This window comes from Vibrio sp. RC586 (assembly GCF_000176715.1).
Lineage (GTDB): Bacteria > Pseudomonadota > Gammaproteobacteria > Enterobacterales > Vibrionaceae > Vibrio.
In genome coordinates this window covers 690,983-748,653 of the sequence record NZ_ADBD01000013.1, presented here as the reverse complement: position 1 = coordinate 748,653, position 57,671 = coordinate 690,983, and the positions used below count along the sequence as shown (strand labels likewise).

55 protein-coding genes and 1 tRNA gene (2 of these 56 running past the window's edge) are annotated in these 57,671 nt (G+C 46.8%); 43 read left to right on the top strand and 13 right to left on the bottom strand.

Going from position 1 to position 57,671, the window contains the following annotated elements; translation table 11 throughout:
- The 13 genes from gpt to pgpA form a co-directional block, all read left to right on the top strand.
- Positions 1-83, top strand: partial view of a xanthine phosphoribosyltransferase gene (gpt, locus tag VOA_RS02110; protein ID WP_000037415.1) — the final stretch only. The gene continues 382 nt to the left of window position 1, outside the view; only the last 83 of its 465 coding nucleotides appear in the window; its start codon lies off the left edge, out of view; the stop codon is at positions 81-83.
- A 97-nt stretch (positions 84-180) separates the two neighbouring features.
- Entirely contained in the window at positions 181-1,428 is a 1,248-nt protein-coding gene (gene frsA / locus VOA_RS02115) for an esterase FrsA (RefSeq protein WP_001287334.1), read from the top strand.
- Positions 1,429-1,530: 102 nt separating this feature from the next.
- Positions 1,531-1,920 carry a sigma factor-binding protein Crl gene (crl, locus tag VOA_RS02120; RefSeq protein ID WP_001293323.1) on the top strand — a complete coding sequence of 130 codons (390 nt, stop codon included), beginning with the start codon at positions 1,531-1,533 and terminating at the stop codon, positions 1,918-1,920.
- Between the two features lie 120 nt (positions 1,921-2,040).
- On the top strand, positions 2,041-3,174 hold the full coding sequence (proB, locus tag VOA_RS02125) for a glutamate 5-kinase (RefSeq protein WP_000210578.1): 1,134 nt from the start codon (positions 2,041-2,043) through the stop codon (positions 3,172-3,174).
- Between the two features lie 11 nt (positions 3,175-3,185).
- Complete coding sequence (locus VOA_RS02130) at positions 3,186-4,436, top strand: glutamate-5-semialdehyde dehydrogenase (protein ID WP_000366571.1); 1,251 nt, start codon at positions 3,186-3,188, stop codon at positions 4,434-4,436.
- A gap of 100 nt (positions 4,437-4,536) precedes the next feature.
- Positions 4,537-4,986: a transcriptional regulator NrdR gene (nrdR, locus tag VOA_RS02135; RefSeq protein ID WP_000543546.1), complete on the top strand. Its 450-nt coding sequence runs from the start codon at positions 4,537-4,539 to the stop codon at positions 4,984-4,986.
- 12 nt (positions 4,987-4,998) lie between these two features.
- The gene (gene ribD / locus VOA_RS02140; protein ID WP_001132001.1) at positions 4,999-6,102 is read left to right on the top strand and encodes a bifunctional diaminohydroxyphosphoribosylaminopyrimidine deaminase/5-amino-6-(5-phosphoribosylamino)uracil reductase RibD; all 1,104 of its coding nucleotides are present in this window, start codon (positions 4,999-5,001) and stop codon (positions 6,100-6,102) included.
- A gap of 4 nt (positions 6,103-6,106) precedes the next feature.
- Complete coding sequence (locus tag VOA_RS02145; protein WP_000493831.1) at positions 6,107-6,760, top strand: riboflavin synthase; 654 nt, start codon at positions 6,107-6,109, stop codon at positions 6,758-6,760.
- Between the two features lie 39 nt (positions 6,761-6,799).
- Positions 6,800-7,909, top strand: coding sequence for a bifunctional 3,4-dihydroxy-2-butanone-4-phosphate synthase/GTP cyclohydrolase II (gene ribBA, locus VOA_RS02150; RefSeq protein ID WP_001122869.1), 1,110 nt, complete (start codon positions 6,800-6,802; stop codon positions 7,907-7,909).
- A 140-nt stretch (positions 7,910-8,049) separates the two neighbouring features.
- A complete protein-coding gene (gene ribH / locus VOA_RS02155; RefSeq protein ID WP_000864130.1) occupies positions 8,050-8,520 on the top strand; it encodes a 6,7-dimethyl-8-ribityllumazine synthase in 471 nt (156 codons plus the stop codon).
- Positions 8,520-8,990 carry a transcription antitermination factor NusB gene (nusB, locus tag VOA_RS02160; protein ID WP_000501297.1) on the top strand — a complete coding sequence of 157 codons (471 nt, stop codon included), beginning with the start codon at positions 8,520-8,522 and terminating at the stop codon, positions 8,988-8,990. Before ribH ends, nusB begins: the two co-directional genes overlap by 1 nt.
- A gap of 90 nt (positions 8,991-9,080) precedes the next feature.
- On the top strand, positions 9,081-10,055 hold the full coding sequence (gene thiL / locus VOA_RS02165; protein ID WP_032468417.1) for a thiamine-phosphate kinase: 975 nt from the start codon (positions 9,081-9,083) through the stop codon (positions 10,053-10,055).
- On the top strand, positions 10,052-10,570 hold the full coding sequence (gene pgpA, locus VOA_RS02170; protein ID WP_001283258.1) for a phosphatidylglycerophosphatase A: 519 nt from the start codon (positions 10,052-10,054) through the stop codon (positions 10,568-10,570). Before thiL ends, pgpA begins: the two co-directional genes overlap by 4 nt.
- A gap of 46 nt (positions 10,571-10,616) precedes the next feature.
- Here pgpA and VOA_RS02175 read toward each other — a convergent pair whose 3' ends face one another.
- From VOA_RS02175 to map, 3 genes are all read right to left on the bottom strand, one after another.
- Complete coding sequence (locus VOA_RS02175; RefSeq protein ID WP_000483925.1) at positions 10,617-11,000, bottom strand: DUF3461 family protein; 384 nt, start codon at positions 10,998-11,000, stop codon at positions 10,617-10,619.
- A 297-nt stretch (positions 11,001-11,297) separates the two neighbouring features.
- A complete protein-coding gene (glnD, locus tag VOA_RS02180; RefSeq protein ID WP_000966837.1) occupies positions 11,298-13,928 on the bottom strand; it encodes a bifunctional uridylyltransferase/uridylyl-removing protein GlnD in 2,631 nt (876 codons plus the stop codon).
- Between the two features lie 105 nt (positions 13,929-14,033).
- Entirely contained in the window at positions 14,034-14,876 is an 843-nt protein-coding gene (gene map, locus VOA_RS0118695) for a type I methionyl aminopeptidase (RefSeq protein WP_000023303.1), read from the bottom strand.
- 342 nt (positions 14,877-15,218) lie between these two features.
- Here map and rpsB point away from each other — a divergent pair, with 342 nt between their 5' ends.
- From rpsB to VOA_RS02285, 22 genes are all read left to right on the top strand, one after another.
- Positions 15,219-15,944: a 30S ribosomal protein S2 gene (gene rpsB / locus VOA_RS02185; protein ID WP_000179227.1), complete on the top strand. Its 726-nt coding sequence runs from the start codon at positions 15,219-15,221 to the stop codon at positions 15,942-15,944.
- Positions 15,945-16,076: 132 nt separating this feature from the next.
- Complete coding sequence (gene tsf, locus VOA_RS02190; protein ID WP_000301486.1) at positions 16,077-16,919, top strand: translation elongation factor Ts; 843 nt, start codon at positions 16,077-16,079, stop codon at positions 16,917-16,919.
- 179 nt (positions 16,920-17,098) lie between these two features.
- On the top strand, positions 17,099-17,830 hold the full coding sequence (gene pyrH, locus VOA_RS02195; protein WP_000210551.1) for a UMP kinase: 732 nt from the start codon (positions 17,099-17,101) through the stop codon (positions 17,828-17,830).
- Positions 17,831-17,883: 53 nt separating this feature from the next.
- Positions 17,884-18,441 carry a ribosome recycling factor gene (gene frr, locus VOA_RS02200; RefSeq protein WP_000606617.1) on the top strand — a complete coding sequence of 186 codons (558 nt, stop codon included), beginning with the start codon at positions 17,884-17,886 and terminating at the stop codon, positions 18,439-18,441.
- Positions 18,442-18,532: 91 nt separating this feature from the next.
- Positions 18,533-19,285, top strand: a complete 753-nt coding sequence (gene uppS / locus VOA_RS02205; protein WP_032468383.1) for a polyprenyl diphosphate synthase — start codon at positions 18,533-18,535, stop codon at positions 19,283-19,285.
- A 17-nt stretch (positions 19,286-19,302) separates the two neighbouring features.
- Positions 19,303-20,145, top strand: coding sequence for a phosphatidate cytidylyltransferase (locus VOA_RS02210; RefSeq protein ID WP_000813561.1), 843 nt, complete (start codon positions 19,303-19,305; stop codon positions 20,143-20,145).
- A gap of 47 nt (positions 20,146-20,192) precedes the next feature.
- Positions 20,193-21,395 (top strand): 1-deoxy-D-xylulose-5-phosphate reductoisomerase, encoded by a 1,203-nt coding sequence (gene ispC, locus VOA_RS02215; RefSeq protein ID WP_001229030.1) that lies wholly within the window; start codon positions 20,193-20,195, stop codon positions 21,393-21,395.
- A 2-nt stretch (positions 21,396-21,397) separates the two neighbouring features.
- On the top strand, positions 21,398-22,756 hold the full coding sequence (gene rseP / locus VOA_RS02220) for a sigma E protease regulator RseP (protein ID WP_000997906.1): 1,359 nt from the start codon (positions 21,398-21,400) through the stop codon (positions 22,754-22,756).
- 48 nt (positions 22,757-22,804) lie between these two features.
- Positions 22,805-25,219, top strand: a complete 2,415-nt coding sequence (gene bamA / locus VOA_RS02225; protein ID WP_001240973.1) for an outer membrane protein assembly factor BamA — start codon at positions 22,805-22,807, stop codon at positions 25,217-25,219.
- A 14-nt stretch (positions 25,220-25,233) separates the two neighbouring features.
- Positions 25,234-25,743 (top strand): OmpH family outer membrane protein, encoded by a 510-nt coding sequence (locus VOA_RS02230; RefSeq protein ID WP_009356157.1) that lies wholly within the window; start codon positions 25,234-25,236, stop codon positions 25,741-25,743.
- A 9-nt stretch (positions 25,744-25,752) separates the two neighbouring features.
- Positions 25,753-26,805, top strand: coding sequence for a UDP-3-O-(3-hydroxymyristoyl)glucosamine N-acyltransferase (lpxD, locus tag VOA_RS02235; RefSeq protein ID WP_000210029.1), 1,053 nt, complete (start codon positions 25,753-25,755; stop codon positions 26,803-26,805).
- 107 nt (positions 26,806-26,912) lie between these two features.
- Positions 26,913-27,344 (top strand): 3-hydroxyacyl-ACP dehydratase FabZ, encoded by a 432-nt coding sequence (gene fabZ, locus VOA_RS02240; protein WP_001027757.1) that lies wholly within the window; start codon positions 26,913-26,915, stop codon positions 27,342-27,344.
- A 1-nt stretch (position 27,345) separates the two neighbouring features.
- A complete protein-coding gene (gene lpxA, locus VOA_RS02245; protein ID WP_000581097.1) occupies positions 27,346-28,134 on the top strand; it encodes an acyl-ACP--UDP-N-acetylglucosamine O-acyltransferase in 789 nt (262 codons plus the stop codon).
- Between the two features lie 145 nt (positions 28,135-28,279).
- Positions 28,280-29,425, top strand: coding sequence for a lipid-A-disaccharide synthase (gene lpxB, locus VOA_RS02250; RefSeq protein WP_009356156.1), 1,146 nt, complete (start codon positions 28,280-28,282; stop codon positions 29,423-29,425).
- A gap of 18 nt (positions 29,426-29,443) precedes the next feature.
- Positions 29,444-30,064, top strand: coding sequence for a ribonuclease HII (gene rnhB / locus VOA_RS02255; protein WP_001085472.1), 621 nt, complete (start codon positions 29,444-29,446; stop codon positions 30,062-30,064).
- A 199-nt stretch (positions 30,065-30,263) separates the two neighbouring features.
- Positions 30,264-33,743: a DNA polymerase III subunit alpha gene (dnaE, locus tag VOA_RS02260; protein ID WP_009356155.1), complete on the top strand. Its 3,480-nt coding sequence runs from the start codon at positions 30,264-30,266 to the stop codon at positions 33,741-33,743.
- Positions 33,744-33,797: 54 nt separating this feature from the next.
- The gene (gene accA / locus VOA_RS02265; protein ID WP_000055725.1) at positions 33,798-34,757 is read left to right on the top strand and encodes an acetyl-CoA carboxylase carboxyl transferase subunit alpha; all 960 of its coding nucleotides are present in this window, start codon (positions 33,798-33,800) and stop codon (positions 34,755-34,757) included.
- A gap of 140 nt (positions 34,758-34,897) precedes the next feature.
- Entirely contained in the window at positions 34,898-36,220 is a 1,323-nt protein-coding gene (gene tilS / locus VOA_RS02270) for a tRNA lysidine(34) synthetase TilS (RefSeq protein ID WP_001281831.1), read from the top strand.
- 35 nt (positions 36,221-36,255) lie between these two features.
- Positions 36,256-36,579, top strand: a complete 324-nt coding sequence (locus VOA_RS02275; protein WP_000513617.1) for a c-type cytochrome — start codon at positions 36,256-36,258, stop codon at positions 36,577-36,579.
- A gap of 281 nt (positions 36,580-36,860) precedes the next feature.
- Positions 36,861-37,394 carry a phenolic acid decarboxylase gene (locus VOA_RS0118690; protein ID WP_001009789.1) on the top strand — a complete coding sequence of 178 codons (534 nt, stop codon included), beginning with the start codon at positions 36,861-36,863 and terminating at the stop codon, positions 37,392-37,394.
- Positions 37,395-37,494: 100 nt separating this feature from the next.
- Entirely contained in the window at positions 37,495-37,833 is a 339-nt protein-coding gene (glnB, locus tag VOA_RS02280) for a nitrogen regulatory protein P-II (RefSeq protein ID WP_000717796.1), read from the top strand.
- Positions 37,834-37,906: 73 nt separating this feature from the next.
- Positions 37,907-38,752, top strand: coding sequence for an endonuclease/exonuclease/phosphatase family protein (locus VOA_RS02285; RefSeq protein ID WP_000747824.1), 846 nt, complete (start codon positions 37,907-37,909; stop codon positions 38,750-38,752).
- A gap of 26 nt (positions 38,753-38,778) precedes the next feature.
- On the opposite strand, the gene VOA_RS02290 is transcribed toward VOA_RS02285, so the two are convergent.
- Both VOA_RS02290 and gloB read right to left on the bottom strand, forming a co-directional pair.
- Positions 38,779-40,380, bottom strand: a complete 1,602-nt coding sequence (locus VOA_RS02290) for a LysM peptidoglycan-binding domain-containing protein (protein ID WP_001264062.1) — start codon at positions 40,378-40,380, stop codon at positions 38,779-38,781.
- 71 nt (positions 40,381-40,451) lie between these two features.
- The gene (gene gloB / locus VOA_RS02295; RefSeq protein WP_000939295.1) at positions 40,452-41,210 is read right to left on the bottom strand and encodes a hydroxyacylglutathione hydrolase; all 759 of its coding nucleotides are present in this window, start codon (positions 41,208-41,210) and stop codon (positions 40,452-40,454) included.
- Between the two features lie 37 nt (positions 41,211-41,247).
- On the opposite strand from gloB, the gene VOA_RS02300 reads away from it, so the two are divergent.
- On the top strand, positions 41,248-41,985 hold the full coding sequence (locus VOA_RS02300) for a methyltransferase domain-containing protein (protein ID WP_000801264.1): 738 nt from the start codon (positions 41,248-41,250) through the stop codon (positions 41,983-41,985).
- Positions 41,986-42,026: 41 nt separating this feature from the next.
- Here the strand turns inward: VOA_RS02300 and rnhA are convergent, their stop codons facing one another.
- A complete protein-coding gene (gene rnhA / locus VOA_RS02305; protein ID WP_001041878.1) occupies positions 42,027-42,497 on the bottom strand; it encodes a ribonuclease HI in 471 nt (156 codons plus the stop codon).
- 56 nt (positions 42,498-42,553) lie between these two features.
- Here rnhA and dnaQ point away from each other — a divergent pair, with 56 nt between their 5' ends.
- Together dnaQ and VOA_RS02315 are read left to right on the top strand one after the other, a co-directional pair.
- Complete coding sequence (gene dnaQ / locus VOA_RS02310; RefSeq protein ID WP_001098057.1) at positions 42,554-43,297, top strand: DNA polymerase III subunit epsilon; 744 nt, start codon at positions 42,554-42,556, stop codon at positions 43,295-43,297.
- An 8-nt stretch (positions 43,298-43,305) separates the two neighbouring features.
- Positions 43,306-44,562: a TIGR03503 family protein gene (locus VOA_RS02315; RefSeq protein ID WP_000251647.1), complete on the top strand. Its 1,257-nt coding sequence runs from the start codon at positions 43,306-43,308 to the stop codon at positions 44,560-44,562.
- A 98-nt stretch (positions 44,563-44,660) separates the two neighbouring features.
- On the opposite strand, the gene fadE is transcribed toward VOA_RS02315, so the two are convergent.
- Complete coding sequence (gene fadE / locus VOA_RS02320) at positions 44,661-47,108, bottom strand: acyl-CoA dehydrogenase FadE (RefSeq protein ID WP_000404368.1); 2,448 nt, start codon at positions 47,106-47,108, stop codon at positions 44,661-44,663.
- A gap of 319 nt (positions 47,109-47,427) precedes the next feature.
- On the opposite strand from fadE, the gene lpcA reads away from it, so the two are divergent.
- Positions 47,428-48,003: a D-sedoheptulose 7-phosphate isomerase gene (gene lpcA / locus VOA_RS02325; RefSeq protein WP_000284060.1), complete on the top strand. Its 576-nt coding sequence runs from the start codon at positions 47,428-47,430 to the stop codon at positions 48,001-48,003.
- A 65-nt stretch (positions 48,004-48,068) separates the two neighbouring features.
- A complete protein-coding gene (locus tag VOA_RS02330; protein ID WP_000333361.1) occupies positions 48,069-48,914 on the top strand; it encodes a class II glutamine amidotransferase in 846 nt (281 codons plus the stop codon).
- A gap of 140 nt (positions 48,915-49,054) precedes the next feature.
- Here the strand turns inward: VOA_RS02330 and purN are convergent, their stop codons facing one another.
- Positions 49,055-49,693 (bottom strand): phosphoribosylglycinamide formyltransferase, encoded by a 639-nt coding sequence (gene purN, locus VOA_RS02335; protein ID WP_000836543.1) that lies wholly within the window; start codon positions 49,691-49,693, stop codon positions 49,055-49,057.
- Positions 49,694-49,695: 2 nt separating this feature from the next.
- On the bottom strand, positions 49,696-50,736 hold the full coding sequence (purM, locus tag VOA_RS02340; RefSeq protein ID WP_000016429.1) for a phosphoribosylformylglycinamidine cyclo-ligase: 1,041 nt from the start codon (positions 50,734-50,736) through the stop codon (positions 49,696-49,698).
- Positions 50,737-50,902: 166 nt separating this feature from the next.
- On the opposite strand from purM, the gene upp reads away from it, so the two are divergent.
- Positions 50,903-51,529, top strand: coding sequence for a uracil phosphoribosyltransferase (gene upp / locus VOA_RS02345; protein ID WP_000706206.1), 627 nt, complete (start codon positions 50,903-50,905; stop codon positions 51,527-51,529).
- Between the two features lie 107 nt (positions 51,530-51,636).
- Here upp and rluF read toward each other — a convergent pair whose 3' ends face one another.
- The 3 genes from rluF to VOA_RS02360 all read right to left on the bottom strand — a co-directional run bounded on the left by rluF (position 51,637) and on the right by VOA_RS02360 (position 53,598).
- Entirely contained in the window at positions 51,637-52,635 is a 999-nt protein-coding gene (gene rluF, locus VOA_RS02350) for a 23S rRNA pseudouridine(2604) synthase RluF (RefSeq protein ID WP_000081867.1), read from the bottom strand.
- A 65-nt stretch (positions 52,636-52,700) separates the two neighbouring features.
- Positions 52,701-53,279 carry a DNA endonuclease SmrA gene (smrA, locus tag VOA_RS02355; RefSeq protein WP_000076096.1) on the bottom strand — a complete coding sequence of 193 codons (579 nt, stop codon included), beginning with the start codon at positions 53,277-53,279 and terminating at the stop codon, positions 52,701-52,703.
- Positions 53,280-53,457: 178 nt separating this feature from the next.
- Positions 53,458-53,598, bottom strand: coding sequence for a DUF3149 domain-containing protein (locus VOA_RS02360; protein WP_000348349.1), 141 nt, complete (start codon positions 53,596-53,598; stop codon positions 53,458-53,460).
- 229 nt (positions 53,599-53,827) lie between these two features.
- Here VOA_RS02360 and VOA_RS02365 point away from each other — a divergent pair.
- Positions 53,828-53,904: transfer RNA gene (locus tag VOA_RS02365), tRNA-Pro, on the top strand.
- A gap of 128 nt (positions 53,905-54,032) precedes the next feature.
- Here the strand turns inward: VOA_RS02365 and VOA_RS02370 are convergent.
- The gene (locus VOA_RS02370; RefSeq protein WP_032468382.1) at positions 54,033-54,899 is read right to left on the bottom strand and encodes a TraB/GumN family protein; all 867 of its coding nucleotides are present in this window, start codon (positions 54,897-54,899) and stop codon (positions 54,033-54,035) included.
- A 447-nt stretch (positions 54,900-55,346) separates the two neighbouring features.
- Between VOA_RS02370 and VOA_RS02375 the strand changes: the two genes are divergently transcribed.
- Positions 55,347-57,671, top strand: partial view of a family 20 glycosylhydrolase gene (locus VOA_RS02375; protein ID WP_000914941.1) — the 5' portion only. 327 nt of this gene lie beyond the right edge of the window; the window shows 2,325 of its 2,652 coding nt (coding positions 1-2,325); the start codon lies at positions 55,347-55,349; its stop codon lies off the right edge, out of view.

The window sequence follows — 57,671 nt, the reverse complement described above, 5'->3', positions numbered from 1 at the left end:
ATATCCCTCAAGACACATGGATTGAGCAACCATGGGATATGGTGTTGTCCTACGTTGAGCCAGTCAATCGTAAGCAGAAGTAGTCTTTTTGTGCAGAATTTGAAAATGACCCTTTCAAGGGTCATTTTTTTTTACTACTGTTAGCCCAACTTAGCGTAACGCCAGTAATAGAGACTTACCATGTCCGAAGCGATCAGCAAAAACCTGTCTGAGACCCTGTTTCAAAATCACAAACAAGCGAAAGAGACTTCTTCGTTGACCCAATATATGCCGAGCAGTTTGGAGCTGTTAGACGCTCGCCGTGAACAATCTTCTTCTGCTTGGTATCGCAATTTACGTCGTTTGCAATGGGTGTGGCAGGGGCTTGATCCTGTTGAGCAGGAAGAGGTTCTCGCACGGATTGCGTCATCTACTCATTCGCGTACTCATGATGAATGGTTAGATACCGTAATGGGTTACCGTAGTGGTAACTGGACTTATGAGTGGACTCGGGTTGGCATGCTGCACCAAAAGCAAGCGGCTGAACGTCAAGGCGAAGAGGCGGCGGATGAAATGTTCACTGCTGCTCTGTGTTATAGCATCGCAGGCTACCCTCATCTCAAAAACGATAACTTGGCTCTCCAAGCGCAAGTATTGGCGAACAATGCCTATCAAGAGGGCGCAAAACTCACTGGTTTTGTTGTGAAACGTTTGGAGTTCTCCTACCAAAACAAAAAAATCGCTGGCTATTTGCATTTGAAAAATACTGATTCCCCTAAACCTGTGGTGATTGTTAGCGCTGGTTTGGACAGCTTGCAAACCGATATGTGGCGTCTGTTTCGCGATTATTTTGCCAAACGAGACATCGCTATGCTGACGATTGATATGCCATCACTAGGAGCAAGCTCGCAATGGCCGCTGACGGAAGACTCTTCTTGTTTGCATCAAGCTGTGCTGAATCAGTTAGCAGATCTGCCTTGGGTGGATCATTTCCGTGTCGGGTTGATTGGTTTTCGATTTGGCGGTAATGCGATGGCACGTCTTGCATTTCTAGAGTCGGAAAAAATCAAAGCGTGTGTCGCATTAGGGGCTCCGATCCACGATATTTTCACCTCACCGAACAAATTGGCGGGGATGCCGAAAATGTATCTCGATGTTCTGGCTTCACGCTTAGGTAAAAATGTAGTGGATGTGCGCAGCCTAGCGGGACAATTAATGGCTTGGTCACTGAAAATACAAGGTTTTATGTCTGGCCGAAGAACGAAAACACCAATTTTAGCACTCGGGTTAGAAGGGGATCCGGTGTCACCTTATTCAGACAACCAACTTGTGGCACTCTTTAGCCACGGTGGACAAGCCAAGAAAGTAAAAAGTAAAACCATTTCACAGGGATATGAGCAATCCCTCGATTTGGCAATAAACTGGCTAGAAGATGAACTTTGTAAGTGACATTTCCGTAAAATTCATCAAGATTAATTATTAAGTGGCGAATATTTGTTCGCCCAATAACAAAATAAAACGATTCTTGATTGCTGCTTATGGAGATGAACTATGTCAGAGATGACCAAAGCCCCCACCCACTATCGTCTGCTTTCCGCTCTGAAAGCCATTGGTCCTTACTTGCGTGAAGGGCAGTGTAGTGATCGATTCTACTTGTTTGATTGTCTCGCCTCTTGCGTTAACGATAAAAAGTCCCCTGAGAAACGTGAATTTTGGGGCTGGTGGATGGAATTAAGCCAAAATGAGCAAGAGATGTCCGCTTGCTACCATATCGGCCGTTATACTTTAGCTGGAGATTGGATAGCGGAAGAGATTCCTGAAGTGGCACAAAACGAAGTGAAGCACACACAGGCTGAATTTCACAAAAAGTTGGAGAAAACGTTACGCGAACGTTTCGAAATGACCTTAGCTGTTGCTAGCGAGTCAGCCGATTTTGCTTAATTGACCCAGTTCAATCGTTAACCTAAAGAAAAAGGTGCTTTTGCACCTTTTTCTGCTTGTGCAATGCAGTGCGGATTGCTAAAACATCGTCTCTTAAAGTTTTTCTCGACAGAAGCAATCATGACTACAAATCAACGAAGCGTAACGGCTCCACAAACGGTTGTTGTGAAGCTGGGAACCAGTGTTCTGACCGGTGGTACCCTTGCACTGGATCGAGCTCATATGGTTGAGCTTGCACGCCAGTGTGCAGAACTGAAAAAACAAGGTCACTCAGTAGTGATCGTGACTTCGGGTGCCATTGCGGCAGGCCGTGAGCACTTAGGTTACCCTGCGCTGCCCAACGCGATCTCTAGCAAGCAACTGCTGGCGGCCGTTGGGCAAAGTCGTTTGATTCAAGTATGGGAATCGCTGTTTGCGATTTACGGTATCAAAATTGGTCAAATGCTGCTGACGCGCGCTGATCTTGATGATCGCGAACGTTTCCTCAATGCGCGTGACACCATCAATGCTTTGGTTGAAAACGGCATTGTGCCAGTGGTCAATGAAAATGATGCAGTGGCGACCAACGAAATCAAAGTCGGTGACAACGACAACCTATCGGCATTGGTCGGTATCTTGTGTGGCGCAGACAAGCTGCTGCTACTGACCGATCAAAAAGGCTTGTTCACCGCCGATCCGCGTAAAGATCCTAATGCCCAACTGATCAAAGAAGTGACCACCATTGATGACACACTGCGCAAAATTGCCGGTGGCAGTGGTACCACACTTGGTACCGGTGGCATGGCAACTAAGCTGCAAGCGGCTGACATTGCCCGCCGTGCAGGGATTGAAGTGATCATTGCGGCAGGTCGCGCACCCAATGTGATTTTTGACTCGTTGAGCAACGAGCCACAAGGCACGCGCTTCTTGGCCTTAGAAGAAGCCTTAGAAAACCGTAAACGCTGGATTTTAGCAGGGCCCGCTGCTTCTGGTGACATAGTGATTGATGATGGCGCGGTGAAAGCGGTACTCAACAAAGGTAGTAGTTTGCTGGCGAAAGGGGTGGTTCGTGTGCAAGGCCACTTCAATCGTGGTGAAGTAGTGCGTGTATTGGATAAACACAACCATCTGGTCGCGCGTGGCATCTCAGCCTACGCACATGATGCTTTAGCGGAAATCGCGGGTAAGCACAGTAAAGAGATCATCGATATTTTAGGCTACGATCACGGCTCAGAAGTGATCCACCGCGACGATATGGTCGTGATTCAAGAATAGAGGAGAGAATGATGGATTTAACCGTACTCGGTAAAGCGGCCAAAGCGGCCTCTTTCCAATTGGCAACGGCCAGTACCGCGCAAAAAAATCAGGCTCTCGCCATTATGGCCGAACAGCTGGAAGCACAAAGCGCGAGCATTCTCGCAGCGAACGCTAAAGATATTGCATTAGGGCGCGAAGCGGGGCTGTCTGATGCCATGCTGGATCGTTTGCTGCTTAATGAGTCTCGCTTGCAAGCGATCGCCAACGATGTGCGTAACGTGATTAAGTTGAACGATCCAGTGGGCGGCGAAATCGATAGTCGTGTGCTGGAAAATGGTATGTCACTGGCGCGTCGCCGTGTGCCACTTGGCGTAGTTGGCGTGATTTATGAAGCCCGCCCGAACGTTACCATTGATATTGCTGCGCTGTGTTTGAAAACAGGGAACGCAGCGATTCTGCGTGGTGGCAAAGAGACCTTTTTCTCTAACATGGAACTGGTCAAAGTGATCCAGTCTGCGCTTGACAAAGCGGGCTTGCCTGCAGCATCGGTACAGTACATTGAAAAGCCGGATCGAGAATTGGTCACTCAACTACTGAAAATGGACGATTATGTCGACATGATCATCCCACGTGGCGGTGCGGGCCTGCACAAAATGTGCAAAGAAAACAGCACTGTGCCAGTGATCATCGGTGGATTTGGTATCAGCCACATTTTCGTGGATGAAAGTGCCGATCTGGATAAATCCGTTGCCGTGATTGAAAATGCCAAAGTACAACGCCCTTCAGCATGTAATGCATTGGATACTTTATTGGTGCACCAAGCGATTGCCAAACCGTTACTGGAAAAATTGGTCGCAAAATTGAATGGCAAAGTGGCGTTTGTTGCTGAGCCAAAAGCTAAGGCATTGATGAGTTCAGCAGCCGATCTGCGCGATGCGCAAGACGGAGATTTTGATACTGAATGGCTCAGCTACACCTTAGGGGTGAAAGTGGTGCAAGACGTACAAGAAGCTATCGATCACATGCGTGAACACAATGCGAGCCACTCTGATGCGATCATGACCAACGATCTCTACAATGCTGAGCTGTTTGTGAATACCGCCGGTTCTGCAGCGGTGTATGTCAACGCTTCAACTCGTTTTACGGATGGTGCACAATTTGGTTTAGGCGCAGAAGTTGCGGTCTCCACGCAAAAACTGCACGCGCGTGGTCCTATGGGGCTGGAAGAACTCACCAGTTACAAATGGGTTGGTAAGGCTAATTATCTGTCTCGCAGCTAAAAAATCTCAATAAGATGTGATGTAAAGGGGCTTCATGCCCCTTTTTCTTTGGCTCTCAACAGCACATCGGCTACACTGATTGCCTTGTTATGGAGGTAATATGCATTGTCCTTTCTGTTCTGAAAACGATACCAAAGTGATCGATTCACGTCTGGTGGCTGACGGACATCAAGTACGCCGTCGTCGTCAGTGTCTAGGTTGTAATGAGCGCTTTACCACTTTTGAAAGCGCGGAATTAGTGATGCCGCGTGTGATTAAATCGAACGGTAATCGCGAGCCATTTGATGAAGAGAAAATGATTGGCGGTCTGCAACGAGCCTTAGAAAAACGCCCTGTCAGCGCGGATGCGATCGAACTGGCGATCAGCACTATCAAATCCAAGTTGCGCGCCACTGGCGAGCGTGAAGTGCCGAGTAAACTGATTGGTAACTTGGTGATGGAGCAATTAAAAGTGCTAGATAAAGTGGCCTATATCCGTTTTGCTTCCGTATATCGTAGCTTTGAAGATGTACGAGAGTTTGGTGAAGAGATCGCCAAGCTACAGGATTAATGCACCGCGACTATGCCTATGTTTACCTCTTTTGATCATCAAATGATGTCTCGCGCGATTGAATTAGCGTGGCGTGGACGTTTTACCACTTCTCCTAATCCTAATGTCGGCTGCGTGATCACTCGCGGCGAGCAGATTGTGGGCGAAGGCTTCCATTTTCGAGCAGGCGAGCCCCATGCTGAAGTGCATGCGATGCGCCAAGCGGGCGAGCTGACTCGCGGTGCTACTGCTTATGTTACTTTAGAGCCTTGCTCTCATTACGGCCGCACTCCACCGTGTGCTGAAGGCCTTGTCAAGGCTGGAGTGGCAAAAGTGATTTGCGCGATGCAAGACCCTAATCCGCAAGTGGCTGGACGTGGCGTACAAATGTTGCGTGATGCTGGCATTGAGGTTGAAGTAGGGTTGCTTGAAGCCGATGCGCGAGCACTGAACCGTGGTTTCCTGAAACGTATGGAAACCGGCATGCCTTATGTGCAGCTTAAAATGGCGGCCAGTCTCGATGGTCAAACCGCGCTCGCGAACGGTAAAAGTCAGTGGATCACCTCTCCCGCTGCGCGTAAAGATGTGCAGTGTTTTCGCGCGCAAGCCAGCGCGATTCTTTCTACGAGTCAAACGGTGCTTGCGGATAACGCTTCACTGGCAGTGCGTTGGCACGATTTACCGAAATCGGTACAAGCGCAATACGCTGAAACAGATTTGCGTCAGCCTCTTCGCGTCATTTTGGATCGTCAACATCAATTGCATCCAGAGTTAGCGCTATACCAAACACCTTCACCCGTGCTGCGAGTTGCCAGTGAGAATGCCGATCTCTGTATTTCTACTGAGAATGGAAAGCTTGATTTGCGTGAGCTTTTGGCGCAACTGGCTCAGCAACACAATGTGAATCAAGTGTGGGTGGAAGCGGGTAGCCAACTGGCTCAATCATTGATTGAGCAAAAGTTGGTGGATGAAATTATTCTCTATTTAGCGCCGAAACTGATGGGCAGTGATGGCCGTGGTTTATTTGGCGCGCTCGGTTTGACAGAGATGGCTGAGGCCATTGAACTCAAAATTGAAGATTGTCGAATGGTGGGGGCGGATCTGCGGATCATCGCCACCCCAAAATCAAAAGATTAACACTATGTTTACTGGAATTATTGAAGCGGTCGGCAAGCTGACTGCCATCATCCCCAAAGGCAGTGATGTCACTATCATTGTTGAGGTGGGCAAGTTGGATATGGCCGATGTCAAACTCGGTGACAGTATCGCGACCAATGGTGTGTGTTTAACTGTCGTGGCCTTTGATTCGCGCAGTTTCAGCGCGGATCTGTCGATGGAAACCTTGAAAAAATCTGGCTTTGCTCAGTATCAGGTTGGTGATCGCGTTAACCTTGAGAAAGCGATGCTGCCGACTACTCGCTTTGGTGGCCACATTGTTTCTGGGCATGTGGATGGCTTAGGTGAAATCGTCGAGCGTATTCCTGTTGGTCGTGCGGTAGAACTGTGGGTTAACATGCCTGCGGAACTGAACAAATACGTCGCGGAAAAAGGCTCAATTACCGTCGATGGGATTAGTTTGACGGTGAATGATTTACGCAAAAACGCCTTCAAACTAACGATTGTTCCCCACACCAGTGCAGAAACCACGATGGATGAATTCCAAGTGGGTCGCCGAGTGAATCTGGAAGTGGATGTGTTAGCGCGTTATATGGAGCGCTTGCTCCAAGGAAACAAAGAGAGCGAACCACAATCGCGACTGACGATGGATTTTCTGCAGCAAAACGGCTTCGCTTAATCATTTGCCATAAAGACGAATAACGATAGGACTGACATCATGCCAATTAGTACCCCACAAGAAATTATTGAAGATATCCGTCAGGGCAAAATGGTCATCCTGATGGACGATGAAGATCGTGAGAATGAAGGTGATTTGATCATGGCGGCGGAGCATATCACGCCAGCAGCAATTAACTTCATGGCGACTCATGGTCGTGGCCTTATCTGTTTAACCATGACCAAAGAGCGTTGCCGACGTTTGGGTTTAAACCCTATGGTGCAAGATAACAATGCGCAGTACACCACCAACTTCACCGTCTCGATTGAAGCCGCTGAAGGGGTAACTACTGGCATTTCGGCGGCGGATCGCGCACGTACGGTGCAAGCGGCGGTAGCCAAAGAGGCGAAAGCATCTGATTTGGTTCAGCCGGGGCATATTTTCCCGCTTGCCGCGCAAGAAGGTGGGGTGCTGACGCGTGCAGGCCACACTGAAGCGGGTTGTGATTTGGCACGATTGGCAGGTTTTGAGCCAGCTTCGGTGATTGTGGAAATTCTGAACGATGACGGTACCATGGCACGTCGTCCGGATTTGGAAGTGTTCGCTGAAAAACACGGTTTAAAGCTCGGCACGATTGCTGACTTGATTGAATACCGCAACCACACCGAAACCACCATTGAGCGCGTGGCGCAATGCAAATTGCCGACCGAATACGGTGAGTTTGAACTGGTGACTTACCGTGACATCATCGATAAGCAAATTCACTTCGCACTACGCAAAGGGGATGTCACTACATCGCCCACTTTGGTGCGTGTTCATCTGCAAGATACCTTTACCGATTTGCTACACAGTGACCGTACCGCCGAGCGTAGTTGGACGCTGACTACCGCCATGCAGCGTATTGGTCAAGAAGGTGGGGTATTGGTGATTCTTGGCAATGAAGAGTCAAGCGATCTGCTCCTGCACCGCGTGAAAATGTTTGAGCTGCAAGATAAAGGTGAAGCACCGGCAATGGCGAAAAAGCAAGGCACTTCGCGCCGTGTGGGTGTGGGTTCACAAATCCTTGCTGATCTAGGGGTTAAGGAGATGCGTTTGCTCTCTTCGCCGAACAAAAAATACCACGCATTGGGCGGTTTTGGTCTCAATGTAGTCGAATATGTCTGTGAATAATCACAGCAAATTGCCGGTTTGCCGCGTGTTGTCTTGAAGGTGGGGTGCGGCTTTTAGCCCAAATTTCTGTTAGATATTGCTCACAAAATTGTGCTAGAATCCGGCGATTCTCACTTGATGAACAGAGTTAAAGGAAAGCTATGAAAGTGATCGAGGGTGGTTTCCCAGCACCAAATGCGAAAATTGCGATTGTGATTTCTCGTTTCAACAGTTTTATCAATGAAAGTTTACTGTCTGGTGCCATCGATACTCTTAAGCGTCACGGTCAGATCAGTGATGACAATATTACTGTCGTTCGTTGCCCTGGTGCAGTTGAGTTGCCATTGGTAGCCCAACGTGTTGCAAAAACAGGCGACTACGATGCGATTGTCTCTCTGGGTTGTGTGATCCGTGGCGGTACACCGCACTTTGACTACGTTTGCAGTGAAATGAATAAAGGTCTGGCACAAGTGTCTCTGGAATTTAGCATTCCAGTCGCATTCGGTGTACTGACTGTTGATACTATCGATCAAGCTATTGAACGCGCAGGAACCAAGGCTGGTAATAAGGGTGCTGAAGCAGCACTGAGCGCACTTGAGATGATTAACGTTCTTTCTGAAATTGATTCCTAATGGGGGCCAGTGTGAAACCAGCCGCACGTCGTAATGCACGTCAATTTGCGCTACAAGCAATTTATTCATGGCAAATTACTAAAGAGAATGTTGCGACTATTGAAGAGCAATTTCTAACCAGCGGTAAGTACGATGAAGAAGAACATCGCGCCGCTGAGCCAGCTCTTGCTGCTCCTGAAACCGATGTTTCTTATTTCCGTGACCTGTTAGCCGGTGTGGTTTTGAACCATACTGAACTAGACAGCAAACTGCGTCCTTTTGTTTCTCGTCCGATGCAAGATCTGGACATGATGGAACTGGCGCTGCTGCGTTTGGCCATGTACGAAATGACGCGTCGTGAAGACGTACCATATAAAGTCGTGATTAACGAGGCGATTGAACTGGCAAAAGTATTTGCCGCTGAAGATAGCCATAAATTCGTTAACGGTGTATTGGATAAAGCCGCACCGCACGTACGTAAGAAAGCGTAATCCGTTTTCCACAGAAGGTCAGCAGTTGCTGACCTTTTTTCTTAATAAGCTGCTGCTTCTGTTGGCTTAATTAACCAAAGAGTCTGGATGATGTTTGGTGAATTTAATTTAATCGATAAATATTTTTCTAACCGACAACCACAACGCAAAGATGTGCATTTAGCGTTGGGGGATGATTGTGCGATTGTTAAAGTTCCTGAAAACTCACGAGTGGCGATCAGTACGGACACCTTAGTAGCGGGAACTCATTTTTTAGCTGAAGCGAATCCAGCATGGGTTGCGCATAAAGCGTTGGCTTCTAACATCAGTGATCTGGCGGCGATGGGCGCGACACCGGCTTGGGTCTCCCTTGCTCTCACTTTGCCTGAAATCGATGAGGCGTGGCTAAAACCTTTCTGCGATGCCTTTTTCGAGTTAGCCAATTACTACAATGTGCAGCTAATTGGTGGTGACACTACCAAAGGTCCGCTCAGTATTACTCTGACGGTGCAGGGTTTTTTGCCTAAAGAGCAAGCCATGTTGCGCAGTGGAGCGAAAGTCGGTGATTGGCTGTATGTCACTGGTGATCTTGGCGATAGCCAAGCGGGGTTGGATGTGATTTTGCACCCTGAAAAGCGCCAATTGCCATTTGCAGAGATTTTAGAGCAGCGCCATTACCTTTCGACACCACGAATTGTTGCTGGGCAAGCCTTGGTGCATTTGGCTTCTTCGGCGATTGATATTTCCGATGGTTTGATCGCCGATCTGTCGCATATCATGCAGCGTTCACATGTTGGGGCGAGTATTGATGTGAGTTTATTGCCTCTCTCGAAAGAGTTATTACAGTTCGTGGATGATGCCACTACAGCTCAGCAATATGCGCTGACCAGCGGTGAAGAGTACGAACTCTGCTTTACCATACCAGAAGAGAATCGCGGATCATTGGAAAATGCCTTGGCTCACTGTGGTACTAAAGTGACTTGTATCGGCCAGATTCGTCCGGCTGGCACTTTTGAGTTGCATAATAAAGGCAAAAAGCTCAACTGGCAGTTAGCCGGATATGATCATTTTAAGGTGAAATCATGAGTGATCCGCGCAGCAACATCTCCTTACGCAACCCTTGGCACCTGCTGGCAACAGGCTTTGGTAGTGGTTTATCTCCTGTGGTGCCTGGCACTATGGGGACCTTAGCTTCGGTGCCGTTTTATCTTATGCTGGCGCAACTTCCTGTTACCCTGTATTTGGTGGTGATTGTGGTCGCTAGCTTTATCGGGATAAAAATTTGCCAAGTGACTTCGGATGATATGCAGGTGCACGATCATGGCTCCATAGTCTGGGATGAGTTTGCCGGATTTTGGATCACTATGCTGATAGTGCCTTTATGCCAATTACCGGTTTTTGATTGGAAATGGCTAGCCACCGGTTTTGTGCTATTTCGCTTTTTCGACATGCTCAAGCCGTGGCCAATCAGTTGGTTGGATAAGCGCGTGCATGGCGGCTTCGGTATCATGATTGATGATGTAGTGGCAGGAGTTATGGCGGCGATCTGCTTAGCCGCTATTGGTCACTGGCTACAGTGGTTCCCTTCAGTATCGGCATGAAATCATAGTGTAGTGTGCAGGTTCCCCTAGGGGGAACCTGACTAAACTAGTTTAACTTTTCTAAATCCGCTTCAATTTCTGCAATTTTACTGGCGACAACTTTTTCTAAGTGGCGTAAATCGTTAAGAATTTTCTGTTTCACATCCACGTCACTCATCACTTCGGTTTTGGTTATCTTGTTCAGCTCATCAATCACCAGCGTCAAATTACGATTAATTTCAGTCACTTCTTTGTATTGATGACTGCCACTATCGACCAATACATTTTTGATCTGCCTCGGATACTTAAACTTAACGCTTTTGGCGAACAGCTCGCCCTTTTGCTTTTTGAAGTAAATCTTCAATACGTCTTTATGCGCTTCTTGGCGCAATGAATAGCGTTCAATTTGCGTAGGTTCATTAATACCCAAGCCAACAAGATGGGGAAACATAAGCAACCTCTTAGTTAAACTAACCCTCGCGATCCCTTTGCTACTTTAAGCTGCAGTGGTATTGGCTATATTCGTTCATCCCAATGACATAGCCTGCCTATGCACATTGGGTATGAATTTACTTGCCGCCTACCTGCAACACCAAGTAGTTTGGGGATATCACCAAACCATATGTATTGAATAAGTGTGGTGATAGCACCTCATTGACTGTAGCAGTTGGTTGATGTGCCTGACAGCTCAATAGGTTAAGTTGTGCTCAAGATCGCACCTGATTGGTTTCATTTCCCTAGCCACTCGCTATTGAGCGCTTGGAGCAAGATGTGCAACATTCTCAATCAATCTTTCACGCAGCAGCTGCTCTTCTTCATCATTGAGGCGGGCGCCTTGTGAGTTGGTGAGGATAAATAAGTCCTCTGCTCTTTCTCCAATCGTGGTGATTTTGGCCGCATGTAGATCGAAATTCAGCTCAGCAAACGTTGCACCAACGGAAGCTAATAGTCCTGGAGTATCTAATGCAACAAATTCCATTAACGTCCGCTTTTTACTCTTGGTTGGCAGAAAATCAACTTGAGTCTTGACCTTAAAGTGGTGCAAGTTGCGCGGAATGCGGCGTACTTTCTGCGTTGTGGGACGACCTTCTTCCAAAACTTGCACCAGATGGTGAATTAAAGCTTGGTGACGATTCTCTTCGATCGCCTGTCCGTTCTGGTCGAGCACCATAAAGGTATCGAGCACGTAACCGTCTTTGCTGGCCATGATTTGAGCATCGTGTACGTTAAGGTTACGGCGATCTAGTTCTGCAACCACAGTGGCAAATAGAGCGGCTTGATCTTTGGTGTAGACGAAAACTTCAGTACCGCCACGCGTGGCTTTTTTACTGATCAACACCAGCGGCTTACGGCTGTCTTCATGGCGCAATAAATGAGTGCAATGCCAAGCGATCTGCTTGTGAGTATGGCGCAAAAAATAATCGGCTTTAAAGCGTTGCCACAGTACATCGATTTCTCGGCTCGAGAACCCCTCTTTACGCAGTAGCGCCGAAGCCATCTGCTGGTTGTGGCGAATACGCTCACGAATATCAACCGGATTCTCCAAGCCGCGGCGTAACGCCCGTTGTGTGGAGTAAAACAGCTCTGCCAGTAGCGTACGTTTCCAACTGTTCCAAAGTTCAGGATTGGTCGCGCAGATATCGGCCACGGTTAAGCACACCAGATATTCGAGGCGTTCTTCATCCCGTACTTTTTTGGCAAATTCGATGATTACATCCGGATCGTAGATATCACGGCGCTGCGCGGTTACCGACATCAGTAGATGGTTTTTAACTAGCCAAGCGACCAATTTCGCTTCGGGTTTTGATAAGCCGTGTTCAATACAGAAGTCGTATGCATCATCAGCGCCAATTTCCGAGTGATCGCCTCCACGTCCTTTGCCGATGTCATGGAAAATAGCGGCGAGGATCAGTAGCTCCTTTTTCTGAATTTTGGGGTAAATTTCACAGCAGATAGGGTGGCGTTCGTGATTCTGTGGGTCGCTAAACAAATGGATATGCTTGAGCAAGCGAATGCTGTGTTCATCCACAGTGTAAACATGGAAAAGGTCAAACTGCATCTGGCCGACAATCTGGCTCCATTGCGGTAAATAAGCTGCAAGGACGCCAAGTTTATGCATTTGGCTAAAGGCTTTATGCAGTGCATTGGGGTGACGTACGAGTTCAATGAATTTCTCACGTGCCTCTGGAATGGTGTGCAAGAATTTATTGAGACGGCGACGCGCGGTGCGCAATTGACGCATGGTGGCCGGTGCAACCGATTCGATGGTGGAATCGCTGGCCATATGCAAAAACATATCCAGAATAGTTTCTGGGCGAGCTTGGAATAGGGCAGGCTTACGCGCTTCAATCATGCTGCCTCGGCGTTGGAAATCTTCATCAATCACAATGGCTTCTGCCTCTTCGCCGTTATTGAGAATGGCTTTATCGAAGATTTTTAGCAGCATTTTGTTCAGTTCTGCGACTCGACGCAGGGTGCGGAAGAATTCTTTCATCATCATTTCTACACCGCGATTACCTTCACCAAAGTAACCGAGATGGCGTGCGACTTGCACTTGATGGGCAAACGTCAAGCGGTTGTCATAACGTCTTAATTCAATGTGCAGAGCAAAACGCACTCGCCACAGAAAATCTTGGCATTCAACCAACTCACGGTATTCCGCATCGGTTAAAAAGCCAAAGCGGCTCATTTCGTACAGCGAGGTTGCCCCAAAATGGCGGCGAGCAACCCAGCTTAGAGTGTGAATATCGCGCAGTCCGCCGGGGGTCGATTTAATATCAGGTTCTAAGTTATAGGTGGTGTCGTGGTAACGAGCATGCCGATCTTTTTGCTCTTGAACTTTGGCTTGATAGAAGATTGCACTGGGCCAAAATGACTCCGAATGGATGACCATTTTCAGACGATGAAACGTCTCTTCACAGCCGCATAATAATCGCGCTTCCTGCAGGTTAGTGGCCACCGTTAAATCGGCTTTACCAATTTCAGCACACTGTGCAACGGTTCGAACTGCATGACCTATTTCGAGCTTGAGATCCCAAAGTAGAGTCAGAAACTGACTAATCTTGCTGGCTACTTGTTCACTTAATGATTGTTGCGATAAGACAAGAAGATCGATATCAGAAAGAGGATGTAGCTCACCTCGACCATAACCGCCCACAGCAACCAAACTTACTTCGAGCAGTTCATCAAAATCAAAGAATTGCCATAAGCGATGCAGGAGAAGATCCATATATTCGGAGCGTCCCAACACCAGATCGGTCACCGGGTGATGGTTGAAAAATTCCTGCTTTTGATATTCAGTAAAATTTTCCAGCTGCTGCTTTAAGCTATCAATAGTCAGCTGGTGATCTTGAAGTGTGAGCGGGGATTGATACAACATAGCGCGTCCATGCTGGCGTTAACACAAGTTAAAGCCAATCTAGCAGATGGGAGAAGATAAAAAAATATCCCTGACTAGCAGGGATATTTTTCAGCATTGAAGAGCTTAAGCGTTGTTGAGCAAACGCGGCAGTGTTTCATCTTTACGCAGGGTTAAGATCTCGCAGCCAGTGGCCGTAACGAGAATGGTGTGCTCCCATTGCGCAGATTTTTTACCGTCGGCGGTGTAAACCGTCCAACTGTCTTCATCATCAAGGCGGCAGCCAAATTTACCGGCGTTGATCATCGGCTCGATGGTGAAAATCATCCCTTCACGCAACACGGTGCGATCACTGTTTTTGTAGTGCACCACTTGTGGCTCTTCATGGAACTCAGCACCAATGCCGTGACCACAGTAATCACGCACGATAGAAAACTTAAAGCGTGGATTATTTTTGTTGTTGGTCTTGATGTGTTTTTCAATCGTGCTACCAATTTCGCCAAGTTGCACGCCTGGTTTAACTTGTTTTAGAGCCAAGTACAGACATTCTTGTGCCACATGACACAGGCGCTTGTCTTCGAGTGACACCTCACCAATCAGGAACATTTTTGATGTATCGCCGTGGTAACCGTCTTTGATCACAGTAATGTCAATATTGAGGATGTCACCATCGCGCAGTACCGCAGGGCGTTGCAGTTGGCCGAAGTAAGAATCTTCACTGGCTGGAATACCGTGGCAGACAATGTGATTGATCGACGTGCAAATCGATTTTGGAAAACCGTGATAATTCAGTGGTGCCGGAATTGCGCCTTGAACCTCAGTAATGTACTTATGACAAATCTGATCAAGTTCTTCGGTGGTCACGCCTGCTTTCACATGAGGTTCAATCATTTCCAGAACTTCAGCGGCTAAGCGGCCCGCAACGCGCATCTTTTCAATTTCTACGGCATTCTTGATTTTTATAGACATCGGCTTTCTCTACTGACTTGTGAGCACACAAGGTGCTAGTGGCGCTATTGTAACAATGGACAGATGAAGCGCAAGAAAACAGTCATTGTTGAGCCAGAAACGACAAGTAAATACGCCATGCTTCATCTGTTGCTAACGAATTTTTTCTAGCCAAACTGAGGCAAAATATGGTATAAAGCGCGCCGGAATCTGGGTCCTTATTCTCCTTCACGGCGAAAAGGATTGAGAACCACAAACCTAATTGTTTAAATCACACACATTCCGACACGTGTTCCGGGGTGCTCCAATAAGGAGTCGGATATACGGGGAATGTGGAGGCCTAACCCCATAGAGGATTTTAAAATGGCATCTGTATCAATGCGCGATATGCTGACAGCGGGCGTACACTTCGGTCACCAAACTCGTTACTGGAACCCAAAAATGAAGCAATTCATTTTCGGTGCTCGTAACCGCGTTCACATCATCAACCTAGAAAAAACTGTACCTATGTTCAACGAAGCTCTAGCTGAGCTGGCAAAAGTTGGCGAGAAAAAAGGTAAAGTTCTGTTCGTAGGTACTAAGCGCGCTGCATCTGAGTCTGTTAAAGAAGCTGCTCTAGCAAGCAACCAATACTACGTTAACAACCGCTGGTTGGGCGGTATGCTGACTAACTGGAAAACTGTTCGTCAGTCAATCAAGCGTCTGAAAGAGCTGGAGGTTCAATCAACTGACGGTACTTTTGACAAGCTGACTAAGAAAGAAGCTCTAATGCGCACTCGCGAAATGGAGAAACTGGAAAAGTCTCTTGGCGGTATCAAAGATATGGGCGGCCTGCCTGACGCTCTGTTCGTAATCGATGCAGATCACGAGCACATCGCTATCAAAGAAGCGAACAACCTAGGTATTCCAGTATTTGCTGTTGTTGATACTAACTCTAGCCCAGACGGCGTTGACTACATCATCCCAGGTAACGACGACGCGATCCGCGCTGTTCAACTGTACCTGAATGCGGCTGCTGCATCGATCAATGAAGGTCGTAACAAAGACGCTGTTGTAGCTGAAAAAGACGGTTTCGTAGAAGCGGAATAATCTCGGCTCTGAGTGAAACTTAGGTGCTATCTGCCATAATTGTGCAGCATAGACCAAGTTATAGTTAGCATTGGGGGCCGATATGTAGGCCCTCAATTTTTACCCAATCCAGAATTAACTGAGGAATAGAGAATGGCTGTTACTGCTGCTCTAGTAAAAGAACTGCGCGAGCGTACTGGCGCAGGTATGATGGAATGTAAGAAAGCCCTTGTTGAAACTAACGGTGACATCGAGTTGGCGATCGAAAACATGCGTAAGAGTGGTGCTGCTAAAGCTGCTAAAAAAGCTGGCAACATCGCTGCTGAAGGCACCATCATTATCAAAGAAGGCGAAGGCGTTGCGGCTCTGGTTGAAGTAAACTGCCAAACTGACTTCGTAGCAAAAGACGGTAGCTTCGTAGCATTTGCTAACCAAGTTGCTGACGCTGCTGTAGCTTCTAAAGCCTCTGTAGAAGAACTACAAGCGCAATTCGAAGAAGTTCGTGTTGCTCTAGTTGCGAAAATTGGTGAGAACATCAACATCCGTCGCGTTCAGTACGTTGAAGGCGTAACTCTGGCTACTTACCGTCATGGCGACCGTATCGGTGTAGTAGTTGCAGGTTCTGCTGATGCAGAAACACTGAAGCACGTTGCAATGCACGTTGCTGCTTCTCGTCCAGAATTCCTGACACCAGACGACGTTCCTGCTGAAGTCGTTGCGAAAGAGCGTGAAGTTCAAGTTGGTATCGCAATGAACGAAGGCAAGCCAAAAGAAATCGCAGAGAAAATGGTTGAAGGCCGTATGAAGAAATTCACTGGCGAAGTTTCTCTGACTGGTCAACCATTCGTAATGGAACCAAAGAAAACTGTTGGCGAAATTCTTGCTGAGAAAGGCATCACTGTTTCTGCATTCGTTCGTCTAGAAGTAGGTGAAGGTATCGAGAAACAAGAAGGCCTGAGCTTTGCTGAAGAAGTAGCACTGGTGCAAAAAGGTTAATCCTAGCGCGATTGCTCAAAAAAGACCGTGGCCATAGCTGCGGTCTTTTCACGATTAACGCCTTGATTAGTGAAATGTGGCTCGCAAAAGTGTTGATTAGCCGTGATGAATGGATTTAAGCCCACACTCAAATCTATCCATGACTGTTAATCCTCAACTCTCTTTGGAAGGTAACTCCCATGACTACAAACCCTAAACCAGCTTATCAACGTATTCTGTTAAAACTAAGTGGTGAAGCGCTACAAGGCACTGAAGGTTTTGGTATTGATCCAACGGTACTTGATCGTATGGCTCAAGAAGTAAAAGAACTGGTTGAGCTAGGCGTGCAAGTAGGCGTGGTGATTGGTGGGGGTAACCTGTTCCGTGGTGCTGGTCTTGCAAAAGCAGGCATGAACCGTGTTGTGGGTGACCATATGGGGATGTTGGCAACCGTGATGAACGGTTTGGCGATGCGTGATGCGTTGCACCGTGCTTACGTTAACGCTCGTTTGATGTCAGCGATTCCTCTTAACGGCGTATGTGATGATTACAGTTGGTCTGATGCGATTCGTGAATTGCGTCAAGGCCGAGTGGTGATCTTTGCTGCGGGTACAGGTAACCCATTCTTTACTACGGATTCGGCTGCGTGTCTGCGTGGTATTGAAATCGAAGCTGACGTGGTTCTCAAAGCAACGAAAGTGGATGGGGTATACAGTGCTGACCCGGTAGCCAACCCTGATGCACAACTGTATGATAAGCTTGCTTACAACGATGTGCTTGAGAAAGAACTGAAAGTGATGGATTTGGCGGCATTTACACTGGCACGTGACCATAAAATGCCAATTCGTGTATTTAACATGAATAAGCCAGGCGCACTTCGTCGTGTCGTTATGGGTGAGGCTGAAGGTACACTGATCAGCGATGCGCAGTGATCGGTCTCGAAACCAAACGCTCTCGAAACGAAAACAAGAATTAAGGTGATATTGTGATTAATGAGATCAAAAAAGATGCGCAAGAGCGTATGGAGAAAAGTGTTGAAGCACTGAAGAATGGCCTGTCAAAGATCCGTACTGGCCGTGCTCACCCAAGTCTATTGACTGGGATTTCTGTTGACTACTACGGCGCTCCAACTCCACTTAATCAGGTTGCTAACGTGATTGCAGAAGATGCTCGTACGTTAGCGATCACCGTGTTCGATCGCGATTTAACTCAAAAAGTTGAAAAAGCGATCTTGATGTCTGACTTAGGTCTAAACCCAATGTCAGCAGGCACCATCATCCGTGTTCCACTGCCACCGCTGACGGAAGAGCGTCGTCGTGATTTGGTGAAAATTGTACGTGGTGAGGCGGAAGGTGGTCGTGTTGCTGTGCGTAATATTCGTCGTGATGCAAACAACGATCTGAAAGGTCTACTGAAAGACAAAGAAATTTCAGAAGATGATGAGCGTCGCGCACAAGAAGACATCCAAAAACTGACTGATGCAGCAGTGAAAAAGATCGATGATGTTCTTGCTGCAAAAGAAAAAGAGCTGATGGAAGTTTAATCCACTAGCTTGGTGAACAAAACGCTGTGCTCGCAGCACAGCGTTTTTTTATGCTACTCTTGCGCTTCTTTATTTATTCGTTGTATTTCTTATGCAGAATCTATCTATTTCCCAGGATATATTGCCAAAGCACATCGCCGTTATTATGGATGGCAACGGGCGTTGGGCAAAAGCACAGGGAAAACCGCGAGTGTTCGGCCATAAAAATGGTGTGGCAGCGGTTCGCAAAACTATCTCAACCTCTGCTCGTCTTGGCATTAAAGCCGTAACCCTGTTTGCTTTTAGCAGTGAAAACTGGCGTCGCCCAGAAGAGGAAGTCGGGGTGTTGATGGAACTGTTTATTACCGTTCTTTCCACCGAGATTAAAAAATTGCATAAGAATAATCTGCGTTTACGAGTGATTGGTGATAAAAGTCGCTTTAGCGAGCGACTGCAATCTAAAATCGCTCAAGCAGAAGAATTAACTGCCAACAATACGGGTATGGTAGTGAATATTGCGGCGAATTATGGTGGTCAGTGGGACATCTTGCAAGCCACGAAAGCTTTGGCGGAAAAGGCTAAACAAGGTGATCTGCAGCCTGCAGATATTGATGAAGCGATGTTCAAACAACATTTGACCATGGCTGATCTGCCGGAGGTGGACTTGCTTATCCGCACCAGCGGAGAGTGTCGCATTAGTAACTTTATGCTTTGGCAACTTGCCTATGCAGAAATGTATTTTACTCCAGTCTTCTGGCCTGAGTTCGATGAAAACTGCCTGATTGAAGCAGTGACTTGGTTTGTTAATCGTGAGCGCCGTTTTGGTTGTACTGGTGAACAAATCAAGGCATTGATGGAAAACTGAATATAGGACTTCTCAATTTGAAGCAGCGAATCATTACAGCGCTTATCCTCGCGCCTTTGGTGATCCTTGGTATCCTTTATCTGCCTTTTGCTGGTTTTATGTTGGCACTTGCGGTAGTAACTTTACTTGGGTTCTGGGAATGGACTCAGTTTGTAGATCAACCGTCACGTGTTTGGGCTATGGTTCCGGCATTGGTGGTTGGTGGATTGAGTGTCGCTCTGATCGATTTTGAATTGCCAGCGATTGGTAATCTTGATACTACTCATCTGATTGTGCTTGGTATCGGCAGTTCATGGTGGTTAGTTTCGAGTGCTCTGGCGATCACTTATCCACGCTCGCGTCCGCTATGGGAGCATTCAAGTAGCGTTCGCCACCTATTTGGCTTGCTGACATTGCTACCTTTCTTCTGGAGTGTGCTGTTCTTACGTGCCAACTCTTACCTTTCCGACCCTTTTTATGGCGCGAAACTTGTACTCTTCGTCTGTTTTCTGGTTTGGGCTGCAGACAGCGGTGCCTATTTTTTGGGAAAAAGCTTAGGTAAACACAAAATGGCACCAGCAGTAAGCCCTAACAAAACCATAGAAGGTTTAATTGGAGGGATTGCTACGGCAATGCTGGTGGGTTACTGGGTTGCCGAGTGGTTTGGCCTTCAATTTAGCTCAATGATTGCGATGTTACTGATCATTTTGGTCACAGTTGTCATTTCAGTATTGGGTGATTTGGTCGAAAGTATGTTTAAGCGAGTCTCCGGTATCAAAGACAGCAGTAATATTATTCCGGGGCATGGTGGCATTTTAGATCGAATTGATAGCCTTACGGCCGCCTTTCCTGTGTTCGCACTTCTCTATTTCTTGTTTTAATCATCAGGCTGCCTTGGCAGCCTGATGTGAATAACAGCGGTTTCACTATGCGTAAATTAACCATTTTAGGTGCCACTGGTTCTATCGGAGCCAGTACCCTTAAGGTAGTTGCCCAAAATCCACAGCAGTTTTCGATTGTGGCTTTAGTTGCTGGGGGCAATGTTGCCAAGATGTATCAGCTTTGCCTGCAGTGGCAACCCCAATATGCGGTCATGTCGACAGCACTGGCTGCTACAGAATTACAACAGTTGCTTAAAAGCCAAAATCAAGCAACAGAAGTGTTGTATGGCGAAGAGGCTATGTGCCAAGTTGCTGCATTAGATGAAGTCGATACTGTGATGGCAGCGATTGTTGGTGCCGCAGGTTTGCTGCCGACTATGGCGGCGGTGAAAGCGGGTAAGCGAGTCTTATTGGCTAACAAAGAAGCGTTGGTGATGTCCGGTCAACTGTTCATCGATGCAGTAGCGAAATCAGGCGCAGAGTTGATGCCAGTCGATAGTGAGCATAACGCGATTTTTCAATGCTTACCGAGTGAGATTCAAACTGAGCTTGGACGCTGTGATCTAGAAAAACACGGCATCAGTCATATTTTGTTAACAGGGTCGGGCGGCCCTTTTCGCTACAGTGATCTCGCCACACTGGATAGCGTAACGCCAGAGCAAGCTATTGCTCATCCAAACTGGTCCATGGGGCCAAAAATCTCCGTTGACTCAGCCACCATGATGAATAAAGGGCTCGAATATATCGAGGCGAAGTGGTTGTTTAATACCTCTCGTGATCAGCTCAAAGTGCTTATCCATCCTCAATCGGTTATCCACTCGATGGTGCAATACAGAGATGGTTCAGTGATGGCTCAGTTAGGTGAACCGGATATGGCCACGCCGATCTCTTACGCAATGGCTTATCCTAAACGCATTTCAGCAGGAGTCCCTGCATTGGATTTCACGCGGTTACAGCAGCTGACGTTTATGGATGTGGATTTCGCGCGCTATCCTTGTTTGCAACTGGCGATGGATGCGTGTTTTCTTGGGCAGCATGCTACTACCTCACTCAATGCGGCAAATGAAGTGGCAGTTGATGCCTTTTTAAAACAGAAAATACGTTTTACTGACATCGTATTAATCAATGAGCAGGTCTTGTCTAAGGTCTGCGCGACTAATGCTCAGTTATATGGCATTGACTTGGAAAGCCTGCTTGAGCTAGATACAATGGCTCGCCATTTCGCCCACCAAGTATTAAAAGAGCGTTAACCATGAACGACATCTTATGGAATTTCATAGCCTTTATCATTGCATTAGGAATTTTAGTTGCCGTGCATGAGTTTGGACATTTCTGGGTGGCTAGACGCTGTGGGGTAAAAGTTGAGAAATTCTCCATTGGGTTTGGTAAATCAATCTGGAAACGCACCGCTAGCGATGGCACTGAATACAGCATTTCGATGATCCCACTCGGTGGTTACGTCAAAATGCTCGATGGTCGTGTCGATGATGTCCCCGCCGAGCAACAGTCTATGGCATTTGATAAGCAGTCGTTGTGGAAACGCTCTGCAATTGTCAGTGCGGGTCCCCTCTTCAATTTTCTGTTTGCGATTTTTGCCTATTGGCTGATGTTTATGATCGGCGTTCCTGCGGTTAAACCTGTAATTGGGGAAGTGACGCCTTATTCGATTGCCGCTCAAGCAGGATTAACATCGGGCATGGAAATCAAGGCAGTTTCGGGAGTGCATACCCCTGACTGGGAGTCGGTTAACATGGGCTTGATTGGCCATATTGGAGATGACAGCCTTACCTTGACGGTTTCTTCCTCAGAAGGTGTTGGACTCGACGAAATTAAAACAATAAATCTGCGTGATTGGAACTTTGATCCAGAAACTGAGTCTGCTATGAGGGCGTTGGGTTTTAAACCTTTCACGCCAGCCATTTCGAATCAATTAGCGAACGTAACTGCACAAGGTGCAGGTGAACGTTCTGGGCTACAAGTTGGCGATACAGTGCTGCAAATCAATCAGCAGGTGATCGATGATTGGCGGCAGGTGGTGAATGCCATTCAAAGTCATCCGAATACGCCTATCACAGTATTGGTTGAGCGAGCTGGACAAAAAGTTGAAATCGAATTGACACCGGATAGTCGTGAGCTTTCGCAAGGAAAAGTGATCGGTTTTGCTGGAATCGCACCAAAAGTCGCAGAATGGCCGCAAAGCTATCGATTTGAAATGCAATTTGGTGTATTTGAGTCGCTGAGCAAAGCCGTGGAAAAAAGTGCTCAGGTGATTGATCTGACGGTTAGCATGTTAAAGAAACTGCTAGTCGGCGATGTGGGCCTGAATAATCTCAGTGGGCCTATTTCGATTGCCAAAGGTGCTGGTGCGACAGCAGATTATGGGTTCGTTTACTTTTTGGGCTTTTTAGCTCTGATAAGTATCAACTTAGGCATTATCAATTTAGTACCGCTACCGATGCTCGATGGCGGTCATCTACTGTTTTTTATGATTGAAGCGGTAATTCGTCGCCCTGTACCGGAAAAAGTACAGGAAATGGGTTACCGGATTGGTGGAGCCATTATTTTCTCTTTAATGGCCGTGGCAATCTTTAACGATTTTACTCGCCTGTGATTGATAAACATTAGGCAAGAGTTGCAGTAAGGAAGAACTCAAAACAATATGGCGATGAAACAGATTCTGCTCGCGACATTGCTCGCTACTAGTGTGTCAGCGAATGGTGCCGAAAAATTCGTAGTACAGGATATTCAAATTCAAGGTCTGCAACGGGTAGCGTTAGGTGCTGCATTGTTGAAAATGCCTGTGCGTGTTGGGGATAGTGTTGATTCACAAGATGTGGCCAACATTATCAAGGCGCTTTATGCCTCTGGTAATTTTGAGGATGTCAAAGTACTACGTAATGGTAATGCTTTGGTCGTTCAAGTCAGTGAGCGTCCTACCATTGCGAGTGTGTCATTTTCTGGCAACAAGGCAATTAAAGAAGAGCAGCTTAAACAGAGTATCGAAGCGTCCAATATTCGTGTTGGCGAGGCTCTCGACCGTACCACATTAAGCAATATTGAAAAAAGCCTTGAAGATTTCTACTACAGCGTGGGCAAATATAACGCAACCGTAAAAGCTGTTGTGACTCCATTGCCACGTAATCGTGCTGACCTGAAGTTTGTTTTTACCGAAGGGGTCTCAGCCAAAATTCAACAAATCAACTTTATCGGCAACCAAGTATTTAGCGATGAAGAGCTACTCTCACGTTTTAATCTGAATGTGGACGTCGCTTGGTGGAACTTCTTAGCTGACGATAAGTATCAAAAACAAGTCTTGGCTGGTGATATTGAAGGCCTGCGTTCTTATTATTTGGACCGTGGGTATCTGAAATTCCAAGTTGATAGCACCCAAGTGGCGATTTCACCTGATAAAAAGGGCGTCTATATCACTCTCAATCTTAATGAGGGTGAGTCCTACACGGTGAGCCAAGTGCAATTTCGAGGCGAGCTGTTAGGCAAAGAGAATGAGTTTAAAGCACTGATCCCATTTGAGATTGGTGAGGCGTATAACGGCTCAGCTGTGACGCGCATGGAAGAGAGTATCAAGAAAATTCTTGGGGAAGCAGGTTATGCTTACCCGCAAGTTCGCACTCTTCCTGAGTTTGACGATGAAAAGCAGCAAGTTTCTTTAGTTGTTCATGTGGAAGCTGGAAATCGCATTTATGTGCGCGACATTCGCTTTGTGGGCAACAACAGTACGCGAGATGAAGTGCTGCGTCGTGAAATGCGTCAGATGGAAGGCAGTTGGCTTAACTCTAAAGACATCGATACAGGGAAGACTCGCCTTAATCGTCTAGGCTTTTTTGAAACGGTGGAAGTGCAGACAGTTCGTGTTCCTGGCAGTGAAGATCAAGTGGACCTAGTCTACAGCGTGAAAGAGGCCAATTCGGGTAGTGTCAACTTTGGTATCGGGTACGGTACTGAGTCAGGGGTGAGTTTCCAAGTCGGTTTACAAGAAGAAAACTTTTTGGGTAGTGGTAACCGAGTCGGCGTTAACGCCATGATGAACGATTACCAGAAAAACCTAACCTTAGAATATCGTGACCCATATTGGAATCTTGACGGTGTCAGCCTTGGTGGCAAGGTTTTCTACAACCAGTTTGAAGCATCTGAAGCAGGTATTGTTGACTACACCAATGAAAGTTACGGTACTAGCCTAACTTGGGGTTTCCCATTCGATGAATTAAACCGCTTTGAGTTTGGTGTTGGTTATACTCATAACAAACTTGGAAATTTGACACCTTATTTACAAGTAGAGAACTTTCTGACTGCGCAAGCGAGTAATATCGACTCGGAAGGAAATTTATTGACTAATGATTTCGATATCAACTTGTCATGGACCAGAAATAATCTGAACAACAGCTATTTCCCAACATCGGGCAACCATCAGCGTGCTTACTTTAAATTTACTACTCCGGGATCTGATGCGGAGTATTTTAAGTTGCAATATGATGTACGCCAGTATTTCCCGCTGACCAAGAAGCATGAGTTTACCTTGCTGCTACGTGGTCGTTTAGGCTACGGTAACGGCTACGGACAAACCGATGGAAAAGATAATCTGTTCCCATTTTATGAGAACTTCTATGCGGGTGGCTTTACCACATTGCGCGGATTTGGGTCAAACTCTGCAGGCCCTAAAGCGGTGTATCGTGACTACTCGGGTTCAAACAACGGTACCGATACCGTCACCGATGATTCTGTTGGCGGTAACGCGATCGCGTTGGCTAGCGTCGAATTGATTGTTCCAACACCATTTGCTTCAGATGAGGTGCGTGGCCAAATTCGAACCAGTATTTTCTATGATATGGCCAGCGTTTGGGATACTGAATTTGATTATCGTTCTAGTGGTGCTGAGTATGGCAACCAGTATTACTACGATTATTCAGATCCAACCAATTATCGCTCATCCTACGGCGTTGCACTGCAGTGGGTATCCCCAATGGGACCTTTGGTATTCTCATTGGCTAAACCAATTAAAATTTATGAAGGTGATGACGAAGAGTTTTTCACTTTCACTATCGGAAAAACCTTCTAGGAGAGGAACATATTTTGAAAAACATGATTAAAGCAGCTGGCTTTGGCCTGATTATACTAAGTTCATCTTTAGTCGCTAATGCTGCTGAAGCTGCGCAGAAAATTGGTTATATCAATACTGCGAAAGTGTTCCAAGCTTTGCCACAGCGTGAAGTTGTTTTGCAAAAAATGCAAGAAGAGTTCAAAGATAAAGCGGCTGAGCTGCAAGCGATTCAAGCTGATGCAAAAACCAAGATTGAAAAGCTAAAGCGTGATGGTGAGCTGATGAGCCAAGATGAAGTGGAAAAGCTTCGCATTGAAATCGGTCAGTTGGACAGCAAATACAAAATTAAAGCCCAGGCTCTAGAGCAAGCGTCCGCACGTCGTGAAGCAGAAGAGAAGCAAAAGTTACTTAAAGTTATTCAAGATGCAGTGACGAAAGTGGCTGAGAAAGAAGGTTACGATATTGTGATTGATTCTAGTGCAATGCAATACGGTAAATCTGAGCACAATCTATCTGAGAAAGTTATCAAAGCCATTAAATAATCGAAAATTATGACCACATTAACTTTAGCCGAACTGGCCACCATCACCGGAGGGGAGTTACACGGTGATCCAACCGCACTAGTCAGTGCGGTTGCGCCTATGGATAAGGCACAGCTTGGAAATGTGACATTTTTGTCCAATCCCAAATACAGTAAGCACTTAAGTGCGTGCAAAGCGACAGTCATCATGGTTAAAGCCAGTGAGCGTGAACTCTGCCCGGGTAATGTTCTGGTTGTCGCCGACCCTTATGTGGCTTTTGCCAAAGTGACACAGGCGTTAGATTCCACTCCTGCTCCAGCGTACGGTATCGCGTTGAGCGCGGTGATTGCTGAAGATGCGAAGTTAGGTAACAACGTTTCGATTGGTGCCAATGCAGTGATTGAATCAGGCGTACAGCTTGGTGATAACGTGGTTGTTGGTGCGGGTTGTTTTATTGGTAAGCAGGCGTGTTTGGGTGACAACACTAAACTTTGGGCCAATGTTACTATCTATCATAAGGTAGAAATTGGTTCTGACTGCTTAATTCAATCGGGTACTGTGATTGGTTCTGACGGTTTTGGTTACGCCAATGAACGTGGCGAATGGATCAAAATTCCTCAGTTGGGTTCCGTTCGTATTGGTGATCGTGTAGAGATCGGTGCTTGTACTACCATCGACCGCGGTGCGCTTGATGACACTGTGATTGAAGATAATGTGATCATCGATAACCAAATGCAAATCGCGCATAACGTGCACATCGGATATGGTAGTGCCTTAGCGGGTGGTACCATTATCGCCGGCAGCACTCGTATCGGTAAATATTGCATCATTGGTGGTGCAAGTGTGCTTAACGGCCATATCGAGATTGCTGATGGTGTGACCATCACAGGTATGGGCATGGTGATGCGTAGCATTGAGGAGAAGGGGATGTACTCTTCTGGTATTCCTCTGCAAACCAATAAAGAGTGGCGCAAAACGGCTGCTCGAGTACACCGCATTGAAGATATGCATAAGCGACTGAAAGCTCTAGAAAAGCAACTTGAGCAATCAGATGCCGAGCAGCCTGATAACTCACAAGCGTAATTGGCTGACACCAAAGGCTCGCATCTTGCGAGTCTTTTCGCTGTTGGGTATCCCTTATTTATTTTTACACGAACAGGATGATGACTTTGACTACTGATAAGAAAACGATGAACATCACTGAAATTCAATCGCTTCTTCCGCACCGCTATCCATTTTTGCTGATCGATCGCGTGACCGATTATGAAGAAGGTAAATATCTGATTGGTTTGAAAAATGTTTCAGTGAACGAGCCTCAGTTTACCGGTCATTTTCCACAACTGCCGGTTTTCCCCGGCGTATTGATTTTAGAAGCTATGGCGCAAGCTACTGGCTTATTGGCGTTTAAAACCTTTGGTGCGCCAAAAGAAAATGAATTGTACTACTTCGCAAGCATTGATGAAGCGAAGTTCCGTAAGCCTGTTACCCCTGGCGATCAGCTGATGATTGAAGTTGAATTTCTGAAAGAACGCCGTGGTATTGCGCTGTTTAACGGTGTTGCCAAAGTGGATGGTGATGTCGTTTGCTCTGCTCAACTCAAATGCGCACGTCGAGAGTTTTAAAATGATTCACGAATCAGCACAAATTCACCCTACTTCGGTGGTGGAAGAAGGTGCCATTATTGGCGCTAACGTAAAAATTGGTCCTTTTTGCTATGTCGACAGCAAGGTTGAGATCGGAGAAGGCACCGAGCTTATGTCGCACGTTGTCGTTAAAGGTCCAACTAAAATCGGTTCTTTTAACCGTATTTTCCAGTTTGCTTCAATTGGTGAACAGTGTCAGGACCTGAAATACGCCGGTGAAGATACTCAGCTCATCATTGGTGATCGCAATACGATTCGCGAAAGCGTCACCATGCACCGCGGTACGGTGCAAGATAAAGGCATCACTATCGTGGGTAGCGACAACCTATTTATGATCAATGCTCACGTTGCACATGACTGTGTGATTGGCGATCGCTGTATTTTTGCCAATAACGCCACGTTGGCGGGCCACGTCAAAGTGGGCAACCAAGCGATTGTCGGCGGCATGTCTGCTATCCATCAGTTCTGCCATATTGGTGACCATTGTATGCTGGGTGGTGGCTCCATCGTGGTACAAGATGTGCCACCGTATGTCATGGCGCAAGGTAACCACTGTGCACCTTTCGGTATTAACGTGGAAGGCTTAAAGCGTCGTGGCTTTGAAAAGGCAGAAATCCATGCGATTCGCCGTGCGTACAAATCGCTGTACCGCAATGGCTTGACGCTAGAAGCCGCAAAAGCCGAAATTGCTCAAGAAGCAGAACAGTTCCCAAGTGTGAAAGTGTTCCTCGATTTTCTTGAGAAATCCGAGCGCGGCATTATCCGCTGAACGGTTGGTGCTCATTCACTTACTTAGTGCAGTGAATTGACGGATAAATTGAAAGATCGCTGCGACTCTCAGCGATCTTTTGCATTTTTAGTCTCTGCTGACTTGCAGTCCAGAGAAGAGTCTCTTTCAACGGTGGAGAAATAGGGTGAACAGACCATTACGGATTGGCATCGTGGTAGGCGAACTTTCAGGTGATACCTTAGGTGAAGGTTTCATTAAGGCGGTGCGTACACGTTACCCCGATGCGGAATTTGTCGGTATCGGTGGACCGAAGATGATCGAGCTTGGCTGTGAGTCTCTGTTTGATATGGAAGAGCTTGCCGTCATGGGGCTGGTCGAAGTGCTTGGGCGTTTACCGCGTTTGTTGAAAGTGAAAGCCGAACTGGTCAAATATTTCACAGCCAATCCGCCAGATGTATTTGTTGGCATTGATGCCCCTGATTTTAACTTGCGCCTTGAGCTAAGCCTTAAACAAGCTGGGATCAAAACCGTACATTATGTCAGCCCATCGGTCTGGGCATGGCGACAAAATCGTATTCATGGCATTGCGGCAGCTACTAATCTGGTGTTGGCTTTTTTGCCGTTTGAGAAAGTGTTTTACGACAAATTCAATGTACCTTGTGAGTTTATCGGTCACACCTTAGCGGACTCCATTCCGTTAGAGTCAGATAAGTTGGCCGCTCGCCAGTTACTTGGCTTAGATGAGCAACGCCGCTGGTTAGCGGTATTGCCTGGTAGCCGTGGTGGCGAAATGAAAATGCTTGCGGAACCGTTTATCGCGACTTGCCAAAAGTTGCAGGCACGCTATCCAGAGTTGGGCTTTGTCGTTGCGTTGGTGAATGCTAAACGCCGTGCACAATTTGAAGAAGTATGGAAGCAAGTTGCGCCAGAACTCAACTTTGTGTTGGTGGATGATACCGCGCGCAACGTGATTACCGCATCCGATGCAGTCATGCTGGCTTCTGGAACCGTTGCACTGGAATGTATGTTGATTAAGCGGCCCATGGTGGTTGGTTATCGAGTGAATGCCTTTACCGCGTTTCTGGCTAAACGTCTGCTGAAAACGCCTTATGTCTCTTTACCGAATATTTTGGCCGGTGAAGAGTTGGTGAAAGAGCTGCTGCAAGATGATTGTACGGTCGACAATCTTTACCATGAGGTGAGCCGTTTGCTTGATAGTGATAATCAAGATTTAATGAGTAAATTCACCGAAATGCATCAATGGATCCGTAAAAATGCGGATCAGCAAGCGGCGCAAGCTGTACTGCATTTGATTCAGAAACAAAATTAAAAAGATTGAGAAAACAACATGGCGAAGAAACCAAGCATTGAGTTGCCTGCATTTGAGATTCCGGCTGGTTATGCCTTGATTGCGGGAGTGGATGAAGTTGGCCGAGGTCCTCTTGTTGGGGATGTGGTTACTGCGGCGGTTATCCTTGACCCTAATCGGCCGATTGTGGGCTTGAATGACTCCAAAAAGCTCAGTGAGAAAAAACGTTTAGCGTTGTTTCCTGAGATTCAAGAAAAAGCCTTAGCTTGGTCGGTCGGTCGCTGTTCTCCACAAGAGATCGATGAACTGAACATCTTCCAAGCGACCATGGTTGCGATGCAGCGCGCGGTGGCGGGATTGGCTGTGCAGCCAGATTTGGTGTTGGTGGATGGTAATAAAGTCCCCAAACTGCCGATGGAGGCACAAGCCGTAGTCAAAGGCGATCTGCGCGTGGCGCAAATCAGCGCAGCTTCGATTATTGCCAAAGTGATCCGCGATCACGAGATGGAAGAGTTGGATAAACAATACCCTCAATTTGGTTTTGCCAAACACAAAGGTTACCCAACCGCTGTGCATTTCGCCGCCATCGAGCAGCATGGCGTGATTGAGCAACATCGTAAAAGCTTTGGCCCAGTAAAACGCGCACTCGGTTTAGAATAAGCTACTGAAAGCCAACGCAGATTAACGTATCCCCTTCCTACTTGAAGCTGCAGCGGTGTTGGCCACGTTCGTTCACCCCAATCACATAGTTTATCTATGCTCATGGGGATTCACTCTCTTGCCGCCTACCTGCAACTCCAAGTAGTTTTGGTATAGAATAGAGCGCAATTGCGTTTCCTAAGATTTGGATATTCCTTGCATGTCAGACCCAAAGTTCATCCACTTACGTGTTCACAGTGATTTCTCCATGGTGGATGGTTTGTCCAAAGTACCGCCATTGGTGAAAAAAGTGGCGGCAATGGGCATGCCAGCAATGGCGTTGACCGATTTTACTAACTTGTGTGGCTTGGTTAAGTTTTACAGCACCGCGCACAACTGCGGAGTTAAACCAATCATCGGTGCCGATTTTACTTTGCAATCGGAAGAGTTTGGTGACGAACTGACCAAGCTGACCGTCCTTGCCAAAAATAACATCGGTTATAAAAACCTCACCTTATTGATTTCAAAAGCGTATCTGCGTGGTCATGTCCAACATCAACCTGTACTTGATAAAGCTTGGTTGATGGAGCATGCCGAAGGCTTGATTGTGCTTTCGGGGGGTAAGAGTGGCGAAATTGGGCGAGCTTTGCTGAAAGGCAACCAACAACAAGTTGAGAAGTGCCTTGAGTTTTACCAGACCCACTTTGCCGACCACTTCTATTTAGAATTAGTGCGCACTGGGCGTGCCGATGAAGAGAGCTACTTACACTTTGCGCTTGAGCTGGCTGAGCAATATGAGCTGCCAGTGGTCGCAACCAATGAAGTGGTGTTTATTACCGAAGAATCGTTCGAAGCGCATGAAATCCGAGTGGCGATTCATGATGGTTACACGCTCGAAGATCCGCGTCGCCCGAAAAATTACAGCCCTAAGCAGTACTTACGCAGCGAAGCGGAAATGTGCGAGCTGTTTGCGGATATTCCCGAAGCACTGGAAAACAGCGTGGAGATTGCCAAGCGTTGTAACGTAACGGTGCGCTTAGGCGAATATTTCCTGCCTAATTTCCCAACCGAAGGGATGGCGATCGAAGACTTCCTAGTCATGAAATCCCGTGAAGGTCTGGAAGAGCGGCTCGAATTCCTTTTCCCTAATCCAGAAGTCCGTGCACAGCGCCGCCCAGAATATGATGAGCGACTGCAAATCGAGCTCGATGTAATCAACCAGATGGGTTTCCCTGGTTACTTCTTGATCGTGATGGAGTTTATCCAGTGGTCAAAAGATAACGATATTCCGGTAGGACCGGGGCGGGGTTCGGGTGCCGGTTCGTTAGTGGCGTATGCACTGAAAATCACCGATCTTGATCCGCTCGAATACGATCTGCTGTTCGAACGTTTCTTAAACCCAGAGCGGGTATCCATGCCCGACTTTGACGTCGATTTCTGTATGGATAAGCGTGACCAAGTGATTGATCACGTTGCGGAAATGTATGGTCGTGATGCGGTATCACAAATCATTACCTTCGGTACCATGGCGGCGAAAGCGGTCATTCGAGATGTGGGTCGAGTGCTTGGTCATCCGTTCGGTTTTGTCGATCGCATTTCAAAATTAGTCCCACCCGATCCGGGTATGACACTCGAAAAAGCGTTTATTGCCGAGCCGGCATTGCAAGAGCTGTATGACGCTGATGAAGAAGTCAAAGAGCTGATCGACAAGTGCCGAATTCTGGAAGGCTGTACCCGTAACGCCGGTAAACACGCTGGAGGCGTTGTAATTTCGCCCACGGCGATTACCGATTTTGCGCCGATTTACTGTGATGCGGAAGGTAACTTCCCCGTTACCCAGTTCGATAAGAACGATGTAGAAACCGCCGGCTTAGTCAAGTTCGACTTCTTGGGGCTGCGTACTCTAACCATCATTGACTGGGCGTTGGGGCTGGTTAACCCGCGCTTGAAAAAAGCAGGCAAACCACCGGTACGGATTGAAGCGATCCCGCTCGATGATGCGCGCTCATTCCGTAACCTGCAAGATGCCAAAACCACCGCGGTATTCCAGCTCGAATCGCGCGGTATGAAAGAGCTGATTAAGCGACTGCAACCTGACTGTTTTGAAGACATCATCGCTCTGGTGGCGTTGTTCCGTCCGGGGCCGTTGCAATCTGGCATGGTGGATAACTTTATCGACCGTAAGCATGGCCGAGAAGCCATCTCTTATCCGGATGAAAAATGGCAACATGAGTCACTTAAAGAGATTCTAGAGCCAACGTACGGCATCATCCTCTATCAAGAACAGGTGATGCAGATTGCGCAGGTGCTGTCGGGTTATACCTTGGGTGGGGCAGATATGTTGCGCCGTGCAATGGGTAAGAAAAAACCGGAAGAGATGGCCAAACAGCGCGCCGTGTTCCAAGAAGGGGCTGAAAATAACGGCGTCGATGGTGAGTTGGCGATGAAAATCTTCGATCTGGTGGAAAAGTTCGCCGGATACGGATTTAACAAATCGCATTCTGCTGCCTATGCTCTGGTGTCTTACCAAACCCTATGGTTGAAAACCCACTATCCTGCTGAGTTCATGGCCGCGGTAATGACCGCGGATATGGACAACACCGAAAAAGTGGTTGGCTTGGTGGATGAGTGTAAGAACATGGGATTGACCGTGTTGCCACCGGATATCAACTCCGGCTTGTATCGCTTTAACGTGGATGACAACGGTGCGATTGTTTACGGCATCGGTGCTATCAAAGGCGTGGGGGAAGGTCCAATTGAGGCCATTCTTGAAGCACGTAACAAAGACGGTTATTTCAAAGATTTGTTTGATTTCTGTGCGCGAATTGATCTGAAAAAGGTCAACAAGCGCGTGATTGAAAAACTGATTTTGGCTGGTGCTCTTGATCGGCTAGGGCCACACCGTGCTGCCATGATGGCATCAGTGGATGATGCAGTGCGCGCGGCAAGCCAACATCATCAGGCTGAAGCATTTGGCCAAGCGGATATGTTTGGCGTACTCACCGATGCGCCAGAAGAAGTCGAGCAGAAATACACGCAAGTACCTGAGTGGCCGGAAAAAGTACGCTTGGAAGGGGAGCGCGAGACGCTTGGGCTGTATCTCACCGGCCATCCGGTTGATGAATACCTGAAAGAGCTCACCAAATACACCAGTTGCCGTTTGAATGAAGCTGCGCCAACACGGCGTGATCAATCATTAACCGTTGCCGGATTAGTGATTGCCGCACGAGTCATGACCACCAAACGCGGTACAAGGATTGGCTTGATGACACTGGATGACCGTTCGGGGCGTATGGAAGTGATGCTCTACTCAGAAGCACTTGATCGGTATGCAGAATGGTTAGAAAAAGATAAAATTCTGGTGGTTTCCGGACAGGTCAGCTTTGATGACTTCAATGGCGGACTTAAAATGTCGGCGCGCGAGGTCATGGACTTGGGCAGCGCGCGTGAAAAATTTGCCCGCGGTTTATCGATCTCGATTTTACAGTCGCAGATTGATCAACAATTTTTTGAGCGTTTTAGTCACATACTTGAACCTCACCGCGCAGGAACCGTACCTGTCAATGTATACTACCAGCGCCCTGATGCGCGAGCGCGCCTGACGTTAGGCACAGAGTGGCGAGTCACGCCAAGCGATACATTGTTAGACGAATTAAAGCAGCTACTTGGTAACGATCAGGTAGAACTCGAATTTAACTAAAATTCAGCCAGTGCGCACTGAGGGTGGCATGGCTGAGTCACAAAGGATCGATAGATGAGCCTCAATTTTCTTGATTTTGAAAAACCGATTGTCGAACTGGAAACGAAAATTCAGGCGCTGCGTGATATGTCTCGTCACAGCACAAGCGCATCCGTAGATCTGGATAAAGAGCTAGAACAGCTTGAGAAGAAAAGCCTTGAGCTGAAAAAGAAAATTTTCAGTGACTTAGGTGCATGGCAAGTGGCGCAATTGGCGCGTCATCCGCAGCGTCCTTACACGCTGGATTACCTCAATCACATCTTTACTGAGTTTGATGAACTGGCCGGTGATCGTGCTTACGCTGACGACAAAGCGATTGTGGGCGGTATTGCACGTCTTGATGGCCGTGCGGTCATGGTGATTGGTCACCAGAAAGGTCGTGAAACTCGTGAAAAAGTGAAACGTAACTTCGGGATGCCAAAGCCTGAAGGCTACCGTAAGGCTCTGCGTTTGATGCAGATGGCAGAACGTTTCAACATGCCAATCATCACCTTTATCGACACTGCGGGTGCATATCCAGGGGTAGGTGCGGAAGAACGCGGTCAGTCGGAAGCGATCGCTAAAAACCTCAAAGTGATGTCAGGCCTGAAAGTACCCGTGATTTGTAACGTAGTGGGTGAAGGCGGTTCTGGCGGCGCACTGGCAATTGGCGTGGGTGACTACGTGAACATGCTGCAATACTCAACTTACTCAGTGATTTCACCAGAAGGTTGTGCGTCTATTCTGTGGCGTGATTCTGACAAAGCACCACAAGCGGCAGAAGCAATGGGCTTGATTGCACCTCGTCTGAAAGAGCTAGAACTGATTGATGAAATCGTTGAAGAACCTCTAGGCGGTGCACATCGTAACCACAAACAAACGGCAGAAAACCTGAAAGCGACTCTGCTGCGCCAGTTAGCGGATCTAGACACGCTTGACCATGAAAACTTACTTGAGCGTCGCTATCAGCGTCTGATGAACTACGGCTACTGTTAATCATTGGACTAGCGATAGTTTGATTGCTGAGTATGGGCAATCACTCATCAACAAACGAAAAGGGTTGGCTTAGGCCAGCCCTTTTGCTTTCTGAGCCCAAGGGGTAAACTTGAGGCACTTTTTCACACTGTGTTGAGCTTATGAGCGATCTTTATCCCCATTTCGTGCAGCAATTAGCGCGTTACCCCTTTCGTAAATTAGTGCTGGCGTTAAGCGGTGGAGTGGATTCGCGAGTTTTACTCTCGTTGTTAGCTCGTGGGCGTGATGAGTTTGGTTGGGATGCAGAAGCGGTTCATGTACACCATGGACTGAGTTCGAATGCGGATCAATGGGTGCAGGATTGCCAAACTTGGTGCCAAGCAGCCAACATTTCATGCCATATTGAGCGCGTACAGTTGGCGGTCGGCAGTGGTGAAAGCATTGAAAAAATGGCGCGTGAAGCGCGTTATCAAGCACTATCTCAGTATGTGGATTCAGACACTCTTCTACTGCTTGGCCAGCATGCAGACGATCAACTCGAAACCTTTTTGCTCGCGTTAAAACGTGGTAGTGGCCCTAAAGGTTTGTCGGCAATGGCTGCCTACACGCCTTTTGCCCAAGGCCATTTAGCTCGTCCATTATTGACCGTTTCTCGCCAAGATATCGAAGCGTATGCCATGCAGAAGAAGCTGAGTTGGGTCACGGACGAAAGTAATTTTGATACTCGCTACGAGCGCAATTTTCTGCGTCATCACATTACGCCCATTCTTACAGAACGTTGGCTGAGCATTCGCCAAGCGGTACAACGCAGTGCCGAGTTGTGCGCTGAACAGGAAGTGCTATTGCAAGAGCTGCTGGCCGATGCTTTAAAAAGGGCGATTACTCAGGATGGTGGATTATCGATCTCCACACTTGCTGAGAGTAGTGAGGCTTCGCGGCGACAACTGATCCGAGCTTGGTTTGCGCATCACCGGCTGCCAATGCCTAGTCGCCAACACACTGATCAGCTATGGCATGAAGTTGCCTTAGCGAGCGAGGATGCTAACCCCAAACTCCGACTGAATCAGATCGAAGTCCGTCGTTTTCGGCAGCAATTGCATCTAGTACAGCCTGAGATTGATCTCTCTGGGTGGCATTGCACTATTGTCCCAGAGCAGCTTTTGTCATTACCGCAAGGCTTAGGCTGCTTAAAATTAGCGATGCACTCTTCAGGAAATATAAAACTTCCGGATGACCCTAGCCAACTCTGGGTAAGTTTTGAGCCTCAAGGGTTGGTGGCTTGTCCAGTTGGTCGTAGTGGATCGCGTAAGTTGAAAAAGCTTTTTCAAGAGTACGGTATCCCGAGTTGGCAGCGGCGGCAAACCCCAATTCTCATGTACCAAGATCGGGTGGTCTGTGTTGCGGATTTATTCGTGGATCGTGATTTCAGTGGTCAAGATTGTGAGTTGGTTTGGTTCAAATCTTCCGATTCTGTGCCAAAATAAATTCATAACCACACATAATCTATAGGGATAATTACATGGGGAAAGCAATGAATAAAATGGTCATGGCCTTGGTTTTGGGCGCGAGTATGGTGTCTGGTTCTGCATTGGCGGGTGATGCAGCAGCAGGGCAAGCGAAAGCCGCAGTATGCGCAGCTTGTCACGGTATGGACGGGATTGCGGTGATTCCTGGTTATCCGAACCTGAAAGGCCAGAATGAGCAATACATCATGACGGCGATTAAAGCGTATAAAAATAAAGAACGTAACGGTGGCCTCGCAGTAGTAATGCAAGCACAAGCCATGATGCTCAGTGATGATGATATTGCCAACTTAGCAGCCTATTTCTCTGGCTTGAAATAATGGTGGGGCCATTACGGCAAATATCCCAGATTTGATAATGAAAAATCCGTGGTGGCAATACTGCGGATTTTTTATATCTAAGCTCTCCTATGGTACGGATAATGGTTTTGATTCCTTGATTAGAAGATGGTGAATAAGCGTGAAACCCACTCCTTTTTGTGGCACAGCATACAAGTTAAATATTCATGTTATTTATGAATGAAACCAATGTGATGATGAGCGTTCTTAATTGCGGGGAAATTATCCCTGACTAAAACCGAATCTGCTACTGAGGAGCTTGCATGAATTTTAAACGAAACGATTTAAGTGAATTTTTAGGTAAGAGTTTTATCTATACTTATGATCAGGGGTGGCGTTATGAATTGTATGTTAAAAATGCCACAACCATTGATTATCGAGTGCATTCAGGAATTGTTGGAGGCCGCTGGGTAAAGGATCAGCAGGTGTCTATATCAAGGGTTGCTCAATCTGTGTATCGAATCTCTTGGGCTGAGCCTACAGGAACAAGTGTGGCTCTAACCCTTAATCTGCACGATTATTTGGTACATGGAGCAATCTATTTCCCTCGTTGGATTGTGAATGAGCCTGAAAAAATTGCCTGCTATCAAAATGACCATTTACCACTAATGGAAGCTTATCGCGATGCTGGGCCCATTTATCCCACGCACGTGATAGATAGTTTTGCAACTTTGATGTATATGCGTGACTGTGGTCAGAATAATGAGCAGGTCATTAGTTGCCCACCGACTGAACTTCCCGACAATTATCCTTTCTGTTTACCAGATAAAAATTTGTTGCCCGATCTGAGTCAGTAGCAACGTCAGCTGCAAAACGAAATTCCACGGTAGCTTTGGTTGATTGTTGTTAACGGGTGACAGATAATGCCTAGCACTGACAGTCGTTTAAGGGATGAACATGAAAAAAATTGAAGCCATTATCAAGCCATTTAAACTCGATGATGTCCGTGAGGCTTTGGCCGAAGTTGGAATTACTGGTATGACAGTCTCTGAGGTCAAAGGATTTGGCCGTCAGAAAGGCCATACGGAGCTGTACCGTGGTGCTGAGTATATGGTCGACTTCTTGCCGAAAGTGAAGCTAGAAATTGTCGTGACCGATGATGTTGCTGATCGTTGTGTCGATACTATTATTGAAACTGCCCAAACCGGAAAAATTGGTGATGGAAAGATCTTTATCACCAGTGTGGAACGTGTCGTGCGTATTCGTACTGGCGAAGAGGATGAGGATGCAATCTAAGCATTCGTCACTCGTTTTATCATAGGAACAATAAGGAGCAATCGCTCCTTATTGTCTTTTAAGGAGAAGCCCGATGAAAAAACGCTACTGGATTGCACCATTACTGCTTTCGGCAGTCGGAGCTACCGCATTTTTCTCCATTTTTACTATTCCAACTCAGCCTGAACTCGTGACGATTGGCCACAACCAGCAGGGAGAGCCTCTACTCTGCTATCAAAATACTTCCGCTCAAACATTAGATAATGATGGCGAGCTTAATCTTTTGGTTTGGAACATCTACAAACAAAACCGCCCAAACTGGCAGTCAGACCTCACGCAGATCAGTGGTTCTCAGCAGTTATTGCTGTTGCAAGAAGCTAATATGAATGAGCCATTCAAACAATGGATAAACCAGTTAGGTTGGGATGGTACGCAAGCTCGAGCTTTTGAGGCCTTTGGAGAGGCAGCTGGAGTGATCAATCTAGCCAAAGTGATGCCAACAATAGCCTGTGCTTACACTCAATTAGAACCTTGGTTGCGATTGCCCAAATCTGCTATTTATGCGCGTTATCGGCTCAGTAATCAGCAAGAGTTAGCTGTGGTGAATCTACATGCGGTAAACTTCACTTACGGTACACAAGAGTACCAAGAGCAACTGACTGCATTACTTGAAGAGCTACAGAGCTTTGCTGGGCCAGTGATAGTGGCTGGTGATTTTAACAGTTGGAGCACAGAACGGATGGCATTACTGAGTAACTCACTTTCAGTTATCGGTTTGCAGCCTGTAACATTTGAACCAGATAATCGCACGACTTTTATCAATGGGTTAGCATTGGATCACGTGTTTTATCGTGGGCTAAAGCTCAAAAAAGCAGAAGCGCCTCAATCGGACGCTTCTGATCATAATCCACTGTTAGTGCACTTTCAGTTGCTAGAGTGAGTTGAATTCATTCTGGCAGCTAGAAGCTAAGCACTGAATTTGGTTACATCAACATACAATTTAAGCTGCTGACCTGGTTTGAGATATTTGCGGCTATTTAATTTATTCCACTTGACGATATCTGTCGTTTTGACTTTGAACTTATTCGCAATACTGCTTATTGAGTCACCAGAACGAACCTTATAATTCACTGTACGGATCACGCCACTAGGGTTGGGTTTGGCATCTTTCCAAATCACCAGCTTTTGCCCTTTACGCAGTGGATCTTTTGGGGCCATGCCATTCCATTTCGCTAACGATTGGTAAGAGACGTTGTATTGCTTGGCAATCGTCCATAGGCTCTCACCTGAATTGACCGTATGCATCGTTTGGTACTGTCCGCGCGGTACAGACTGCGTTTTCGCAAGGCGATTACTTACACTCAGAGCATAAGCTTTCTCATCTTTCACCGAGGTTGGAACGAACAGATAACTGCCAATGCGAATTTGATTGCTCGCGATCTGGTTAGCTTCTTTGATCACTTTCGCGGTGGTGTTGTACTTATCGGCAATCGTGCTCAAAGTATCGCCAGACTTCACCTTATAACGAACGACCTTGATACCTTTACCACGGTTTTCTTCCATCGCTAGGTTAAAGCGTTCGACTTTTTCAACTGGAATGAGCAGTTGATGTGGGCCATTTGGAGCTGTTGCCCACTGATTGTAAGCGGGGTTAAAACTTTGTAGTTCCTTAACTGTCAGCCCAGCGTATTGCGCGGCAATCGCAAGATCCAATTGCTCTTTCGGATCGACCTTAGCTAATACTTGGCGGTTTTCGATAGCAGGGATTGAGATGCCGTATTTTTCTTGGTTGGCAATCACATCCGCCAGTGCTAAGAGCTTCGGTACATAGCTACTGGTTTCCTTCGGCAAATCTAACGAGAAGAAATCGATGGGTTTACCCGCTTTTTTATTGGCTTTGATGGCTCGAGCAACCCGACCTTCACCGCTGTTATAAGCCGCAATGGCATGATACCAATCACCATCGAAGTGTTTGCTCAATACCGTTAGGTAATCCAGTGCGGCATCAGTTGCTGCGTCCACATCTCGGCGACCGTCATACCAGAAATTTTGTTTGAGGCCATAACGTTTGCCTGTGGCAGAAATAAATTGCCATAAACCAGCGGCACTGCCGTGGGAGTATGCAAAGGGGTCAAAAGAACTTTCAACGATTGGCAACAGAACCAGTTCCATTGGTAGACCGCGTTGCTCGACTTTTTCGGTGAGCAGATACAAAAAGGGTTCTGCTCGCGTTGCGATGGCTTGTAGGTGACCGGGGTTTTTTATAAACCACTCGCGGTAAGTATCAACGCTTGGATCCTTTGGTATTCCGAGGCGTAACTGCATAGCAATGCGTTGCCAGACATCATCTTGTTCTTGTGGTGTCAGAGCAACGTCTTCTTCCTCCACACTCTCTGCCGTTTCAGATGGGAGAATGGCCGTTGTGTGTGGTTTACGCTTCTTTTTAACCTTAACAGATTGAGTTGGCGGGTTTACCGCTTGGTCATCTGATGTGGTGGTATCCACAGGTTGGGGGGCTTGACAGCCGACAAGCAGCAATGCCAAGACCCAACTGAATTTAACTCGCATGTAACACAGCCTTTATTCTTCATGGCTGCTGATAATACTTGCCACGTTGTCTTGATGACAAGCGACAAAAGTCAAAATTCATTCTTCCATTCACGTAATGCAGTAAATATTGTGAGCGGATCCTGCGTTGACACTTGGTTAGCGACAGAGCGGATTACACTCGGTTCTTGGGTGCGCAGGAATGGATTTATCCACTTTTCTCGACCTAACGTGGTCGGTAATGTTGGCTGATTCTGAGCGCGTAAACGACTCACTTCATCGCGATAAATATGCAGCTGCTCATTCTCTGGCTCCACTGCCAAAGCGAAAGCGACATTTGCGGCGGTGTATTCATGAGCGCTGTAAACGAGGGTCTCTTGCGGTAAAGTGAGCAGTTTATTTAGGGATGAAAACATCTGCTCCATTGTGCCTTCAAATACGCGTCCACAGCCAGCGGAGAATAAGACATCCCCACAAAACAGCTTACCATCTCCTACATAACCTATATGTCCGAGTGTGTGTCCTGATAAGCCTAAAACCAGAAAGCGTTCATCAAACAGCTCGATTTGGTCGCCATCTTCCACCGGATGAGTGAGGGTAGGGATTGGCTCTTGTGCTGGGCCTACAACATGGATTTCGGGGAACTGATGCACAAGTTCAGCAACACCTCCAATATGATCGTGATGATGATGAGTAATTAAGATGGCCTTCAGGTTCAAATCATGCTGTTTGAGATAGGCGAGAACAGGTTCGGCAGTGCCCGGATCGACAACTGCACAATCGCGATCGCTATTTTGGAGCAGCCAGATGTAATTGTCGTTAAATGCGGGTATGCTTTTGATCTGTAACATGAGTTGTCTCCGGTTACCTTGATGAAGCGGGTGAGCAATGAAACCAGCACGCAGCGATAAAACGCTTGAAAATCCACACGCATGGTCGCAACTAAAAAATGGCCAATGGGTGAGTGAATCTATCCAGACCCGTTTAGATGAATGGTGCCCTAAATTATTTGGTTACCACATGTTAAAGCTCGGCGGTCTGAGTTGTGAGCTTGCCAGTTGTACCTGCAATATTCAACACCAAGTGCATCTTGATATAGAAAATCCGCTGCATACTGTCATTGCTGATAAGTATGAACTCCCGTTTTTGGAAAAGAGTATTGATGTGGCGATCTTGGCGCATCAGCTTGATTATAGTAATGACCCACACCGTTTATTGCGTGAGGTTGACCGTGTATTGATCGATGATGGTTATGTGATTATCACCGGTTTTAATCCAATCAGTTTTATTGGTTTAGCCAGCCTGATGCCTTGGCGCAAAAATAATTTGCCGTGGAGTGGGCGTATGTATACCCCAAATCGCATCAAAGACTGGCTGAGTGTTCTCAACTATCAAGTGATTGAATGTGATCAGTATGCGCTGTTCCCTATGCAGAAGTACCGCCCTTTCTGGACATGGTTAGAAAATGGGATCGGGGAGACGAGTTCGGTGTTGGGTAGTCTTTATTTTATTGTGGCTCGAAAGAGAACTTGCCCACTTAAACCTATTCGCTCAAAGTGGCGTTTGAAGCGCAGACTATCGCCTGTTGGGGTTAATTATCGAGTGAATAGCAAACCGCAGTCGTGAGACTGCGGTATGTCTGAGTGAGTCTGGGCTTTAGTGCAGAGCTATTTGGCTTCTGGTTGATAGCCAGTATCGTCTTCGGTTGGATTCTCTGCGGCAGAACGAGCAAGTTCGTCACACATTTCATTTTCACGATGGCCAGCATGGCCTTTAACCCAGCGCCATTCTACTTGATGACGCGCGGTTTCACGGTCTAGAGCTTGCCATAGATCGGCATTTTTAACGGGCTTTTTATCGGCGGTTTTCCAACCACGCAGTTTCCAGTTGTGTATCCATTGCGTGATCCCTTGACGTACATATTGGCTGTCGGTGGTAAGAATCACTTGGCAGGGTTCTTTTAGCGCTTGCAGAGCCACTACAGCAGCGAGCATTTCCATCCGATTATTGGTGGTGAGGCGATAGCCGCGAGCGAGTGTCTTTTCAACTTGTTTATAACGCATTACTACGCCATAACCACCGGGACCTGGGTTGCCGAGACAAGATCCATCAGTGAAAATTTCCACCTGTTTGTTCATGATTTGATACTATTGGGTCACGCAAAGAATTGGCATAGTCTGACATAGATATCCTAATGAATACTAGCAACAATGCAGAATACCAACGCATCGTAGTGCTTGATACCGAAACCACAGGTATGAACCGCGAAGGCGGCCCGCATTACGAAGGGCATCGAATTATCGAGATCGGGGCCGTTGAGATTATCAATCGAAAGCTCACTGGGCGGCATTTTCATGTCTATTTAAAACCAGATCGTGAGATTCAACTAGAAGCGATAGAGGTTCACGGTATTACCGATGAGTTTCTGCGTGATAAACCAGAGTACAAACAAGTCCATGAAGAATTCCTAGACTTCATTAAAGGCGCGGAGTTGGTGGCTCACAATGCACCGTTCGACGTGGGCTTCATGGATTATGAATTTGCCAAGCTCGGTGGCTCAGTAATTAAAACCACAGATTTTTGCAAAGTGACCGATACCTTGGCGATGGCCAAACGGATTTTCCCCGGTAAACGCAATAACTTGGACATTCTGTGTGAGCGCTATGGAATAGATAATTCTCACCGAACGCTGCACGGAGCTTTGCTCGATGCGGAGATTTTGGCTGACGTTTATCTGTTGATGACGGGCGGTCAGACGTCATTACAATTTTCAGCCAGCACGCAAAATAGTGGGGAGCTGAACGCAGAATCGTTAAAGCGCGCGCGTTCAGAGCGAAAAGCGTTAAAGGTTTTACACGCTAGCGCCGATGAATTACAAGCACATCAAGAACGTTTAGATTTAGTCGCAAAAAGTGGCACTTGCCTCTGGCGTAATTAGGAGTAGTTATGGTGAGGATTCTCGCGGCGATTGTGGGATGTTTGATTAGTTTGAGTAGCTTGGCGGCAAAGGAGTCTGCGATGTCACTGCTCGATAACCGCTTTCGCGTTGATCCCACGATTTCTCAAATCACTTTCGTGATTTATCGCGAGAAAGAGTCTCAACCAGTGGTCTTGGTTCGCCCTGATGGCACCAAATATTACCAGTGGCGGAATCCTGAGAATGTTCGTTGGTATCAAGAGTCATCAATGGACATTATCTCGATTGATAATCCTATGCCCGGTCCTTGGCAAGCCATTGGTAAAATTACCCCCAAAAACAATATTAAGCTCATCTCTAACCTACAACTCACCACGGATGTGTTTCCGAACCGAGTATTTCAAGGTGAAGAGTTTAAGTTTACTGCCCGTTTAACTTCGGACGGCAAACCTTTGTTACTGCGTGACTTTCTTGACCGAGTTAACCTCAAAATTACCTTTACTAAGTTTGTCGAAAACGAAGACTCGTTGGCAAAAGAGGCTCGCCCGATCCCCGAAGTGCTAGGTGAATTTGCTGACGATGGCACGTTACTGGATGAAAAGCCGGGGGATGGTGTATTTACTGTCTCGCTCAATATGGGGATTGAACCTGGCAAATATCGAGTGCGTATTACTTCGGGAAATGGCGTCTTCTTACGTGCGCAAGAGCAAGAGGTTTTGGTTTATCCAACGCCGATTTCGACCACCTTCATTCAATCTCGGTTAGCTGGAACCCCACATCAGGTGATTTTCACGGGAGAGCAGGGGATGATCGAACCTGGCACCTTGCTGGCCCATATTCGTCATCGTCATCCCTATCAAGATGATTACCTTGCGGAAGCACAAGCGAGTAAAGAGGCTCTGACCGTTAAGTTGCCGATCCCATATGATGGCGAGTTTGGTAACTATACTTGGGATGGAAAGGTGTGGGCCACTGAACTGGCTTCACACCGTGAACTTTATTTTCCTATCAATGAGCGTTCATACAGTGTGGTGGATGAACTCAATATTGCGGAAGTGCGTAGAATTCAGGAAGAGGAAGAAGCGCTAAGGCTTAAAAAAGAGCAAGAACAACTAATGATTCAGATACGTGAAGAGCAGCGTAGCCGCAATACGATGTACATAATTATCGGAAATATTGTGGTGCTGGTTTTAGCGTTAGTGGTGTGGTTTGTACTACGCAAAATCAAGATGAAAAAAGCAGCGCAACCTGAGATGCAATTGAATTTACCGAAGAAGGGTAAGTAATTCGCACGTCAAAACACGGTGATTTGATATAAATAAGAAAGGGAGACGGTATGTCTCCCTTCTGCTTGGCTGCTATCTCAAAAATGACGTCTGAAAGATCAGACGACTTCGGCTTTATTGCGTTGTGAGCGTTTTTTCGCTGCCAACTCTTGTGGGGCAAAGTCATCCACATTAATGGTATAGAGGCGATGAGCTTCTGCTTCACTCAGTAGCGCTGCTTCCTGAATGGTCAATACTTTGGCTTCTAAGCCTATTTTTGCTACTTCATCGAGCTCAGTGAAGGGGCGGCGTTGATTAAGCGCTTTGCACACTTTGTCGAACAGAGGCTCTGCTTGCAAAATGACATGCAGCGCCTGCTCAATTTTGCCAGCAGGGTTGTGATCACTCGGTGTTAAATACTGATTACGACCGATTCTTGAACGTGTGTCACTCGGCGTTTGCAAGATCTGCGCGAGCTTGCTGTCGAGTTTATCGCTTGGTGCTTTACGTACTCGGCCAAATGGCATGATGATCAAACGCAGTGCACGGCCAATAAAGCGATTAGGGAAGTTCGCTAAGAATTCATCAATGGCGATTTCTGTCTGGCGCAAGCTATCTTGCAATCCCCAATGTACCAGAGGGAGATCTTCAACTGGGCGACCATCATTCTCGAAGCGTTTCAAGGTCGCGGAGCTTAAGTAAAGCTGGCTAAGAATATCGCCTAAACGAGCCGATAAACGCTCTTTACGTTTCAAAGAACCGCCAAGTACCGCCATTGAAATATCGGCGAGTAGAGCAAGATTCGCACTGTAACGATTGAGCTGCTGATAGTAACGTTGAGTGGAATCACGAGTTGGCGCTTGTGAGCCGTAACCATCAGTCAAACCGAGCCATAGACTACGTACTAAGTTACTCAATACAAAGCCAACGTGGCCCGCTAAAGCCATATCGAAATTTTCGATAGCATCAGAATTTGGGCTATAAGCCGCTTCCATTTCTTTAAGAACATAAGGATGGCAGCGAATCGCACCTTGACCAAAGATGATCATCGAACGAGTCAGTATGTTTGCACCTTCGACCGTAATGGCAATCGGGGCTCCTTGATAGCCGCGCGCCAAGAAGTTAGCGGGGCCTAAACAGATGCCTTTACCGCCGATGATGTCCATGGCATCAATGATCGAACGTTGTCCACGATGGGTGCAGTGATACTTCACAATGGCGGAAATCACCGAAGGTTTCTCGCCTAAATCGATACCCGCGACAGTGAGATTGCTCGCGGCATCCATCACATAAGCGTTACCCGCTAGACGTGCTAAAGGCTCTTCAATCCCTTCCATCTGGCCGATGGGTTGCTTAAATTGGCGGCGAATACGTGCATAAGCGCCTGTAGCGAGTGCGGCAGATTTAATTCCGCCTGTTGAATTGGAAGGCAGGGTAATGCCTCGTCCAACGGACAGACATTCCACTAACATACGCCAACCTTGTCCGGCCATTTTCGGGCCACCAATAATAAAATCGAGTGGCACAAACAGATCTTTCGCGCGGGTTGGACCATTTTGGAATGGAACGTTCAGAGGGAAATGACGATTGCCAATTTCCACGCCTTTGAGATGCGTAGGAATGAGAGCACAGGTGATGCCGAGATCTTCTTTCTCGCCCAGTAATCCTTCCGGATCACGTAGTTTAAAAGCAAGCCCAAGTACGGTAGCAACAGGCGCGAGCGTAATGTAACGCTTGTTCCACGTCAGGCGCATGCCCAGAACTTCTTTACCTTCCCATTGGCCTTTACACACCACACCGAAATCAGGGATGGAACCTGCATCAGAGCCAGCTTCTGGGCTAGTCAGTGCAAAACAAGGGATTTCTTTACCTTCAGCCAAACGAGGTAGGTAGTGCTTTTTTTGCTCTTCTGTACCGTAGTGTTGTAACAATTCACCGGGGCCCAGTGAGTTAGGTACGCCAACGGTGGAGGAGAGTACACTGGAAACGCCCGTTAGCTTTTGCAGCACGAGAGATTGTGCATAAGCTGAGAACTCTAAACCGCCATATTGCTTTTTGATGATCATGGCGAAGAATTTCTTTTCTTTCAGGAAGGTCCAAACTTCAGGAGGGAGGTCGGCCAACTCGTGAGTGACTTGGTAATCGCTGACCATGGCACACACTTCATTGACTGGGCCATCAAGGAAGGCTTGCTCTTCCGCACTCAGTTTAGGTGCAGGGATCGTATGCAGTTTTTTCCAGTCTGGTTGGCCTTTAAATAGCTCTGCTTCCCACCACACGGTTCCAGCTTCCAAAGCTTCTTTCTCGGTCTGTGACATTGCAGGCAGTACTTTTTTAAATACCGCTAAAGCTTTGCCACTGATTAAGGATTGGCGAACTGATGGCAGGCAGAGTACAACCACTGTCGTCAAATAGATCACCCAACCGAAAAAGCCAACAGGCCCAAACAGTGAAAGCGCTAGCATGGTGAAGGTCAGTGCTGCTAATGAGGTAAATAGGGATGTTCTTTGATACAGGCATGCGCCGAGTATCAAGAGCATGATTAAGGTAGAGAGCAAGATTTCCATACAGTTTTATCCTTTTTCAGACTCGCCTTTTTCTATAAGTAGATACGAAAATCGCGACTCCAAGTTTGGTGGTCTAACCAGTTAAATTGTAATCAATCTATTAATGAAATGTAAAACGACATTTTATGCGAAAGTGATCTAACTAGAGTAATCACTCTTTTTTGTTCACTCTGACTTAGATGGATTTACTCACTAGGAGTAAATCTTGCTTTTTGACTCTCGACAGTTCAGCTTGTTTGGGTAAACTCAGGTGGATACTGAATAGAAGTGCCAAGAGCGCTCGGTTCGAATAACAAATAATCAATAAGAGAGATGCCTCATGTACCAGGATTTAATTAGAAGTGAACTGACCGAAGCGGCTGACGTTTTGCAGAAGTTTTTGAGCGATGATCATAATCTCGCGCAAATTGAAGCCGCGGCTAAGCTGATTGCCGATTCATTCAAGCAAGGTGGGAAAGTGCTTTCTTGCGGTAATGGTGGCTCACACTGTGATGCCATGCACTTTGCTGAGGAATTAACAGGCCGTTACCGGGAAAACCGCCCTGGTTATCCTGGTATTGCGATTTCAGATCCAAGCCATCTGTCTTGTGTAAGTAATGATTTTGGTTACGAGTACGTGTTCTCTCGCTATGTTGAAGCAGTTGGTGCCAAAGGTGATGTGTTGTTTGGCCTGTCTACTTCGGGTAACTCAGGCAACATCCTGAAAGCGATTGATGCGGCGAAAGCAAAAGGCATGAAAACGATCGCTTTGACCGGTAAAGATGGCGGCAAAATGGCAGGTCTAGCGGATGTTGAAATTCGTGTTCCACATTTTGGTTACGCAGATCGTATTCAAGAAGTGCACATCAAGATCATCCACATCGTCATTCAATTGATTGAAAAAGAGATGGCCTAAGGTTCTCTTGTTACACCCTGCCATTACGGCCGGGCGATTGGTTTAAGTAAGGAGTGGTTTAAACCATGTGTGAATTGCTCGGCATGAGCGCGAATGTTCCAACCGATATCTGTTTTAGCTTTACTGGCTTGATGCAACGTGGTGGAAAAACAGGCCCGCATCGTGATGGCTGGGGGATCGCTTTTTACGAAGGCAAAGGCTTTCGCACATTTAAAGATCCGAATCCCAGTAGTCAGTCAAAAATTGCTGAATTAGTCCAGCAGTACCCGATCAAAAGCTGTGCGGTGGTCAGTCATATTCGGCAAGCCAACCGCGGTGGCGTCAATCTGGAAAACACACATCCATTCACGCGTGAATTATGGGGTCAATATTGGACGTTTGCCCATAATGGACAATTGACGGGATATCAAAGTCTAGTCACTGGACACCATCGACCGGTTGGTGAGACTGACAGCGAACTGGCGTTTTGTTGGTTGCTGAATCAAATGGAACAGCGTTACCCCGAAGGTCCGCAAGATTGGCCTGAGATGCTGCGTTATGTTGCGCAGTGTTGTGATGAGCTTAGAGCTCTCGGTGTCTTTAATATGCTGCTGTCTAATGGCGAATATGTGATGGCGTATTGCAGCAATCATTTGTATTGGATCACTCGCCGAGCCCCATTTGGCCACGCAGCACTGCTCGATGAAGATGTCGAAATTAATTTCCAAGAAGAGACGACGCCCAATGATGTGGTGTCAGTGATTGCGACTCAACCGTTAACCGGTAATGAAACTTGGCAGCGTATGAAGCCGGGGCAATTCGCATTTTTCCATTTTGGAGAGCGTATAGAAGACAATGCCCATGTGTTGATGGATGTGGATTTTGCACCGGGGCGACCCGGATGTCAGGCTCCAAGCCAACCTCTCGACTAAGCGATATCCCCTTCCTACTTGAAGCTGCAGCTGTGTTGGCTACGTTCGTTCACCCCAATCACATAGTTTATGTTGTCTGGGAATAAAGAGTGGTACAAAAAGAAAGGGTTGAATGATTTCAACCCTTTTTCGATTTGAGATTAGTCGGCCGCGTAACCGTGCATGCCGAGCGCTTCATCATCAAGATAAGCTTTGCCTTCTTTCATTTCTAAACGCCCTTCAACGAACCATTTCACGACAAGCGGGTAGATGCGATGCTCTTGAACCTGCACGCGAGCAGTGAGCTCATCGACCGTATCTTCTTCGAAAATAGGTACTTTTGCTCGCAGAATCACTGGCCCACCATCCAACTGTTCAGTAACGAAATGTACGCTCGTGCCATGTTCTTCATCACCCGCGTGGATTGCACGTTGATAAGTATTTAGCCCTGGATACTTTGGCAGTAACGAAGGGTGGATATTGATCATTCGACCCAGATAATGGCGAACAAATTCACTACTTAGGATGCGCATGTAACCTGCGAGCACCACTAAGTCAGGAGCAAATTTATCCATCTGCTCCATCAGTGCAGCATCAAAGGCATCACGAGTTTCGTAAGCTTTGGGATCAATAAAACAGGCGGCTGCACCAGCCTGTTTTGCGCGTTCTAAACCGTAAGCTGTTGCTTTATTGGAAAACACAGCCGTCACTTTGCCATCTTGAATACTGGTTTCACAAGCATCAATGATCGCTTGCAGGTTGGTTCCGTTTCCCGAAATTAAAACAACAATACTCTTCATGCTTAGTTGATCTCTACCTGTGCTTCGTTGCTATTAGCTGCTGCGATTTCGCCGATCACCCATGCATTTTCGCCTTCCGCTTGGAGTAGCTCTACAGCTGCATCAGCTTGATCCTTTGGCAGAGCAATGATCAAACCAACACCACAGTTGAAAGTACGGTACATTTCGTGAGTGGTCACGTTACCTTTTTCTTGTAGCCATTGGAAAATGACTGGCCATTCCCAGCTCTTAGCATCGATCACTGCTTTAGTACCTTCTGGCAGTACGCGTGGAATGTTTTCCCAGAACCCACCGCCAGTAATGTGAGAGATTGCGTGAATATCGTGTTCAGCAATCAGCTTTAAACCTGACTTGATGTAAATCTTGGTCGGCGCGAGTAAGTGCTCACCAATGGTTTTGCCTGCTAAAAGCTCACTCTTATCGGCTTTAGAGACTTCTAAAATCTTACGTACCAGCGAGTAACCGTTGGAGTGTGGGCCGCTAGAGCCAACTGCAATTAGCGAGTCACCCACTTGTACTTTGCTGCCGTCGATGATCTCTTCTTTTTCAACAACGCCGACACAAAAGCCTGCAACGTCGTAGTCTTCACCTTCGTACATTCCTGGCATTTCAGCGGTTTCGCCACCAATCAGCGCACAACCTGCTTGCAAACAGCCATCGGCAATGCCGGAAATGACTTCGGCTGCGGTATCCACATCCAGCTTGCCAGTCGCGTAATAATCGAGGAAAAACAGCGGCTCAGCGCCTTGAACGATCAGATCATTAACGCACATAGCAACGAGATCGATGCCGATGGTGTCGTGTTTTTTCATATCCAGTGCGAGACGTAGTTTGGTACCTACGCCGTCTGTACCAGAGACTAAAACTGGGTGTTTGTATTTGGTTGGTAGCTCACACAGTGCGCCAAAACCACCTAGGCCACCCATAACTTCAGGGCGACGGGTGCGCTTCACTGCGCCTTTAATTCGTTCAACGAGTGCATTACCTGCATCAATATCGACACCTGCATCTTTATAGCTGAGAGATGGATTATTACCGCTCACGGGGAAGTTCCTCGGTCTAGTTGGATATGAAAACGGCGCTATTCTACAGGGCTTAAAACAAAAAGGAAAACGTTTGCGCAAGATTTTTATCCGGTTTTACAGTCGGAAAAGTCGACAAAATAAGTGTATAATCCGCAGGTTTAAATTAATGAAGCCGGAGTTGGACATGAAAATTGTTGAAGTTAAGCACCCTCTTGTAAAACACAAACTTGGCCTGATGCGTGAAGGCGATATCAGCACTAAGCGTTTTCGCGAGCTTGCGACAGAAGTTGGTAGCCTGCTGACTTATGAAGCGACTTCTGACTTTGAAACCGAAAAAGTCACGATCGAAGGCTGGAATGGTCCAGTACAAGTGGATCAGATCAAAGGTAAAAAAGTAACAGTAGTGCCAATCTTACGTGCGGGTCTTGGCATGATGGATGGTGTACTTGAACACATCCCAAGTGCGCGTATCAGCGTAGTGGGTATTTACCGTGACGAAGAAACACTTGAGCCAGTGCCTTACTTCAATAAGCTGGCTTCTAACATTGAAGAGCGTATTGCCCTAGTGGTTGATCCTATGCTGGCAACCGGTGGTTCTATGATCGCCACTATCGACCTGTTGAAAGAGAAAGGCTGTAACCAGATTAAAGTTCTGGTGCTGGTGGCGGCTCCTGAAGGCATTGCTGCTCTGGAAAAGGCACACCCTGATGTAGAGCTTTACACGGCGGCTATCGATGAGAAGCTGAACGACAAAGGCTACATCGTTCCTGGTCTTGGTGATGCTGGCGACAAGATTTTTGGTACTAAGTAATCCTAATAAGGCTTTGTGATAAGAAAGCGCAACCGAAACATAGGATTTGTATCAATAAAAAGGGAAGCTTATGGCTTCCCTTTTCTGTTCTATGTGGCATGACAAGGTTATTTCGACTTTCTTAGGCTCAAGGTGCCGCCAGTGCGTGGGGTTGGACGCGGGGTTGGTTTTGATGCTGTTGAAGAGTTTGATGAAGAACTCGTTGGACGGCGCTGAGCCTTTTTCGAGTTTGGGGCATGGCGAAACTCTTGCGCATTTTTACCGTGATAGGTTTTTGGGTTGCGGCGAGCTTTGGATTCTTTATTGGCTTCACGACTATCAAACAGCTTGGCATCGGTCGCACGCTTAATGCTGTCACCACTTTGTGCGACACGTGATGCTTCTTCCGTACCACTTGAATCCTCACACATGGCCAGAATTTCATTCACTTCTGCTTCGCTTAAATAACGCCATTTACCGTTTGGAATCCCATCTAACGTGATGTTCATGATCCGCACACGGCGCAATTTAAATACTTCATACCCCAAGGCTTCACACATGCGGCGAATCTGGCGGTTCAGCCCTTGAGTGAGCACAATGCGAAACGAATATTGTGTCTCTTGAGTCACTTTACAGGGCAGAGTGACAGTATCGAGGATGTTCACTCCAGATGACATCTGACGGATAAATTCAGGTGTAATAGGTTTATCAACCCGTACTACATACTCTTTTTCGTGGTTATTACCTGCACGTAGGATTTTATTCACGATATCGCCATCATTGGTTAGGAAGATCAGTCCGTCAGACGGCTTATCTAAACGACCAATCGGGAAAATGCGTTTGTGGTGACCAATAAAGTCAACAATGTTCCCCTGAACATCGCGTTCCGTGGTACAGGTAATGCCTGTTGGCTTGTTTAAAGCAATATAGATAGGGCGTTCTTTGCTGCGTAGCGGCTTGCCATCAATACACACTTCATCTTGTTCTGTGACTTTGCTACCGACTTCAGGCTGTGCGCCATTGAGGGTTACGCGGCCTTGTTCAATCAGTTTGTCAGCCTCACGGCGTGAGCAAAAACCAGTTTCACTGATAAATTTATTAAGGCGTTTTTCAATCGGTTGGGACATACAATCTCCTAACGTTTCACAACGGATGGTGCACAAAATCCGCGCATTCTAACAGCTTTGCCTGCTTAGCCAAGACGTTTCTGATGACGCTCACGGTTTTCCGCTTTTTTCTCCGCACTCTTACGAAGTAAGACATAAACGGCACCAGTGCCGCCATGCAGTCGTTGCGCGGAATGAGCACACTGCACTTCGCTGATTTGAGTCAGCCAATGGCTGACAAAACTCTTCATTAATGCGGGAGGGGTAGACCGTTCGCCTCGACCATGCACAATCAACAAGGTACGAATATCCATCGCTATACACTGGCGAATAAATTGGATCACCTCACTGCGTGCTTCTTTAAGCGTTTTTCGATGTAAGTCTAAGCGTGCTTGAATGGGGTATTTGCCCAATCTGAGCTTGCGGTAAACGCCATCTTGTACCCCATCGCGCTTAAATTCGAGCATGTCATCAGGCTTAAGCATGGGGGCATGCTCGATGGAGAGATCATCGGGGTCATGGTCTGCCAAGCTCACTGCCGCTTCACGTTTAGCCAGTTGAGCTTCGGTGACTTGGTGAGATTTTTTGAGTTCAACGGTGTCATGGGTAATGGTTTTTACATCGCCCATCATTTGTTGAAAAAGTTCGAGTTCATCTTGCGACATAACAGAACATCAAAGTTATTTCACATGGCGCTGATTATATACCTCCAATTTGGCAAGTTGCACTGAGTTGAGCGGGGAAAGGGCGTGATGCAGATGAGTGCACAATAAAAAACCGGAGCAGACACGCAGTCGGCTCCGGTGCATAGCGTTGTTCTATTTTTCAATAGAGGCTAGCGATCTAGTGAGGAGATTCGTCGTTCATTACTTTGTAGATGAAGAAACCGCCATAGAACAGCATAAGACCTAAAGCGCCCAAGATGACTATCATTGAAGAGAGTCCAATGGCATTACCAAAAAGAAGATTGAGCCAGAAGTCCATGTTTCCTCCAAAGTGTTGAAGACATGGTAACGTTAAATTTTGGCTACATTTGCAGCACTGATCTGGATCAATTGTGTTGCATAGGTTACTTATATGTTTCCGATGTTGGGGTGTGAGTCACATTTTTTTCGTGCTTTGGTGGTGTTTTGAGCGAACGGTTTAAGCTATGCAGAAAGACTAGCTTAAAGGGTTGCGTTTCCGGAAATGGCGAGTAATATACGCAGCGTTCCGGTGAATAGCGCAGTTTGGTAGCGCATCTGGTTTGGGACCAGAGGGTCGGGGGTTCGAATCCCTCTTCACCGACCATATTTAAGGCCTCAGCATTTATGCTGGGGCCTTTTACTTTCTGCCATTACTCATTTTGTCTAGAAATTGCTGTTTGAAATGGCAAAGCCATTGGCTCAACGTTGCTCAGAAAACATCAGCCATCATATTCACTCGAAAAATGAGCAATTTGCTTCAGTGCTTTGATTTAGTTGTTTGATGCTAAAGCCCTTTTTCTTGAGTTGGGCTAGTAAGCTATGTTCACCAACCAAATGCAAAGTTCCAACGACCACCAGATAAGGCTTATCTTGCTCTGGCAAAAAACTGGTTTGGCTCAATTTTTCTGCCCAGTCTTGATTACGTGCAATCAGCATTTTGTCCTCTAATTCGGGCGACATTTCACTCAGCTTTGCCACTTCTAATAGCTTGTCCTGATCGCCATTTTTCCAGCTCTGAATCATGCATTCAGTAAGCTTGGCGTTGATTTCCCAATCCTTGATTAAACCCACCAACAGCTCTTCACCTGAATTAGGCAACCCTGCTAATAGATCAAGCTGAAACTGTAAGGTTTCTAAACCCAGTACTGGAATTTGCTGTTGTTCTGCTTGATGCATGAAATAAAGGTCGATGCCTCGATCGGCTTGATAGCCCAGCTCTAAAAATTGGCGCATTTGTATTAGCAAACTTGTAGACCAAGGTGGAAGTTGGCGCAATTGTTGGCCATTGAGCCCAAGCTGTTGCGCTATGCGATCTAACACAAAAAGTTGTTCATCACTCAATACGTGTTCACTACTGACCATCGAAGAGGCAGGGGCGGCTGAACCTGCACGGATATCCGTTTCAACCACTAAGCCAGCACTGTGTTTCAGAGCTTGTTCAACTTCTTTCGGGAGTGGGTAGAGATCATCTCGCCCTACATGCAATGAACCCATGATCAATAACTGGGTCGTGCCTTTAGTGGCTGACCAGAACAGCGGTTCAGCATGAAGAGTTTGAGTAAACAGCAATAATAAGCTGATAAATATTCGGCATCGCATTGAATGTATGAACCCCACAATGGTTCGACAAAAACGTTACTTTATCAGTGAATTAACGTTTTTGACGGAGTGTTAATAATGACAAAGCTCACATCTTGTCGATTTGTTCGAGTTGAATCACGAATTGATGGTTTTTTTTGGTGTGATCTATGTCGTCTTTTAGTCGGTGTATGTGATTGATAAACGTGACATCTATTACAAGAAATCTCGTCAAAACCTAACTATCGATTTTGACGTTTTTTATATGTCTATGATATTTATTGATTTTCAATAAATGTCAAAATGTAAAGTTTGAAGTGGATCACTGCCATAAATGATTAATTTTGCGCTTAGAAAAAAGTGCCGCTAAATATCCCCTGAATTTTAGGTAAAGCCATTGGCTGATGTCGTTGTGAGATTGGGTGCAGGCAGAGCATCCTCATCGTTAACCAATTTAGGGTAATCATTATGCTGAAAAAGAGTCTTGTCTCGATTGCGGTATTCACTTCATTAAGTGGCTGCGCACTCAACACTACGTCACCACAAGAGGTGGTAGACACATTAGCGAATAACTTGGATGTTCAATACCAAGTAGTGAACAATCACGGTGCAGATACCGGTTTGGCTTGTCAAACACTAGAGGCTGAGTGGGCATCTTGTAACCAAGTCAATATGACCTTGGTTAACCGAGGTGAGGCGGTTAATTCAAAAGATTGGGCCATTTACTTCCACAGTATTCGCTTGATCCTCGATGTAGGTAATGACCAGTTCAAAATTACTCGCGTAACAGGTGACCTACATAAACTGGAACCTACCGATAAGTTTGATGGTTTTGCCGCAGGTGAAACAGTGACTCTACCGCTGATTGGTGAATACTGGACGCTGTTTGAAACTGACTTCATGCCACGCGCTTTTGTAACTGCGCCCGATGCCGAGCCAAAAGTGATTGCTTCTTTGAACACGGAAGATGTGGATAGTTTTGTGTCTGGCCTAGAGGGTGAAAAGCTCAAGCGTACTCCTAGCGATAACAATGTATTTGCTCAAGCGCTGTCTCGCTTTGAAAAGAACAGTGATGTCGCTTTGCAAGATGTTTCCAGCGCACTGATCCCAACGCCACTGCAAGTCAAAACGCAATCAGGTTCAGTGTCTATCGCGAAAGGTATTGCGCTACCGAGCAAAGCATTTGACGGCGAGCAAATGCAAGCGCTGAATGAGCGCGCGCAACTGCTTGGTGTGAACCTGAAAGGGGTAATGCCGGCACAAATCGCCATCAATCCTAAAGCCTTTAAAGGTGAGTTGGCCAAATCTGGTGCTTACCGTTTAGCTATCAACTCTAAGGTGATTAAAGTTACCGCATATGACCAAGCAGGCGCTTTCTACGCAATGCAATCGCTACTGGGTTTAGTTGATATGGCAGATGTTTCTCAACTACCAAAAGTAGAAATCGTTGATGCTCCACGCTTTGATTACCGTGGCGTGATGGTCGATGTTGCGCGTAACTTCCACTCTAAACAAGCGATTCTGGCGACCTTGGATCAAATGGCGGCTTACAAAATGAATAAGCTGCATCTGCACCTGACTGATGACGAAGGCTGGCGTATTGAAATCCCAGGATTGCCAGAGCTGACTGAGATTGGTGGTCAACGTTGTTTTGACCCGAGTGAAACGGAATGTGTATTGCCACAATTGGGTTCTGGTCCAAATGCCGATAACTTTGGCTCTGGCTACTTCACTCAGCAAGATTACCTAGAGATCCTGCAATACGCAAAAGCACGTCATATCGAAGTGATCCCTGAAATTGATATGCCAGCGCACGCTCGTGCTGCCGTTGTTTCCATGGAAGCGCGTTACCAACGTTTAATGCAAGAGGGCAATGAGGCGGCAGCCAATGAGTTCCGTCTACTGGATCCGCAAGATACCTCTAACGTCACCACAGTGCAGTTCTATGATCGTATGAGCTTTATCAACCCATGCTTAGATTCGTCAAAGCGCTTTGTGGATAAAGTGATCTCTGAGATTGCGGCAATGCATCAAGCAGCAGGTATGCCTCTGACAACGTGGCACTTTGGTGGCGACGAAGCGAAAAACATCAAGTTGGGTGCTGGCTTCCAAGATACCAACACTCAAGAGCCGGTAAGCTGGAAGGGCAACTTGGATCTGAGCAAGCAAGATAAGCCTTTTGCGCGTTCGCCACAGTGTCAAAACTTGATTGCAACGGGTGCAGTGAGTGATTTCGGCCACTTACCAAGCTACTTTGCTGAGCAAGTGTCTAAGCTGGTGGCAGAGAAAGGCATTCCTAACTTCCAAGCATGGCAAGATGGCTTGAAATACAGCGAAGGCGAAAAAGCGTTCGCGACGGAAAGCACGCGTGTGAACTTCTGGGATGTGCTGTACTGGGGCGGCTCTGCTTCTGCCTATGAATGGGCTGAGAAAGGTTATGATGTGATCATTTCTAACCCTGACTACGTGTACATGGATATGCCTTACGAAGTGGATCCTAAAGAACGTGGTTACTACTGGGCAACGCGTGCAACTGATACACGTAAGATGTTTGGTTTTGCACCGGAAAACTTGCCACAAAACGCAGAAACCTCACTGGACCGTGATGGCAATAGCTTCAGTGGTAAAGGCGAAGTGAAAGGTAAGCCTTTCTATGGTCTGTCTGCGCAGCTTTGGTCTGAAACCGTACGTACCGATGAGCAATATGAATACATGGTATTCCCTCGCGTGCTCGCAGCCGCTGAGCGTGCATGGCATCGTGCGGATTGGGAAAACACTTACAAAGCCGGTGTG

What these genes read in the sequence shown, in the direction of transcription:
- frsA (WP_001287334.1), top strand. Translation starts at nt 181, where the DNA reads ATGTCCGAAGCGATCAGCAAAAACCTGTCTGAGACCCTGTTTCAAAAT.
- crl (WP_001293323.1), top strand. Translation starts at nt 1,531, where the DNA reads ATGTCAGAGATGACCAAAGCCCCCACCCACTATCGTCTGCTTTCCGCT.
- proB (WP_000210578.1), top strand. Translation starts at nt 2,041, where the DNA reads ATGACTACAAATCAACGAAGCGTAACGGCTCCACAAACGGTTGTTGTG.
- VOA_RS02130 (WP_000366571.1), top strand. Translation starts at nt 3,186, where the DNA reads ATGGATTTAACCGTACTCGGTAAAGCGGCCAAAGCGGCCTCTTTCCAA.
- nrdR (WP_000543546.1), top strand. Translation starts at nt 4,537, where the DNA reads ATGCATTGTCCTTTCTGTTCTGAAAACGATACCAAAGTGATCGATTCA.
- ribD (WP_001132001.1), top strand. Translation starts at nt 4,999, where the DNA reads ATGCCTATGTTTACCTCTTTTGATCATCAAATGATGTCTCGCGCGATT.
- VOA_RS02145 (WP_000493831.1), top strand. Translation starts at nt 6,107, where the DNA reads ATGTTTACTGGAATTATTGAAGCGGTCGGCAAGCTGACTGCCATCATC.
- ribBA (WP_001122869.1), top strand. Translation starts at nt 6,800, where the DNA reads ATGCCAATTAGTACCCCACAAGAAATTATTGAAGATATCCGTCAGGGC.
- ribH (WP_000864130.1), top strand. Translation starts at nt 8,050, where the DNA reads ATGAAAGTGATCGAGGGTGGTTTCCCAGCACCAAATGCGAAAATTGCG.
- nusB (WP_000501297.1), top strand. Translation starts at nt 8,520, where the DNA reads ATGGGGGCCAGTGTGAAACCAGCCGCACGTCGTAATGCACGTCAATTT.
- thiL (WP_032468417.1), top strand. Translation starts at nt 9,081, where the DNA reads ATGTTTGGTGAATTTAATTTAATCGATAAATATTTTTCTAACCGACAA.
- pgpA (WP_001283258.1), top strand. Translation starts at nt 10,052, where the DNA reads ATGAGTGATCCGCGCAGCAACATCTCCTTACGCAACCCTTGGCACCTG.
- VOA_RS02175 (WP_000483925.1), bottom strand. Translation starts at nt 11,000, where the DNA reads ATGTTTCCCCATCTTGTTGGCTTGGGTATTAATGAACCTACGCAAATT.
- glnD (WP_000966837.1), bottom strand. Translation starts at nt 13,928, where the DNA reads ATGTTGTATCAATCCCCGCTCACACTTCAAGATCACCAGCTGACTATT.
- map (WP_000023303.1), bottom strand. Translation starts at nt 14,876, where the DNA reads ATGTCTATAAAAATCAAGAATGCCGTAGAAATTGAAAAGATGCGCGTT.
- rpsB (WP_000179227.1), top strand. Translation starts at nt 15,219, where the DNA reads ATGGCATCTGTATCAATGCGCGATATGCTGACAGCGGGCGTACACTTC.
- tsf (WP_000301486.1), top strand. Translation starts at nt 16,077, where the DNA reads ATGGCTGTTACTGCTGCTCTAGTAAAAGAACTGCGCGAGCGTACTGGC.
- pyrH (WP_000210551.1), top strand. Translation starts at nt 17,099, where the DNA reads ATGACTACAAACCCTAAACCAGCTTATCAACGTATTCTGTTAAAACTA.
- uppS (WP_032468383.1), top strand. Translation starts at nt 18,533, where the DNA reads ATGCAGAATCTATCTATTTCCCAGGATATATTGCCAAAGCACATCGCC.
- ispC (WP_001229030.1), top strand. Translation starts at nt 20,193, where the DNA reads ATGCGTAAATTAACCATTTTAGGTGCCACTGGTTCTATCGGAGCCAGT.
- rseP (WP_000997906.1), top strand. Translation starts at nt 21,398, where the DNA reads ATGAACGACATCTTATGGAATTTCATAGCCTTTATCATTGCATTAGGA.
- bamA (WP_001240973.1), top strand. Translation starts at nt 22,805, where the DNA reads ATGGCGATGAAACAGATTCTGCTCGCGACATTGCTCGCTACTAGTGTG.
- lpxD (WP_000210029.1), top strand. Translation starts at nt 25,753, where the DNA reads ATGACCACATTAACTTTAGCCGAACTGGCCACCATCACCGGAGGGGAG.
- fabZ (WP_001027757.1), top strand. Translation starts at nt 26,913, where the DNA reads ATGAACATCACTGAAATTCAATCGCTTCTTCCGCACCGCTATCCATTT.
- lpxA (WP_000581097.1), top strand. Translation starts at nt 27,346, where the DNA reads ATGATTCACGAATCAGCACAAATTCACCCTACTTCGGTGGTGGAAGAA.
- rnhB (WP_001085472.1), top strand. Translation starts at nt 29,444, where the DNA reads ATGGCGAAGAAACCAAGCATTGAGTTGCCTGCATTTGAGATTCCGGCT.
- dnaE (WP_009356155.1), top strand. Translation starts at nt 30,264, where the DNA reads ATGTCAGACCCAAAGTTCATCCACTTACGTGTTCACAGTGATTTCTCC.
- accA (WP_000055725.1), top strand. Translation starts at nt 33,798, where the DNA reads ATGAGCCTCAATTTTCTTGATTTTGAAAAACCGATTGTCGAACTGGAA.
- tilS (WP_001281831.1), top strand. Translation starts at nt 34,898, where the DNA reads ATGAGCGATCTTTATCCCCATTTCGTGCAGCAATTAGCGCGTTACCCC.
- VOA_RS02275 (WP_000513617.1), top strand. Translation starts at nt 36,256, where the DNA reads ATGGGGAAAGCAATGAATAAAATGGTCATGGCCTTGGTTTTGGGCGCG.
- VOA_RS0118690 (WP_001009789.1), top strand. Translation starts at nt 36,861, where the DNA reads ATGAATTTTAAACGAAACGATTTAAGTGAATTTTTAGGTAAGAGTTTT.
- glnB (WP_000717796.1), top strand. Translation starts at nt 37,495, where the DNA reads ATGAAAAAAATTGAAGCCATTATCAAGCCATTTAAACTCGATGATGTC.
- VOA_RS02285 (WP_000747824.1), top strand. Translation starts at nt 37,907, where the DNA reads ATGAAAAAACGCTACTGGATTGCACCATTACTGCTTTCGGCAGTCGGA.
- VOA_RS02290 (WP_001264062.1), bottom strand. Translation starts at nt 40,380, where the DNA reads ATGCGAGTTAAATTCAGTTGGGTCTTGGCATTGCTGCTTGTCGGCTGT.
- gloB (WP_000939295.1), bottom strand. Translation starts at nt 41,210, where the DNA reads ATGTTACAGATCAAAAGCATACCCGCATTTAACGACAATTACATCTGG.
- VOA_RS02300 (WP_000801264.1), top strand. Translation starts at nt 41,248, where the DNA reads ATGAAACCAGCACGCAGCGATAAAACGCTTGAAAATCCACACGCATGG.
- rnhA (WP_001041878.1), bottom strand. Translation starts at nt 42,497, where the DNA reads ATGAACAAACAGGTGGAAATTTTCACTGATGGATCTTGTCTCGGCAAC.
- dnaQ (WP_001098057.1), top strand. Translation starts at nt 42,554, where the DNA reads ATGAATACTAGCAACAATGCAGAATACCAACGCATCGTAGTGCTTGAT.
- VOA_RS02315 (WP_000251647.1), top strand. Translation starts at nt 43,306, where the DNA reads ATGGTGAGGATTCTCGCGGCGATTGTGGGATGTTTGATTAGTTTGAGT.
- fadE (WP_000404368.1), bottom strand. Translation starts at nt 47,108, where the DNA reads ATGGAAATCTTGCTCTCTACCTTAATCATGCTCTTGATACTCGGCGCA.
- lpcA (WP_000284060.1), top strand. Translation starts at nt 47,428, where the DNA reads ATGTACCAGGATTTAATTAGAAGTGAACTGACCGAAGCGGCTGACGTT.
- VOA_RS02330 (WP_000333361.1), top strand. Translation starts at nt 48,069, where the DNA reads ATGTGTGAATTGCTCGGCATGAGCGCGAATGTTCCAACCGATATCTGT.
- purN (WP_000836543.1), bottom strand. Translation starts at nt 49,693, where the DNA reads ATGAAGAGTATTGTTGTTTTAATTTCGGGAAACGGAACCAACCTGCAA.
- upp (WP_000706206.1), top strand. Translation starts at nt 50,903, where the DNA reads ATGAAAATTGTTGAAGTTAAGCACCCTCTTGTAAAACACAAACTTGGC.
- rluF (WP_000081867.1), bottom strand. Translation starts at nt 52,635, where the DNA reads ATGTCCCAACCGATTGAAAAACGCCTTAATAAATTTATCAGTGAAACT.
- smrA (WP_000076096.1), bottom strand. Translation starts at nt 53,279, where the DNA reads ATGTCGCAAGATGAACTCGAACTTTTTCAACAAATGATGGGCGATGTA.
- VOA_RS02360 (WP_000348349.1), bottom strand. Translation starts at nt 53,598, where the DNA reads ATGGACTTCTGGCTCAATCTTCTTTTTGGTAATGCCATTGGACTCTCT.
- VOA_RS02370 (WP_032468382.1), bottom strand. Translation starts at nt 54,899, where the DNA reads ATGCGATGCCGAATATTTATCAGCTTATTATTGCTGTTTACTCAAACT.